Annotated in this window: 40 protein-coding genes and 1 CRISPR repeat array (2 of these 41 running past the window's edge); of the genes, 37 read left to right on the forward strand and 3 right to left on the reverse strand. The window is 45.0% G+C overall.

All coding sequences use genetic code 11. From position 1 onward, the window contains the following. Nucleotides 1-995, forward strand: partial view of a CAP domain-containing protein gene (locus L7H18_01750; protein UMX48248.1) — the 3' portion only. The gene continues 85 nt to the left of window position 1, outside the view; 995 of the gene's 1,080 nt are visible here — the last part of the coding sequence; its start codon lies off the left edge, out of view; it ends in the stop codon at nucleotides 993-995. A gap of 91 nt (nucleotides 996-1,086) precedes the next feature. Here L7H18_01750 and L7H18_01755 read toward each other — a convergent pair whose 3' ends face one another. From L7H18_01755 to L7H18_01765, 3 genes are all read right to left on the reverse strand, one after another. Continuing rightward, nucleotides 1,087-4,464, reverse strand: coding sequence for an efflux RND transporter permease subunit (locus L7H18_01755; protein ID UMX48249.1), 3,378 nt, complete (start codon nucleotides 4,462-4,464; stop codon nucleotides 1,087-1,089). A gap of 101 nt (nucleotides 4,465-4,565) precedes the next feature. Beyond that, nucleotides 4,566-6,167 (reverse strand): efflux RND transporter periplasmic adaptor subunit, encoded by a 1,602-nt coding sequence (locus L7H18_01760; GenBank protein UMX48250.1) that lies wholly within the window; start codon nucleotides 6,165-6,167, stop codon nucleotides 4,566-4,568. Nucleotides 6,168-6,176: 9 nt separating this feature from the next. After that, nucleotides 6,177-6,722, reverse strand: a complete 546-nt coding sequence (locus tag L7H18_01765; GenBank protein ID UMX48251.1) for a TetR/AcrR family transcriptional regulator — start codon at nucleotides 6,720-6,722, stop codon at nucleotides 6,177-6,179. A gap of 222 nt (nucleotides 6,723-6,944) precedes the next feature. Here L7H18_01765 and L7H18_01770 point away from each other — a divergent pair, with 222 nt between their 5' ends. The 36 genes from L7H18_01770 to L7H18_01945 form a co-directional block, all read left to right on the forward strand. After that, nucleotides 6,945-7,643, forward strand: coding sequence for an RluA family pseudouridine synthase (locus L7H18_01770; protein UMX48252.1), 699 nt, complete (start codon nucleotides 6,945-6,947; stop codon nucleotides 7,641-7,643). Nucleotides 7,644-7,685: 42 nt separating this feature from the next. Continuing rightward, complete coding sequence (locus L7H18_01775) at nucleotides 7,686-8,186, forward strand: hypothetical protein (GenBank protein ID UMX48253.1); 501 nt, start codon at nucleotides 7,686-7,688, stop codon at nucleotides 8,184-8,186. A gap of 14 nt (nucleotides 8,187-8,200) precedes the next feature. After that, entirely contained in the window at nucleotides 8,201-10,564 is a 2,364-nt protein-coding gene (locus tag L7H18_01780; protein UMX48254.1) for a cation-translocating P-type ATPase, read from the forward strand. Nucleotides 10,565-11,218: 654 nt separating this feature from the next. Further along, entirely contained in the window at nucleotides 11,219-12,745 is a 1,527-nt protein-coding gene (locus tag L7H18_01785; GenBank protein ID UMX48255.1) for a VWA domain-containing protein, read from the forward strand. A 56-nt stretch (nucleotides 12,746-12,801) separates the two neighbouring features. Then, the gene (locus L7H18_01790; protein ID UMX48256.1) at nucleotides 12,802-13,581 is read left to right on the forward strand and encodes a hypothetical protein; all 780 of its coding nucleotides are present in this window, start codon (nucleotides 12,802-12,804) and stop codon (nucleotides 13,579-13,581) included. Nucleotides 13,582-13,604: 23 nt separating this feature from the next. Then, the gene (locus tag L7H18_01795) at nucleotides 13,605-14,843 is read left to right on the forward strand and encodes a serine hydroxymethyltransferase (GenBank protein ID UMX48257.1); all 1,239 of its coding nucleotides are present in this window, start codon (nucleotides 13,605-13,607) and stop codon (nucleotides 14,841-14,843) included. A gap of 140 nt (nucleotides 14,844-14,983) precedes the next feature. After that, entirely contained in the window at nucleotides 14,984-15,292 is a 309-nt protein-coding gene (locus L7H18_01800) for an RNA-binding protein (GenBank protein ID UMX48258.1), read from the forward strand. 165 nt (nucleotides 15,293-15,457) lie between these two features. Further along, the gene (locus tag L7H18_01805) at nucleotides 15,458-16,171 is read left to right on the forward strand and encodes a peptidylprolyl isomerase (protein ID UMX48259.1); all 714 of its coding nucleotides are present in this window, start codon (nucleotides 15,458-15,460) and stop codon (nucleotides 16,169-16,171) included. A 169-nt stretch (nucleotides 16,172-16,340) separates the two neighbouring features. Further along, nucleotides 16,341-17,207: a site-specific DNA-methyltransferase gene (locus L7H18_01810; GenBank protein ID UMX48260.1), complete on the forward strand. Its 867-nt coding sequence runs from the start codon at nucleotides 16,341-16,343 to the stop codon at nucleotides 17,205-17,207. Then, entirely contained in the window at nucleotides 17,204-17,971 is a 768-nt protein-coding gene (locus tag L7H18_01815; protein UMX48261.1) for a cytosolic protein, read from the forward strand. The genes L7H18_01810 and L7H18_01815 overlap by 4 nt, the downstream gene beginning before the upstream one ends. A 266-nt stretch (nucleotides 17,972-18,237) precedes the next feature. After that, nucleotides 18,238-19,311, forward strand: coding sequence for a tRNA 2-thiouridine(34) synthase MnmA (mnmA, locus tag L7H18_01820; protein ID UMX48262.1), 1,074 nt, complete (start codon nucleotides 18,238-18,240; stop codon nucleotides 19,309-19,311). An 83-nt stretch (nucleotides 19,312-19,394) separates the two neighbouring features. Further along, nucleotides 19,395-21,047, forward strand: coding sequence for a cell division FtsZ family protein (locus L7H18_01825; GenBank protein ID UMX48263.1), 1,653 nt, complete (start codon nucleotides 19,395-19,397; stop codon nucleotides 21,045-21,047). A 121-nt stretch (nucleotides 21,048-21,168) separates the two neighbouring features. Next, nucleotides 21,169-22,080 carry an FAD-dependent oxidoreductase gene (locus tag L7H18_01830; GenBank protein ID UMX48264.1) on the forward strand — a complete coding sequence of 304 codons (912 nt, stop codon included), beginning with the start codon at nucleotides 21,169-21,171 and terminating at the stop codon, nucleotides 22,078-22,080. Between the two features lie 146 nt (nucleotides 22,081-22,226). Then, on the forward strand, nucleotides 22,227-23,471 hold the full coding sequence (gene eno, locus L7H18_01835; GenBank protein UMX48265.1) for a phosphopyruvate hydratase: 1,245 nt from the start codon (nucleotides 22,227-22,229) through the stop codon (nucleotides 23,469-23,471). After that, nucleotides 23,461-24,453, forward strand: coding sequence for a virulence protein RhuM/Fic/DOC family protein (locus L7H18_01840; GenBank protein UMX48266.1), 993 nt, complete (start codon nucleotides 23,461-23,463; stop codon nucleotides 24,451-24,453). The genes eno and L7H18_01840 overlap by 11 nt, the downstream gene beginning before the upstream one ends. Before the next feature lie 600 nt (nucleotides 24,454-25,053). After that, nucleotides 25,054-25,833, forward strand: a complete 780-nt coding sequence (gene gpmA, locus L7H18_01845) for a 2,3-diphosphoglycerate-dependent phosphoglycerate mutase (GenBank protein UMX48464.1) — start codon at nucleotides 25,054-25,056, stop codon at nucleotides 25,831-25,833. Nucleotides 25,834-26,158: 325 nt separating this feature from the next. Beyond that, on the forward strand, nucleotides 26,159-27,244 hold the full coding sequence (locus tag L7H18_01850) for a radical SAM protein (GenBank protein UMX48267.1): 1,086 nt from the start codon (nucleotides 26,159-26,161) through the stop codon (nucleotides 27,242-27,244). Beyond that, nucleotides 27,178-27,567, forward strand: coding sequence for a TrbC/VirB2 family protein (locus tag L7H18_01855; protein ID UMX48268.1), 390 nt, complete (start codon nucleotides 27,178-27,180; stop codon nucleotides 27,565-27,567). Before L7H18_01850 ends, L7H18_01855 begins: the two co-directional genes overlap by 67 nt. 148 nt (nucleotides 27,568-27,715) lie before the next feature. Further along, nucleotides 27,716-27,898 carry a ferredoxin gene (locus L7H18_01860; protein UMX48269.1) on the forward strand — a complete coding sequence of 61 codons (183 nt, stop codon included), beginning with the start codon at nucleotides 27,716-27,718 and terminating at the stop codon, nucleotides 27,896-27,898. A 297-nt stretch (nucleotides 27,899-28,195) separates the two neighbouring features. Beyond that, nucleotides 28,196-32,668: a hypothetical protein gene (locus L7H18_01865; GenBank protein ID UMX48270.1), complete on the forward strand. Its 4,473-nt coding sequence runs from the start codon at nucleotides 28,196-28,198 to the stop codon at nucleotides 32,666-32,668. Between the two features lie 7 nt (nucleotides 32,669-32,675). Beyond that, entirely contained in the window at nucleotides 32,676-33,215 is a 540-nt protein-coding gene (gene cas4, locus L7H18_01870) for a type V CRISPR-associated protein Cas4 (protein UMX48271.1), read from the forward strand. Between the two features lie 60 nt (nucleotides 33,216-33,275). Continuing rightward, the gene (gene cas1 / locus L7H18_01875) at nucleotides 33,276-34,226 is read left to right on the forward strand and encodes a type V CRISPR-associated endonuclease Cas1 (GenBank protein ID UMX48272.1); all 951 of its coding nucleotides are present in this window, start codon (nucleotides 33,276-33,278) and stop codon (nucleotides 34,224-34,226) included. A 1-nt stretch (nucleotide 34,227) separates the two neighbouring features. Then, nucleotides 34,228-34,506 carry a CRISPR-associated endonuclease Cas2 gene (gene cas2, locus L7H18_01880; GenBank protein ID UMX48273.1) on the forward strand — a complete coding sequence of 93 codons (279 nt, stop codon included), beginning with the start codon at nucleotides 34,228-34,230 and terminating at the stop codon, nucleotides 34,504-34,506. A 187-nt stretch (nucleotides 34,507-34,693) separates the two neighbouring features. Further along, a CRISPR array of direct repeats spans nucleotides 34,694-37,787; the repeat unit is 36 nt; unit sequence CTCTAATAGGCATATTCAATTTCTACTTTTGTAGAT. Between the two features lie 558 nt (nucleotides 37,788-38,345). Continuing rightward, entirely contained in the window at nucleotides 38,346-46,034 is a 7,689-nt protein-coding gene (locus L7H18_01885) for an FG-GAP-like repeat-containing protein (protein ID UMX48274.1), read from the forward strand. A gap of 8 nt (nucleotides 46,035-46,042) precedes the next feature. Beyond that, nucleotides 46,043-46,639: a hypothetical protein gene (locus L7H18_01890; GenBank protein ID UMX48275.1), complete on the forward strand. Its 597-nt coding sequence runs from the start codon at nucleotides 46,043-46,045 to the stop codon at nucleotides 46,637-46,639. Between the two features lie 149 nt (nucleotides 46,640-46,788). Continuing rightward, nucleotides 46,789-47,109: a hypothetical protein gene (locus tag L7H18_01895; GenBank protein ID UMX48276.1), complete on the forward strand. Its 321-nt coding sequence runs from the start codon at nucleotides 46,789-46,791 to the stop codon at nucleotides 47,107-47,109. 7 nt (nucleotides 47,110-47,116) lie between these two features. Continuing rightward, nucleotides 47,117-47,545, forward strand: a complete 429-nt coding sequence (locus L7H18_01900; protein UMX48277.1) for a hypothetical protein — start codon at nucleotides 47,117-47,119, stop codon at nucleotides 47,543-47,545. A gap of 77 nt (nucleotides 47,546-47,622) precedes the next feature. Beyond that, entirely contained in the window at nucleotides 47,623-48,534 is a 912-nt protein-coding gene (locus L7H18_01905) for an RHS repeat-associated core domain-containing protein (protein UMX48278.1), read from the forward strand. A 4-nt stretch (nucleotides 48,535-48,538) separates the two neighbouring features. Then, entirely contained in the window at nucleotides 48,539-48,985 is a 447-nt protein-coding gene (locus L7H18_01910) for a hypothetical protein (protein UMX48279.1), read from the forward strand. A 522-nt stretch (nucleotides 48,986-49,507) separates the two neighbouring features. Continuing rightward, nucleotides 49,508-50,698 (forward strand): FMN-binding glutamate synthase family protein, encoded by a 1,191-nt coding sequence (locus L7H18_01915; protein ID UMX48280.1) that lies wholly within the window; start codon nucleotides 49,508-49,510, stop codon nucleotides 50,696-50,698. A 107-nt stretch (nucleotides 50,699-50,805) separates the two neighbouring features. After that, nucleotides 50,806-51,180 carry a hypothetical protein gene (locus L7H18_01920; protein UMX48281.1) on the forward strand — a complete coding sequence of 125 codons (375 nt, stop codon included), beginning with the start codon at nucleotides 50,806-50,808 and terminating at the stop codon, nucleotides 51,178-51,180. Between the two features lie 18 nt (nucleotides 51,181-51,198). Further along, nucleotides 51,199-53,796, forward strand: a complete 2,598-nt coding sequence (locus tag L7H18_01925) for an AAA family ATPase (GenBank protein UMX48282.1) — start codon at nucleotides 51,199-51,201, stop codon at nucleotides 53,794-53,796. A 215-nt stretch (nucleotides 53,797-54,011) separates the two neighbouring features. Beyond that, nucleotides 54,012-54,995 carry a hypothetical protein gene (locus L7H18_01930; GenBank protein ID UMX48283.1) on the forward strand — a complete coding sequence of 328 codons (984 nt, stop codon included), beginning with the start codon at nucleotides 54,012-54,014 and terminating at the stop codon, nucleotides 54,993-54,995. 2 nt (nucleotides 54,996-54,997) lie between these two features. Next, nucleotides 54,998-55,585, forward strand: coding sequence for a hypothetical protein (locus L7H18_01935; protein UMX48284.1), 588 nt, complete (start codon nucleotides 54,998-55,000; stop codon nucleotides 55,583-55,585). Nucleotides 55,586-55,591: 6 nt separating this feature from the next. After that, nucleotides 55,592-56,404, forward strand: coding sequence for a transposase (locus tag L7H18_01940; protein UMX48285.1), 813 nt, complete (start codon nucleotides 55,592-55,594; stop codon nucleotides 56,402-56,404). A 263-nt stretch (nucleotides 56,405-56,667) separates the two neighbouring features. Beyond that, nucleotides 56,668-57,671, forward strand: partial view of a [FeFe] hydrogenase, group A gene (locus L7H18_01945; GenBank protein ID UMX48286.1) — the 5' portion only. It continues 745 nt past the right edge of the window; the window shows 1,004 of its 1,749 coding nt (coding positions 1-1,004); the start codon lies at nucleotides 56,668-56,670; its stop codon lies beyond the right edge, outside the window.

Genomic DNA, 57,671 nt, shown 5'->3' on the forward strand with positions numbered 1-57,671 from the left:
GCCAAACGCCGCAAGATATTATTTTTGAGGGCGGCACCGTAAAAATAATTCAAGCGCCGGAGCCGGACAACGGCGCGGATACGGCCGATGTCGTTGATTCGAGCCTGATGTCACCGGAACAATCCGTGGATGTCGCCGGCCTGCCGGCCAAATTGTCTCCCGCGCCGAAAACGGTATCCGCGCCTTTGGTGGGCGAAATGCCGTTAACGCAAGACCGTATAACCGGCGATGGCGCGCTGACCCGGGCCGGCGTGATAAGTTTGACCAACAAGGAACGGCGGAATTATCTGGGCGCGGGTTTCGCGCTGGCCGAGAACGACCGGCTTAATCTTGCCGCGGCCGCCAAAGTCAAAGATATGTTTGACGGCCAATATTTTGAACATATGTCTCCCGCGGGCAATGGCGCGGATTATTTTATCGAATCCTCCGGTTATGAGTTCATATTGATCGGCGAAAATCTTGCCTTGGGAGATTATGCGAGCGACGCCGATTTGGTCAAGGCGTGGATGGACAGCCAAGGCCATCGCGAAAATATTTTGAAACCCGGTTTTAGGGAAATCGGCGTGGCGGTTGGTTTTGGCATCTACAAGGGACGGCAAAGCTGGCTGGCGGTGCAGGAATTCGCCGTACCCAAATCCGCTTGTCCGCAGATAGATTCGGATCTGTCGGCCGGAATTGATGCCGACAAAAAAACGCTTGACCAATTTTCAAGCCGGGAAAATTCTTTACTGGCGGAAATTAGCCGCCAAAAGGCGGTTGCGCGAACTTTGGAGAAAGAATTGAACGATTTGATCGCGGTTAACGGTTCATACGCCGCGATCAAAGCAAAGCGCGCGGAATTAAACGCCGTCGTTGCCGCGGTAAACAAAGATATTGGCGAATACAACTCCGTGATCCGGGAAATGGAAAGCGTTTATAATGCCTACAAATCCCAAATCATCCGCTACAATCAACAAGTGAACGCTTACAATGCTTGCGCCGCCGCGCTGGAATAAAAAAATACATTGATGCCGGGGTATTAACCCCGCCATCAACCAAAGGATGTTTTCTTCAAGATTATCGGAGCGCGATTTTTGCCGGCGTTTTTTAGTTTTCCGGCTTTACGAAATTGGCGAAGAGGGCCGGGATCATAAACAGAGTGAATAACGAGGAAACCGACAGGCCGCAGATGATCGCGGTTCCCAAGGCTTGCCAAGTGGCGGAAGACAAAGTGATCGGAACGATGCCGATGATGGTGCAAAACGAGGTGATGAAGATCGCTTCAAACCGGGATTTGCCCGCGTCGATGATGGCATCGCGGAATTCAATGCCGTTGTTTAAATTCAGATTGATTTTGTCGATCAGAATGATCGCGTTTTTTACCACGATTCCGAAGAGCGCCAGGATTCCGATCAAGCCCGGAAAACTTAACGGAATTCCCAGTATCGCCAGACCGATAAACACGCCGATCAGCGCCAGCGGCACGGTCATCAGAACGATCGCGGCTTTGATGAACGAATTGAACTGGATCACCATGGTTACGATGATTAAAATGAATGCCAAGCTCATCGCCGCGACAATCGATTGCACCGATTCGGCGTTGGTTTCGTTGGCGCCGCCGTAAGTTATTTGGTAGCCTTCGGGCAACCCGTATGAAGCCGCTTTTTTCTCGAATTCGGCCAGAACCGCGTTGGAAGTGGTGTTGGCGGTGATGTCGCTGGACAATGTCACGGTGCGTTTCTGGTCGATGCGGGTGATTTTCTCGACCGACGGATCAAGCGAGATCGAGGCGACATCTTTTAAGTAAACCGTTTGTTTGGCCGCGTTGATTATTTGCAAATTTTGCACCGCTTCCAGATCGGGGATTTGCGCGGAATCGAATCGGGCGACAACCGAAATGTCATCGCCGTCCCGCAGGATTGTGGTGATTTCCGTGCCGGAGATCGCGGTGCGCAACACCGAACCCACATAGGCCGCGGTCAGATTGTTTTGCGCCAATTTCACTTGGTCGAGCTTGAATGTGTATTGCGGGACCGATTCTTTGAGCGAAATGCCGCTGTTTACGGTTCCCGGCACCGAATCCAGAACCGGCTTTAGGTCATTGGCGATGCGTTGCAATTCGGAGATATCCTTGCCGCTGATTTGGGCTTCAAACGCCGATCCGCTGGGCGGGCCGCCGCGCAACGAAACTACGGTTACTTTGGCGTCCGGAATATTCGCCAGATCATCGCGCAGGATTTCCTCCATTTGGTAGGATTTTAATTTGCGCTTGTTTTTTTCGACAAGGTTGATGGTGATCGACGCTTTGTTGGCGGATCCGCCCGAACCGTCCGATACCGAGGTTGACACGCTTGCGCCGATGGTGGTGGCAAAATTGTCGATCTCCCCGTAGTTTAAAAGTTTTTCTTCCACTTTTCGGGTAATTCCGTCGGTTTCGGAAAGCTTGTAACCGGTGGGCGTTTCGATATTGATATACATATAGCCCAAATCGTCGGCCGGGAAAAATTCCGATTTAACGATGCCGGTTATCGGCAGGGCCGCCGCGGCGACAAAAAGCAGGATAATCGCGGCAAAGAATCGTTGCCGGATTTTCTTGTCGTCGATGAGTTTGGCCAGATATTTTTCATAAAGCGGCAGGGCGGCATTCAAGTTTACTATGCCGTGCGCCAGCCGGGAAAGAAAACTTTTGCTTTCGGTCGGTTCGCCGCCGGCCATTTTTTGTTTTATCAGATCATCGTTTTTCGCTTCCATACGCGCCAGCCGGCTGTTTTCTTCCAGGGCCGATTTCCCGCCTTTTTCATACCAATAAAGCATCAATCCCAAACCGGCCAGAACGATTATGCCCGCGGCGATCGCGGACGGGTTGCTTTGGAAAAGCAGGATTGCCGCCAGCGACAATGTTCCCGCGCAATAAATATAAAAGAAATTTTTCGTGAAACGAACCCGTTCCAAGATCGCGGCCATCGGATGGTTTATCATCAGGGCGATCGCCAGCGACGCGGTGAGCGTGACCGAGATCGTGATTGGCACCGATTTCAGGAATTCACCCATTATGCCGCTGGAAAACAGCAGGGGCAGGAACGCCCAGACCGTGGTGAGCGTGGTGGTGGTTAAAACCACTTTAAAATCATTCAACACCAGCAAAACCGCTTCTTCCGGCGTGAATTTTCCCGTGCGCATATATTGCTTCGTGGCTGAAACCACCACGATTGCGTCGTCAACGATCAACCCCAGTGATAAAAGCAGGGAAAACATTGAAAGAAAATTTAATGTGATGCCGGTAAGATCCATTACTCCGAAAGTGATGAAGAACACCAGCGGTATCGCCAGACCCGCGACGAAGGCTTCTTTCAACCCGATAAGCAAAAACAGCACGCCCATCACCAAACAAAGGGTGATGATGAAATCGTGAGTGAGCTGGTCAAAATCATCCCGGATGTATTTAGCTTCGTCGAAAGTAATTCCGTAACTTAATCCGGGAATGGTTTTAACGAAACCGGCCACCGTTTCTTTGGCTTGATCGACGGTTTCAATGATATTGCCGCCGGTGCGCTTGACGATGCTGATCGTGACCGCGTCGGTCGGCGTTTTTCCTTCCGACGAGATGCGGGAGATTTTGGTTTTTTCGATCGCGGTTTCGCGGACATTCGCGATATCTTTGAGCAATATCTGATTTCCCGAAGCCGCGCCCACGGGCAGGTTTTGCAATTGCGCGGCATCATAAATCCGGCCGTCGGCGCGTACCGGATAAACATAGGTCGACCCGTCGAAATTTCCGGATGGCACATTGATATTGGCCGCCTGCACGGCGCCGTTCGCCTGGGCGATCGTGATTCCGTAATAATTTAATTTTTCCGGCGAATAATCGATTTCAATTTCGCGCTGGTCGCCGCCGGTAATGCCGATTTCCCGGATGCCGGGAATTTTTTCCAATTCGTCTTTTATATCCTTGGCGTAATCGTAAAGAGTCGATCCGTCGTAAGGGCCGCTTAGCGCGAGCGTCAGTACCGGGCTGTCGTCCATCGACACTTCGTATACCATCGGGTCGTTGGCGTCGCCGGGGAGATCGCCTTGGATATTGGCCACCGCATCGCGCACTTTGCGGATTGAGCCGTCCAGATCCTGATCGGCGTCAAACTGGACGACCACGCTGGAAACCGAATTCGCCGATGACGATGTTATCGTATCGATGCCGGTGATGCCTGAAATTTTGCTTTCGATTTTTTTCGTAACCAGTTCTTCGATGTCGGCCGGCGCGGCGCCGGGGAAGGTTGTGGTTACCACCGCGATCGGGATTTTCACTTCCGGGTTTGATTCGCGCGGCAGTTGGAAAAACGAATATAATCCCCAGGCCGTGATAAGCATTACCAGCAGGGCGATTATTCGGAACCGGTAAACAAAAAAGCTAAGCCACATTTTCTTTAGCTTTTGATCAAAGGCGAGGCGATCCAAGTAGAGCTGATCGAATGTTGGTTTTGATCCCATATTTTAATGCAAAGTTTAAAAATCAAAATGAAAAATGACAATGTTAAAATTGCAAAATGTTTTAATTGTCATTTTAATTTTTGATTTTAACATTTTTAATTTTATTGAATATTGACTTTGTCTCCCGCCTTAAGTCCGCGCGCCGAGGAAACGATTTTCATATCGGGCGTTATGCCTTCTATCACATAGACATTCTCGCCCACGATTTCGCCGGTTGTCACCGGGACTTGTTCTATCAGGCCGTTGCCAACGATAAACACATAGTTCCCGTTTCCGGAAAACCGAACCATTTCTATCGGCAGCAAATAGGCGTTGCCGGTTTGTTTAAGTTTTGCGCTGGCGATCTTCAAGCTTACGCTCTGGCCGACAACGATTTGATTTCGCGCGTTTTTAGTCACAAGAACATTGATTTCGGCTTTTTTGGTTTGAGAATCGACCGCGGGGGAGATTGTTTGCACGATGCCTGTCGCGTTATCTCCGATTGTCGCCGCGTCGTTTTCGGAAACAAACGGCAAATCATTCTCGGAAACATAGGCTTTGACTTGCAGCGCGTCGGGATTGATCACGCTGGCGACCAGCGCCCCGGCCGAAACGAATTCTCCAATGTGTCCGTTGATGTATGAAATTTCGCCGGCGATAGGTGAAACGATCGCGGTTTTCGCCAAAGTCGCCCGTAAGGCGTTGACCGAAGCCTGCGCCTGGTCAACCGCGGCCTGGCCTTGGCTTATTTGTTCTTCCGATGATCCGGCGAGTTTTAAATCCAATGATTTGTTCGCGGTTCTCCACGAAGTTTCCGCCCCCTGCAAAGACGCGAGCGCGCCGCTCACGGTACTGCGGCTGGCGGAAAATTCGGTTTTGTATCCGTCGAGAACTTGTTTGTATGTCGTGTTGTCGATCGTCAGATCGTTTACTATCGGCGCCATCAGATTCATAAAATCAATTTCCGATTGCAAATTGCTTTTGGCCGCCGCGAGAGCGATTTCGATCTCGTTTTTATCCGCGGATGCATGCAATTTTGAAGTGGCGTCTTGCCATATTTTGAAAGTTGACTCAAGAGCATATTTTTCGTTCGATACATCTCTGGCCAGATCGGAGTTCGACGGTTGCACGGTTGCCTGGTTGCCGCCGATGTTGAGAATTATCAGGAAATCGGCGTTTATTCCCCGCGGATTCTGGAAAAATTTATCAATATGATTATGAATCGCGTCGTCGGATTTGGCATAGGCGTCTTTTATCGAATTGATCAGCGCGGTTTGGGTTTCGCCGGCCGATGTTTGCGAAATGGCGATGTCTTCGGCGCGATTGCCGCGTTTCAGTTCGTCCAAGCGCGATTGTGCGGATGCCAGCGCGGCTTGAGCCTGATCCATTTGGGCGATTATGTCGTCGTTTTTCAATTGTATCAGAACTTGCCCGGCGCCAACTTTATCGCCGAGTTTTGCGTTTATCCGGGTGATCGGCGCTGAAAATTGCGACCGCAGGTCGGCCTGGCCCAGCGATTGCACGGTTCCGTTGCCGATATCCACGGTTTTTTGTTTTTGGTAATCGCTTGCCGATACCAGCGAAACCATCGGCGCGCTTTCCGCGGTTTGGCCCGAGGTTTGCGTTTTAAGCGCGTTTATGGTCGCCAGAGAGGCCGCGGCGACCGCGAGAATTGAAAAGATTACGGTTATTTTGTGTTTGGCTAAAATTGTGAAAATGTTCATATTGAATGTTTATTGTTTGATAAAAAGCGATGCCAGATACTCGCTGTAAGCTTTTTGCGGCGCGATTTTTATGCCGTGCTTGCTTTGCAACACATAGGCGTGCACCGAATTCACCAGAACTTCGGCGGCCAGATCATGATGCTTCACGCCGTAGCAGGCCAGCACTTTGCCCAGATTTTTTTTCATTTCGGCGAGCATCGGCAATATCTTTGTAAAAACGATCGGATGCAATCCGGCGACTTTCATATCCACGGGCCGGATGACGATGCCGTTTTTCAGGCAAATGGCGATTGTGCGGTTAATCATTTGTGCCAAACAGCGCGAGTCGGGCTTGCAAACTTTCAATTCCGCGCCCAGCGAAAATTTGATTTCCGCGATCACTTCCTCGATAATGGCCGCGAATATTTCCTCTTTCCCTTTGAAAAAATAATAAAGCGACGCTTTGGTGATGCCGACATCCCGGGCGATATCGTCCATCGAGGTGGGCGAGTATCCCTTTAAAGCGAACAACTTCTTGGCCGCCGAAATTATCTCGTTTTTGCGTTCATTTTCCATATGAATTTTAATTTAATTCTTTTGAATTTAATGTTGCGTGATTCAAGATAATTACCTACCATTCGGTAGGCAACAGTATCTATATATGATTTTTCCAAAAAATTGTCAATTTCGGGCCGATTGTTGTTTCCGATTGTTGTTTCTTTCGTTAAAAGATATAAAATGAGAGCGTGGAAAAATAGTTTTTCCACACTTTGAAAATAAGCTTAAAAAACGCGGGCTATGGAAATACTGTACGAAGATAATCATATTATCGCGGTCAATAAGCGGGTTTCGGATATTGTCCAAGGGGACAAAACCGGAGATATCACTTTGGGCGATAAAGTTAAGGCTTATATCAAAGAAAAATATAATAAGCCGGGCGCGGTTTTTTTGGGCGTGGCGCATCGGATCGACCGGCCGGTGAGCGGAGTGGTGCTGTTCGCCCGCACCGGCAAAGCTTTGTCGCGATTGAATGAAATGATCAAGGAAAGGCAGATTCGCAAAACTTACTGGGCGATCGTGAAAAACCGGCCGGCCGCGGATTCGGGAACGCTGGAACATTATTTAGTGCGCGATACGGCGCGGAATAAATCGCGGGCGTATGATCGGGAAGTTTTGAACTCGCAAAAGGCGGTTCTTTTCTATAAGATAGCGGCGGAAAGCGATGGTTATCGCTGTTTGGAAATTGATTTGCAAACCGGCCGGCACCATCAGATACGCGCCCAGCTGGCCAAGATCGGTTGTCCGATAAGAGGCGATGTGAAATACGGATATGGAGGCGCCAACATCGACGGCGGCATCAATCTTCACGCCCGCGGCATAGAGTTCGTCCATCCGGTCGCCAAAACCCGAGTCGCCATTATCGCCCCGCCGCCCAAAGACCGGTTATGGGACGATTTTGTTTTGAAATTGGAAGCGCGGCCGCGGCCGCTTACTTAATCGGTTTATTTTTGTTAAAATAAACGCGGAGCGGATTGGAATATGAAAAAAATTATTTTGATATTTTTTTTAGCCGGCGCGACCGCCGTTACGGCCGCGATTTTTTGGCACACAAGAGCCATCGCGCCGGTTGACGAAATTAAAATCCGGAATATCGAACTTTATTATTACGCGCCCGAAATCGACAAGGATTCCGCGGGCAATGTAATGTGTTCGCGCCGGGGATTGGTTTCGGTATCGCGCCAGATTCCGGTTACAAACACGCCGGTTTGGGACGCGATAAATTTATTGATCAAGGGGCAGTTGACCGAAAACGAAAAGAAAACCGGTTTGGCGACCGAATTTCCTTTGCCCGGATTGGCGCTTAAAGGGGCGAATCTTGAGGATGGAATTTTAACTTTGGAATTCGATGATCCGCAAAATAAAACCGGCGGCGGTTCCTGCCGTGCCGCGACGCTGTGGTTTCAGATCGAGGCCACGGCAAAACAATTCGCCGGAATCGGCGAAGCGAGATTCATTCCCGAAACCTTATTTCAACCTTAATACCGCGAAGAAAAATGAATTCCAATGAAAATCAAAAGCGGGCCGGCGGCTTTTTTCTGACCTGCCGGATAATCGCCAAGAATCTTAGGCCGGTAGTTATCGGCAACGCGGTGACTTTGGTGAACGCGATTTTTCTTGTTGCTTCGGGGTTGCTTCTGGTCTTCAAGGAAGCGCGGGAAGGTTTGTTTCTGGGCAGCGTTTTGGTTTTGAATGTGGTTATCGGCATCGTGCAGGATTTGCGCGCCAAGGTGGCGCTGGAAAAATTGCAGATATTGGCCGCGCCGCGGATTATCCGCGCGGAACCCAATGGCGAGAAGCGGCGGATAACATTGGAACAGATCAAAAAAGACGATATTTTGCAAATCGATATCGGCGACCATGTGCCGGCCGACGGGTTGATTGTGGAGAGCGGCGGTATTGAGGCCAACGAAGCGTTGATAACCGGCGAATCGAATTATATCAAGAAAAAAACGGGGGATCAGATTTTGGCGGGAAGCATTGTTATGTCGGGTTTCGGATCTATGCGGGTTGAGGCTTTGCCGCAAGACAGTTATCTGATGCGGATGACCGAAAAGATAAAAAAATACAAACCCGATCCCAGCCCGATCCAGAAAAATTTAAACGCGTTCATCAAATACATGTCGTATTTGCTGTTGTTCGTTATCGCTTATGTGGTGGCGCACGGCATTCAGACTAACGACGCGGTTGTTTCGATGGTGCGCGACATCGGCGCGCTGACCGGCACTTTGGTGCCGCAGGGCTTGGTTCTTTCGATCACGGTTTTTTTCACTTACGGAGCCATCAGGATGCTGAAAGACGATGTGCTGATGCAGGAGATCAACGCCACGGAAAAGCTGGGCCGGATAAGAAATCTATGCATTGATAAAACCGGCACGCTTACCGAGCGCAAGCCGGTATTGGAAGAAGTGGTGGTTTACAACGGTTGCGATTCGGTTGCGATCGGGCAGATGCTGGCCGGTTATATTTTTGCCAACCGCGACACTTCCGAGATGGCCACGGCACTGCGCGTCCGCGCGGCAATTTCTTTTTCCGGCGCGGTCGAGGCTTCGCTGCCTTTTTCTTCGGAAAGGAAATACGGTATCGCTTGGCTGCGTTTCGGGGGCGCGCCGGTTGCCGTGGTACTGGGCGCGCCGGATATTTTAATGAGACACTTTTCTTCCGGGGACGGGAACGATATTTTGAAAGAGCATGTCGAAACCTACGCCGCCGCGGCCAAACGGTTGATTCTTTTGGCCACGACCGCCGGTTTGCCCGCCGGTTCGCTTTTGGACGGAAACAGCTTGCGGCCGGAGGCGCTGTTTGTTTTGCGCGATCCGCTGCGGCCCGGAACGGAAAAGATCATCGATTTTTTCCAAAAGCGGGATGTGCGGATTCGGGTGATTTCGGGGGACGGGCCGCGCACGGTGCAGGCGGTGGCGTTGCAGGCGGGAATGAAATACGCCGATATGGTGGCCACCGGACCGGAGATGGAATCGTGGGATGATATCGAATACGAAGAAAGGGTGCCGGCGTTCCATTTATTCGCGCGCGTCAAGCCCGCGCAAAAAGAAAAAATAATCAAATTGTTGAAAAAGTCGGGTTACACCGCGATGGTGGGCGACGGCGCCAATGACGCGCTGGCGATAAAAAAGGCCGATCTGGGCGTGGCCATGTTCGATGGCGCGGAAGCGACCCGCCAGATCGCTCAAGTGGTATTGATGAACAACAGTTTTTCCGCGCTGCCCAAAGGCGTGGCTTTGGCCGAGGCGGTGATTTTGAACATCGAGTTGGTCGCCAGCGTTTTTTTGAACAAAGTGGTGATCGGGCTGGTTTTGTTTTTGGCTTTGGCGATAATGGGGTACACTTATCCGCTTTCGCCCAGCAATATGACGGTGATAAATTATTTCACGATTTGGCTGCCGATGTTTTATTGGACATTTTTTCCGATTCCGAGCGAAGGATTCAATCCCAAATCGCGATTTATGGGAAAAATCCTGTTGTTTTCCGTTGTTAACGGGATTATTATGGCGCTCGCGGCCACATCGGTTTTTGTTTTGGAGCCGGTTGGCGCCCGGTATGCTTACTCCAATTTTCCGGTGATGATTTCGCTGATCGCGCTGGGATATTGGTATTTTATTTTGGCGCCGCTAAATTACGGTTTCGTCCCCGGAAAGATTCGGCGGCGCGCGCTGGGAATCGTGGCGGCGGTTTCCGCCATTTTGATCGCGGCCGCGGTTTATTGGCCTCCGCTGTCCGCGATTTTCGGATTGCAAAAACTTGAATTGATGTCGCTGGTTTTCACTTTTGGAATTATTTTGATATTCGGCTATTTGCAATACGCGATCGCGAAACGCTGGTTTTACCGCAAGCCGGTTTGACGGTTTTTTAAACGGATTGCCTGCCGCGCCGCCGCGTTTCGCCCGCGTTTTTTATCCTGTGGATAAGTTTGCGATTTTGGCACTTGAATTTTTTTTCATTATCGTTACACTGAAGTAATGATTTTGCTTTCGCATTTTCATCAATCCGGTTCTGCGCCCGATTTTTCAAGTCCTCGCTGTCGCAATTTGTTCTTGACGCGTTTTTAAATTTTCTTTTCCGGCGGACGGAATATATTTAGTGGCGTTTAAGATATTCGCCGCTCGATTTTAGGGTTTGGTTCCGCGCATTGGTTATGTTTATATTTTTGACGGCAAGGATTATTTTTGATTCGCGCGATAAACGCGTTTTTTCATATATTCGCGCGGCAAATCAATCGATTCCGGCCAAGTCGGGCCGATATCGCGGTAACCGCTTACCGGGAAGTAAAAATAGCGAATTTGGAGGTCAATCCTCGGCTTGTGAGATGTTTGACCTTCAAATTCGCGCCAGCCCTTACCGCAAATTCGTTGAGGATTGACCTCAAAATACAAATTCTTGAGGTCAAACCTCAACAAATTTGCTCCCCGGTGAGGGGTTACATATCGCGGGATTGGCAATGGGAAACGGTTGTTTTATAATAAAAACAAGCGATTGGCTTAAAATTTATCGGTGAAATGAATAAAAAAATAATTTTTGCGGCAATTGTCGTTTGCGCGTCGCTTTTTTCCGCCGCCGCGGCGCAGGCGGCATTGGTAACTTGCACCGGCCACAATAACGAATGCACGATATGCGATTTTTTCGCGATGATCGCCAATACCATAGGTTATGTTTTGAAAGCGGTGGTTCCCGCGGCTATTTTGATATCGCTGGTTATCGCCGGGTTGATTTTGATGGTAAAAAAAGACGATCCTGAAATTCTGGAAAAAATAAAAAATACTTTCAAGGCGGTGGCGATCGGCGCGTTTGTGGCTTATAGCGGTTGGCTGATTGTCACGCTGGCTTTAACCGTGACAGGATCTTTTAACAAGGACAGCTGGTGGAAATTTCAGCTTAGTTGCCAGTCCTGCGGCGATGGGATCGTTCAATCGTCCGAAGAATGCGAGCCGGCTGAAAATATCGACGAATGCGTGGCGCGGGGCGGAGGCGATGAAACGGAATGTGAAAATTTGATCGCGTCTTGCGACGATAATTGCAAAATAGGGATAACTCCGCCGGTGGTGGAGACGCCTCTCTCCGTTAATTGCACCAACAGTATTGATTCTTGCGGGCTAAACACGGTTTTGGTAATGGACAGCTCTCTTAGCATCAGCAATAGTTCCCTTGTTTTAATGAAGAACGCTTTTAAAAATTTTACCAACACGCTGTCGGGTACGCCCAGCCAATTTTCGGTGATTGATTTTGACACGAACGCAACCTTGCTGAACGGTTTTACATCCGATATCAACGCCATCAATGCGGCGATTGGTACGCCGCGCAGCGACGGGGTCACAAACTGGGAAGCGGCTTTGGTGGCCGCGAAAGACGCATTTGCATCTTCAAATTCGAATCGCAAAAATCTTATAATTTTTGCGTCGGACGGCAATCCCACCCGTTGTATCGGAACGCTTGCGGCCAACAACAGAAGAATGGCTCGAGATTGTAATAAAAATGAGGCATTGGCGGCGGCTCTGACGCAGGCGGCGACGATTAAAAGTTCCGGTATTCGGATTATAGGGATTGGGTTGGGCAACAGCCTGAAAGCCAACAATATGATTGCGGTTTCAAGTCCCGAATCTTATTACAGCGTAAGCGATTACGGCCAGCTCGCGGCGACATTGGAAGAGATCGCCACGGAACTTTGCGGCGGTACGATCAGCGTTAACAAAGTTATCGACAGGGATGGAAATCTTGCGACGACCGATGATCAAATAAACAGCAACAGCCAGGAGCTGGCGGCTTGGGCTTATACGATTGCCGGTGAAGCCAATAAGATAACCGATAGCAACGGCCGGGCCGATTCCGTATGCGTGGATACGGCGGAAGGCCCTTTCTCGATCGCCGAACAGCAATCCGCGTCCAAGGCGGGATATCATCTGGTTAGCGGCTCTTGCACGGGCTCTTCGCAGTCAAACGGCGCGTTTTCCGCCGACAGGCAAGAAATATCCGGGATTTATGTCGGCAATAACGATATCGTATCCTGTATTTTTTATAGCGCGCCGTAAGGTTATGATAAATTTGCCTCACGAATATTTTTTTGTTGCAATAATATAATATATGTATGGAACAAAATTGGGAAATTGACGGCGAACAAAACGAAGAATATGAAATTGGCGATGAAAGTTCGGCCAAGTCCGGGCCGCTGAAGGCGATAATTATTGCCGCGGCGGTTCTGCTTGTCGCCGCGCCAATGGTTTGGTTTTTGGCGTTTCACCAAGAAAAGGGCGTTAGCGACCGCGTCCAAAAAGATGTTGATGTGGACAAACAGTCGGATCAAGCGGCGGCCGGTGAAATAAGCGGCAATATTTATGATTACGCCGCGCCCTCGGCCGATGATTGCGGTTGGTTTAAAACAAGCCAGGGAGTGCGGAAATGTTTGGATGAGGCCGCCGCCGCCGCGGCCGTTAAAAATAATAATCCGGCGGGTTGTTCCGAAGTGGAAAACGATCTTTTGAGAGACAACTGTGTGTTGATGGTCGCGAAAGCCGTCGGAAATCCGGATTTTTGCGGCCAGATAAGCAATACGGCGTTGGAAAATCTTTGCGTATCCGCCATTGCTCTTGCCAAGAAGGACGCCGGGATTTGCGCGCTTATCGGCGATAGCGATATGTCGGTTTGCCAAGCTGGCGTGGAGGCGTTTTTAATCGCCAACGATGGCGATAAAAAAAGTTTATACAAGTGTCGTGAATTAAAGTTTGACGGACCCGTCGCCGACTGTTTGTTGGATTCCTATATCAATAAATTCAACGGCGATTGTTCTCTCTTGCCCGGAGATTATCGCCAAGATTGCATCGATAAATTTTCCGGGGAAGACCAAACGGAGGATGAGAATTTAGAATAAAAAATCGAATAACAGCGAAAATTATGGAAAAAATAAATATATTGGTCGGAGAGCACAACAAGTGGAGAGGCGAATGTTTGAATTTGATCGCGTCGGAAAACGCGATGTCGCCGGTTTGCGAAAAACTTTATACCAGCGATTTGATGCATCGATACGCCGAGGGTGTGCCCTACAAACGCTATTACCGCGGATTGCAATATGTGGATCAGATCGAGGATTTGACCCAGCAAGAAATGAAAAAGCATTTTGGCGCGAATTTTTGCGATATCCGGCCGCTTTCGGGAACCATTGCCAACTACGCGGCGTTCGCGGCCATTTCCCAAAGGGGAGATAAAATTTTATCTTTGGGGATCGAACACGGATCGCATGTTTCCCACGAAAAAGCGGGCGCGGCGGGCACTCTTGGTTTGGAAGTTGACTCGCTGATATATAATGACGATTGCACGATGAACGCGGAAAAATCATGCGCCAAGATATTGGAAACCAAACCGAAATTCATCGTCATCGGCGGGTCGGTAATCCTGTTCCCCCAGCCGATTAAAGAATTGCGCAAAGCGTGCGATGAGGCGGGGGCGAAAATTATTTACGACGCGGCGCATGTTTTGGGCTTGATCGCGGCCGGGATTTTCCAGGACCCTTTGCGCGAAGGCGCGGATATCGTCACCACCTCGACCCACAAAACTTTTCCCGGCCCGCAAGGAGGAATGATTCTGGGGAATATCGACGAGGCAACGCAGAAAAAGATTCAGGCGGCGGTGTTTCCGCAATTCTCTTCCAACCATCACTTGCATAGAATGCCGGCGCTGTACGGCGCGTTGCGCGAAATGCAAACATTCGGCAAGGATTACGCGGCGCAGATTGTCGGCAACGCGCAGGCGCTGGCGCGAGAGTTGTATAACCTCGGGTTTAATGTATTGGCCAAAGAGCTGGGATTTACCAAATCGCATCAGGTGCTTGTCGATTGCGGCGAGATCGGTTTTGGCGGGTTGGTGGCCGACACTCTTGAAAAGGCGAATATCATTTTGAATAAAAACATTATTCCGGGCGACGGCATCAGTCCCAAGAATCCGCGCGGCATTCGCATTGGCACGCAGGAAATGACGCGCTTCGGGATGAAAGAAGATGAAATGAAGCAGATCGCCAAATTCATCAAGCGCGCGGTTTTGGACAAAGAATCGCCCGAAACCGTGGCCAAAGAAGTCGCCGCGTTTCGCAGAAATTACCAAACCGCGCGATATTGTTTCGGAAAACAGGCTTCGTAGCCCAAGCTTGGCCTGTGGATATCCGATTTGATTAAAATCAAGATAAGTGCTATTATGTTTTTGAAAGCGTAGGTGTTCTCTATGGTTAGAATTCAACTTCAGCCGGCGAGTGGTCGCCCTACCAAAAAAATTTTATATCAATGAACAAGAAATTATACATTGGTGGGTTGCCTTACAGCACCACCCAGGATAGCTTGAGAGAAGGTTTCTCGGTTGCCGGCAATGTTGAATCGGCGATTGTTATCACCGATAAAATGTCCGGTCGCTCGAAAGGTTTTGGATTCGTGGAATTTTCCACCGAAGAAGAAGCCGAGAAGGCCATCGAGATGTTCAACGGCAAGGATTTCGAAGGCCGCAGAATTACGGTCAGCGAAGCTCGGCCGATGGAGCCTCGCGCGCCTCGCCGCAGTTTTGACCGCGACAATGGCGGTGATTACGGCGATCGCTAGTCTTTAAAAGCGATTTTAGAAAACAGCCCTTTCCTTGACCGGAAGGCTGTTTTCGTTTAACGGCGTTTTTGTTTCGTGGAAAATGTCTTGCGGCGCGCGATGATTTGTCTTTTTTTTGATCGTGGATTACAATGAATCCGGAAATGCGATTTTTACATTTTTAATATGAATAAAAATAATCTGATCGTTTTCGGGGCCGCGATCGTTGTGATCGCGGCGGGCGCTTGGTTTATGGGTTTTGGCAAGAGCCAGCCCAAAACACTGCTGGAAGAAGCCGCTCTTCGGAAAGGAGATGGCAACGCCGGGATCGCGCAATCGCAAAAACCGGCGGAAAATAACAATGCGCCGGCCGATCACGCCATGAGCAGCGCCGTGCCGCAAGTTGATCTTGAATATAATAAAATTATGAACGCAACCATTAAAACAAATTTGGGAGAGATCAAAGTTGAATTGAGCGGCGACAAAACGCCGGTTACCGCGGGAAATTTTGCCAAACTGGCCGAGGCCGGATTTTACAACGGCGTTAAATTTCATCGGGTGATCAAAGGGTTTATGATTCAGGGCGGCGATCCGCTGACCAAAGATGATTCAATGAAAGCGCGCTGGGGCACGGGCGGCCCGGGCTATCAGTTTGCCGATGAACCTTTTTCCGGCGAGTATGATCGGGGAGTTTTGGCTATGGCCAACAGCGGCCCGAACACCAATGGCAGCCAGTTTTTCATTATGCACCAAGATTATCCCTTGCCGCCCAGCTATGTGATTTTCGGCAAAGTGACTTCAGGCATCGAAGTGGTGGACAAAATCGCCGAATTGCCGACCGGCGCCAACGACCAGCCGTTGACCCCGCCAGTGATTGAAAGCGTAACCGTGGAAAAGTAATAACAGATTTGTAGGGGCGGGCCTTGTGTCCGCCCTTTGCGTTACAATTAAATTTAATTCGGGCGAACACAAGGCCCGCCCCTACAACACGAATCGGATGGCAAAAAAACATGAATCGAATTTCTGGATTTTTTGTTAAAATTTAGCGGTATGGTAATATTGAATCAATATGGTGGTATTTACGAGAGAGAAAATTGATTTATTCAGTAAAAACAAGGTTAAAACCGATGTTATTTTGGGTGATTGCCTTGAGATTTTGAAGCGGATTGATTCCGATAGTGTTGATTTGATTGTAACTTCGCCGCCATATGCCGATCAACGAAAAAAAACTTATGGCGGAATTGCTCCCGATGATTATGTGCAATGGTTTTTGCCGATAACTAACGAATTATTGCGGGTTGTTAAACCAAGCGGTACATTTATCCTTAATATTAAAGAAAAAGCGATTGAAGGAGAAAGGCATACCTATGTGATGGAATTGGTGATAGAAATGAAGAAACAAGGATGGTTTTGGACGGAAGAGTTTATCTGGCATAAAAAAAATTGTTTTCCCGGAAAATGGCCAAACCGATTTCGGGACGCTTGGGAAAGGCTTTTGCAATTCAATAAAAGTAAGAATTTTGCGATGTACCAAGATGAGGTAATGGTGCCAATGGGCGATTGGGCGAAAACTCGTTTAAAAAATTTAAGTGAAACTGATAAAATCCGGGACAATTCGCGTGTTGGCAGCGGGTTTGGCAAGAATGTGTCTAAATGGGTGGGGCGGGAAATGGCTTATCCAACCAATGTTTTAGTGATGGCGACTGAGACTTCAAATAAAAGCCATAGTGCGGTTTTTCCCAAAGAATTACCGGCGTGGTTTATTAAGCTTTTTACGCAACAGGGAGATTTGGTGCTCGATCCTTTTCTTGGTTCGGGAACGACATCTCTTGCCGCCCTTGAACTGGATAGAAATTCGATTGGCATTGAAATTAAGGAAGAGTACTATAAATTGGCGATTGAAAATATCAACAACGGTATTAATCGGATTGTATGAAAAAACTTGATTACGAAAAATTAAATGATTTTATTGTTTCGGATGTGATTCAGCCGTTTTACGAGATCAGGCTTAAACGCTTGGGAATGGCAAATTTGGTCGATATTGCAAAGCGGAAAAATCCTTATCTGTTTAAAGCGAAAAATATTGAAACTGCCGGCGATTTTGCGAAAGGCATTCTTGACGCTTTTTTGTCTTCTCAAGAAGAAACGATTTTTGGAGACTTGATGGAAAATTTGGCGATAAATATTTGCCGCCAAGTTTTTGACGGTAAAAAGGCCGAAGAGGGCATATATCGTAGCGTTGATTTGATGTTTGAGCGGGAAGATAAAATTTATATTGTTGGGATAAAGTCCGGTCCGAATTGGGGCAATAGTGATCAAGTAAACGCATTAAGAAAAAATTTAAAAGCGGCAAAAAAAATCATCCGAGCTCAATTTCCAAGAAAAGAGATTATAAATGTTAACGGTTGTATCTATGGGCGCGACAACCAGCCGCACAAGATAAGCAAAAAGGATTCGAATTTGAGTTATTATAAGATTTGCGGTCAATCTTTTTGGGAATTGATTTCAGGCGACAATGAATTATATAAAAAAATAATTCGGCCTTTGGACAAGGAAGCAAAAAAGCGCGATGACAAATTTAAGGAGTTATATGTGAAGAAAATTAATGAAATGACTAAAGATGTTGTCGATATTTTTTACGAAAACGATAATTTGGACTGGGATAAAATAATAGACTATGTTTTTAAAGCAAAGTCATAATTTCTAAAGAAAATCTTTTAAAAACACAAAATACAAGAATTATAACCTTGCATTTTTTGTTAAATAATCTATAAAATGTTTTAGTATCAGCAACCGCCTTATAAGGGGGTGATTGTGATTAAAAATTATAAGAAACAGTTCTGCGCCGATTGTTCGGCACCCCGTAGCGGAAGTGAGGAAAAATGCCATCGGTGCGGCTGTAGGAAATGGAAGAAGAAACAAAGGTGACTTTTTTTATTTTTTTAATTAGGGGGTAATATATAAAAATGAAATATGGTAAAAAAATTCGGGTGGTCTGCGCCATGTCGGGCGGGGTGGATAGCGCGGTGAGCGCGGCGATTTTGGTTAGAGAGGGGTTTGAGGTGATCGGGGCGTTTATGAAGTTTTGGGCGGACAAGCCGGAAAACAACGCTTGTTTGCCGCAGAACAGATGTTGCTCTGAGGAATCCGAACAGCGGGCGCGCAAAACCGCGCTTCAATTGGATATTCCGTTTTATGTTTTGGATGTGCGTGATGAATTCAAGAAGCTGGTGGTGGACCGGTTTATCCGCGGCGTCAAAAAAGGATTGACGCCCAATCCTTGCGTGGTTTGCAATCAGGAAATCAAATTCGGATTGCTCGTTAAAAAAGCGTTGGCTATGGACGCGGAATTTGTGGCCACGGGCCATTACTGCCAAATCAAAAAAGACAAAGGCGGCGTTTTCCGTTTATTGAGGGGCGCGGATAAAAATAAAGACCAATCCTATTTTCTATGGCGGCTTGAGCAAAAACAATTAAGCCGGATTATTTTTCCGGTTGGTTGTTTTGAAAAAAACGAGGTTCGGCAGTTGGCGAAGAAATGGAAATTGCCAAGCGCGCTCACGGCCGAGTCGCAGGAGGTTTGTTTTGTGAACGGCGATATTGATAAGTTTTTGGAAAAATATTGCGGGAAAAAACCGGGGAATATTATCGACGGCGCCGGAAACATCATTGGACGGCATAACGGCCTGTGGTTTTACACTATCGGCCAGCGCAAAGGCATCGGGCTTTCGGGCGGGCCGTTCTATGTGGCAAAAAAAGATTCGAGAAAGAATGAATTGTTGGTTGGGCCGTCCAAAGAGTTCGCGGTAAAAAATGTTCCGTTGGAAAGCGTGCGCTGGATTGGCGCGCAGCCCGAACTCCCGCTTGAAATCAAAACCAAAATCCGCTATCGGAGCAAAGAAGCCAAGGCGAAAGTTGTGGAAACGGCCGGCAAATACAAACTGAAATTTTTAAAGCCGCAATACGCGGTTACTCCGGGCCAATCAGCCGTGTTCTATCGCGGCCGGGAACTTTTGGGCGGCGGGATTATAAAGGCGTAAAACCAATGTTTGCCGTTTTGCGTTTTGCGCTCGCATTGTGGTATTATTGATAAACGGAGGAACAGAATTTTAGCGAAAATACAATGAAAACGAAAAAAAACAAGATAATCCGGAAGAAAAATGTCGGGACGAAAAAAACGCCGGTAATTATTGAGAAGCCGAAAATCACGGCGCAAAAACCGCTCGTAAAAATCGCGTCAAAACTGCGGTCGAAGGTGTTGAATATCAAGGCGGTGGAACAGGGGCATGCCGGAACAAAGGGAGGCGCTTCGATATCGGGCGACAGACGCCTTCGCAAAACTTTGGCAAGCCAAACCGCCGGCAAGACGATTGAGCCGGAGTTTGAAGTTAAAAAAACCAAGATCAGGATCATCGGCATCGGCGGCGGCGGCGGAAACATTGTTTCCGAAATTGCTGGCAAGGTGAAAAAATCGTCGTTTTATATCGCCAACACCGATTTCGCGGCGCTGCGCAACGCGCCCAAGAATGTGTCGGTTTTTCAGTTCGGCGAAAATTTTACCCATGGTCTGGGTACGGGAATGGACGCGCGGATCGCCGAAGAAGCGGCCAACACCGACCGCGAAAGCATCAAGAAGATGCTTGAAGGGCAGGACTTGGTGGTTATTGTTTCTTCGTTGGGCGGCGGCGCGGGTTCGGGCGCGGCGCCGGTGTTCGCGCAAATATCGAAAAGTATGGGAAATCTCACATATGGCATATTCACCCTGCCGTTTGTTTTTGAGGGCGTCAAAAAAGACGAGATTGCCAAAACCGCGCTGGAAAAATTGAAGCCTTATATGAACGCGATGACCATTCTGCCCAACGAACGGGTTTTCGAGGTGGTTCCAAAAAATACTCCTTTCAACAAAACGCTTTCCTACATTAACACGATGCTTTCCGACAGCCTTGAGGGGCTGATTGAAACAATCTACGATACCGGAGTGATCAATATCGATTTTGCCGATTTGCGGGCGATTCTTTCCGGCAACGGGAAGATGTCGTTTTTGAATACCGTAACATTTAAAAAAGGCGAAGAGGCGAATCTGGATGCGTTTGAAAAGGCTTTCGACTCGCCGCTTTATCCCTATATGATCGACAAGGCGCGCGGGCTTTTATTGAATATCGTCGCCCAGAATGATTTAAAATTGCTTGAAGTCAACCGGATATTGACCAGCGTGGCGAGCCGTATCCATAAAGATGCCAAGATAATTTTCGGGGTTGGCCACGAAGGCGCCAAGGCGGATTGGGTCAGGGTAACGGTGCTTGCGACCGGATGCGTCTACGGCGGCGCCGAAGATAACGCCAAAGAACCCGCTTTGGCCGCGGAAAAAATCAAAGAAGCGCCGGCCGCCGCGGCAAAGCCGGATCGAAAACCGGCGGAAAAGAAAAATCCGGCCGCGGCAAACAACGCGAAAATAATTTCACCCAAAAAGAACGGCGCGGTCAAACCGTTAAAACCGCGGAAAAAAATTGAAATTAAAAAATCCGCGCCGGTGAAGATAAACGCCGCGGCGGCGGAAAAGAAAAATCCCCAAATCGCTCCCCGGGAGCGGCCCGCGGCGGCCGCGGAGGAAAACCATGAGGTTGGCCGGGGGCAAAGCGTTCCCGTCCAATTCGAGGCTCCGGTAAGGAAGAACGCGCTGCAGGTGAAGAAAGAGATCGAGATGGAAGAAAATGAGATGCTGGAAAAGGAAAAGGCGTGGGAGGTACCCGCTTTTTTGAGGAAACAGAAAAAATAAAACTAAAAATTTCTAATTTTAAATTATTAATTTCTATTAAATTTATAATTTTCAGTGATTGTTTTTTTGAAAATTGTTTCATTGAAAATTCAATGAAAATTGGAAATTATGAATTTGGATTATGCACGATTTAATTATCATCGGGGCCGGACCGGCGGGAATGACCGCCGCGATTTATGCGGCGCGGCAAAAAACAAAATCGGTTTTGATTACGCGCGAATTCGGCGGCCAGATGGCAAAAAAAGAAGTGGCCATCGAGAATTATCCGGGTTTGGGGATCGTCACGGCGCCGGAATTGATTGCGAAATTTAGAGACCATCTGAAATTGCTGGGCGCCGAAATTATGATCGCCGACGCGATTAAACTGGAAAAAACCGGAGCAGGGTTTTCTTTGGCCACCGAGCGCGAAAAACTTGAAGCGCGCGCGGTGATAATCGCCACCGGTTCGTCGCCGCGGATGCTGGATATTCCGGGCGAAAAAGAGTTTTTGGGCCGGGGCGTGGGTTATTGCGTCACCTGCGACGGGCCGCTGTTTTCCAAACGCGATGTGGCGGTGGTTGGCGGCGGCAATTCGGCGTTTGAGGCGGCGCTGTTTTTGGCCAAATTCGCCAAGAAGATATTCATATTGGAGCGCGGCCCGGCGGTTTTCGCCGATGCGTCCAATCAAGAATCGGCCAAAAACACCGGCAAGGTTGAAATTGTCGCCAATGCGAAAATTTTGCGTATCGAAGGCGCGAATTTCGTGAAAAATATCGTTTATCGGGACGCCGCCGGCGCGGAAACAAGCTTGCCCGTGGAGGGGGTTTTTATAAAAGCGGGCAACCGGCCGGCATCTTCGTTTGCCGAGGGGCTGGTGGAGTTAAACGATCGCAACGAGATTAAATTCGATTCCAAAAGTTGCCAGACCAAAACTCCGGGATTGTTCGTTGCCGGCGATGTGAGCGATGTGAAATACAAGCAAATCGTGGTGGCGGCGGGCGAAGGCGCCAAAGCGGCGATGGCGGCCGGGGAATTTTTGCGCACGCAAAAATAATTTTCAATTTTCAAACCTCCAATTTTCAATAAATGTTTCAAATTCCAATGTTACAAACAAAACGCAAATCAGCATTCCGTTTGGTTCATTGAAACATTGAAAATTCATTGAAAATTGAAAATTGGTAATTAAAAATTTAAGTTTCTATGTTTTCAAATCAAACCAAAATTAAATCGGTGAAGGCGCGCGAGATTCTTGATTCGCGCGGGAATCCGACTCTCGAAGTCTGCGTTGCGAACGGCGCGGGCGTGTTTTGCGCGGGCGTCCCGTCGGGCGCGTCCACGGGCGTTTATGAAGCGGCGGAATTGCGCGACGGGGATTTGGCCCGCTACGGCGGAAAAGGCGTTTTAAAAGCGGTTGCCAATGTTAATTCAATCATCAATCCGGAATTGATCGGCATGGATTGCCGCCGGCAACAGGAAATCGATCAAAAAATGCGGGAGATTGACGCCACGCCGAACAAGGTTCGTTTGGGCGCCAACGCGATGTGCGGAGTGTCGCTGGCGATCGCGCGCGCCGCGGCGGGAAGCCAAAAAACGCCGCTCTATCGCTATGTCGCCAAGCTGGCAAAAAACAAAAATGTCGCTTTGCCCAAGCCGTGTTTCAATGTGATCAACGGCGGGGCGCACGCGGGCGGCGATCTGGATTTTCAGGAATTTATGATCGTGCCGCAAGCCGGAAAATTTATCGATAACCTGCGGATTGCCAGCGAGGTTTATCATCAATTGAAAAAAGACCTTGTCGCCAAATACGGCAAATCAAGCGCGAATCTGGGTGATGAGGGCGGGTTCGCGCCGCCGCTGAACGCGCCCAAAGAGGCGCTGGATTGTTTGTGCGCGGCGATTGCGATCGTTCAGCCGCCGGTGCCGGTGAAATTCATTATCGATGTCGCGTCGAGCCAATTTTTCAATTCCGGAAAATACAATACGCGGATGGGGAGTTTTGACGGCGCCAATTTGGCCGGTTTCTACGCGCGATTAATATCGCAGTATCCGCAAATCATCGGACTGGAGGACCCGTTCGCGGAGGATGATTGGGCGGGATGGCAGAGATTTTCATTCACGGGAATGGTGATTGGCGATGATTTGTTGGTGACCAATCCGCAAAGAATGAAAGAGGCCAAAGAGAAAAAGGCGTGCAACGCGATGATCTTGAAAATAAACCAGATCGGCACGGTGAGCGAAGCGCTGGAAGCCGCGGCGCTGGCGAAAAACTACGGCTGGAAGATGATCGTTTCCCATCGGAGCGGCGAAACCAACGATGATTTTATCGCGGATTTCGCGGTCGGCATTGGCGCGGATTTTATCAAAACCGGCGCGCCGGCCCGCGGCGAGCGGCTGGCCAAATATAACCGCCTGGCCAAGATCGAAGAAGAAATAAATGAAAAATAATTTTGAGCGGGGCGAGATCGCGATCTATAAATCGCCGGACAATCAAATAGAACTGAAAATAAAATTACGGCAGGAAACCGTTTGGTTATCTCAAGCGCAAATTGCGTCGCTTTTTGGAATACAGCGACCGGCGATTACAAAACATCTTAATAATATCTTTAGAACGGGCGAATTAAAGGAAAAATCAGTATGTTCCATTTTGGAACATACTGCCGCGGACGGGAAAAAGTACAAAACCGCTTTTTATAATCTTGATGCGGTAATTTCGGTTGGGTATCGCGTTAATTCAAAGCGGGCGACTCAATTCCGCGTTTGGGCCACAAAAACACTGAAGAGTTATTTAATACAAGGATACATGATTAATGAAAAGCGGCTGTCGGAAGTCAAAGAAAAATTTGAACAATTGTCAAACACGGTTGCTTTTCTCCGCGAAAAATCAAAAAAAGAATTATTAATCGGCGAGGCGGACAAAATTTTGAATTTGCTGGCTGATTACGCGAAGACTCTGACTATTCTTGACGAATATGACCGCGGGAAAATCAAACAAATCAAGGGAAAACGAGGCGAATTTACGCTAACTTACGAATTAAGCTTGAATATTATCGTCCAGATTAAACAAGAATTAACGGCAAAAAAAGAGATTGGCGGCTTGTTTGGCGCCCAAAGAGAACATTACTTCGAAGGGATTATAAAAGGAATTTACCAAAGCTTCGGCGGCAATGAATTATATCCGGAATTGGAAATAAAAGCCGCGAATTTGCTTTATATGGTCATAAAAGACCATCCGTTTTCCGACGGCAATAAGCGTATCGCTTCGTTCCTGTTTGTTTATTTTCTGGATAAAAATAACGCGCTTTACCGCCAAACCGGCGAGAAAAAAATTAATGACAACGCGCTGGCCGCCTTGGCATTATTGATTGCCGAAAGCAATACCAAAGAAAAAGACCAAATGATCGCCTTAATCACGCAGTTGATCAAATAATGTTAAAATAACTTCAGCGCGCCGGCGCGGGGCGAGCGGCTGGCAAAATACAACCGTTTGGCAAAAATAGACGCGGAATTGGCAATATAACTATTTTCATGCAATCAATCAACAAATCAATTATCTCACTATCAATACTTGGGCTTATAATTACCGGGCCGGTTTTTGCTTGCGTGACCGTTGGCGCGGATCAGGAAAAATCTTTATTGAGTACTTTATTGGGGATAGTGGCTTTTATTTTGTACGCGGCCCTTCTGTTTTCCGGGCCGATTTTCTATTCTTTGTATGTTAAGCGCGGCGGGACGAAAAGGTGGTTGATAACATTGTGGGGATGGTCGTTTATAATGATAATTTTGGCAATGTTGATTAAGGGAATATTCAGTTTAATGCTTTGCGCCTCGATTTAGTCAAATTAGATTTATGAAAATGTTCCAATTAAAATTATTATTTTTGGGTTTGCTGTTCATGGGAACGGTAAACGCGCAAGAGAATATTTCGATATCCATGGCCGAGCGTAGCTTGGCTACCCCAATAATTTCGATTGCCAATATAATAGTTACTATTTTGATTTTGGCGGCGTTGCCCGGGCTTGTTTTGCCGATGATTGAATATTTCAAGCTCGCTCTGAAAAAATCCGTATACAAAATTGTTTTTTTGCGGCACGGAGAATCAATATGGAACAAGGAAAACCGGTTTACCGGCTGGGTTGATGTTGGATTGTCGGAGAGGGGCGTTTGGGAGGCAAGCGAAGCGGGAAAAATTCTCAAAAACGAGGGATATGTTTTTGATTTGGCCCATACTTCGGTTTTGAAGCGCGCCGCCGACACCACCGCGATTGTTTTGGAACAAATGGGGTTGCGAAACATTGAAACAAAGTTCGCGTGGGAGTTAAACGAGCGCCATTATGGCGGCTTGCAAGGATTGAACAAGGCCGAAATGGCGCGAAAGTACGGCGAGGAGCAAGTGCGTATCTGGCGCCGGAGTTTTTCCGTGCGGCCTCCGGAAATGGACGAAACGGATTATCGAAAGCAAAACGATTTGGAGATTTTTAAAGCCGTGCCGATCTATCAAATGCCCCGGACCGAGTCGCTGGCCGACACTTGCGCGCGCGCGGTTGGTTATTGGCAAAAAGAAATCGCGCCGGCGATAAAGGGCGGGAAAAATGTTTTAATTTCGGCGCATGGCAACAGCTTGCGCGCGATCATCAAACATTTGGACAACATTGGCGACAAGGAAATTTCGGAGTTAAACATTCCCACGGGCGCGCCGCTGGTCTATGAGCTGGACGATGATTTAAAACCGATAAAACATTATTATTTGGGCGATCAAAAAGAAATCGCGCGAAAAATCGCCGCGGTCAAAAACCAATACAAAACATAAATATCTTTGAATCGCGAAACGCTTTGCATTTGGGGTCTATCCCTTGCGTTTGTCCCGAGGCTTTCGCGAGGGATAATCGCAAGGGTTAGACCCCTTCAAATCATTTGCATTTAACGGTTTTAGAGTAGGTATCGTCTGGCCTGGGAGTAAAGTTTCGCAATTCAAAGTATAAAGACAGAAATAAAAATCGGCGTTTAGTTTACATTCTCACATTCTCAAGAATGTGAGAATGTCCGTAATCGCGTCAGGGATAAAAATCGCGAAGGTATGGCTTTTGCAAAATGCTAGCGCCGGATATCGCGCCCATTGTCAGTATATCAATAAAATGGCTAATATTTTTAAGATCGGAAAATTGAGGTTGTGGCAGGAGTATTGCAAGCGGGAGACCGTCGAGCATAAACTGACCTATTTGTTTTGGGAGTGCACTTTGCGGTGCAATTTGAGATGCCGGCATTGCGGCAGTTCTTGCGGCGATGTGGTGCCGCCGGGTGAATTAACGACCGAGGAGATCAAGAAAGCTTTTGGCGATATCGCCAAGAATTTTGACGCGAAAAAGATTATGGTGGCCGTGACCGGCGGCGAAGCGCTTTTGCGGCCCGATCTTTTTGAGGTGATGAAATACGCCAACGGACTGGGTTTTCCATGGGGTATGGTGACCAACGGCACATTGATTACTCCGGAAATCGTTGAAAAAATGAAAGACGCGGGAATGTCATCGGTATCGGTGAGTTTGGACGGTTTGGAGGCCAACCATACATGGCAAAGGGTTGGCATTGACACTTTCAAGCGCGCCACCGCGGGAATCAGGATGCTGGCGGCGGCAAAATTTCCGATCGTGGAGGCGATTACTTGCGTAAACAAGCGCAATATCAAAGAGCTTGATCAGATTTGCGCGCTTTGCAAGGAATTGGGCGTTACCAATTGGCGAATGTTTTCTATCAGTCCGGTCGGCCGCGCCAAAGAATGCGCCGAAATGTTTCTGGACGCCAAGGAATGGGAATATCTGCTTGATTATATCGCCCGAAAACGAAAAGTCGAGAAAAAATTGAAGGTCAGTTTTTGCGAAGAGGGATTTTTCGGCCCGGAATTGGAAGGTACAATGCGCGACCAGTTTTTCTTTTGCTGGGCGGGTATTAAAGTTGGCAGTATTTTGTATAATGGAGATATTGGCGCGTGTCCGATATTGCCGCGCGGACAAACCAAGCAGGGAAATATCCGCACTGACGATTTTGCCAAGGTTTGGAACCAGAAATTCCAGCTTTTCCGCGATCGCGACTGGCGCAAAACCGGCAAATGCGAAAATTGCGTCTGGTGGGATTTTTGCCAAGGAAACAGCCTGCACTTATGGGATTTCAACCAAAAAAAGCTGAACCTGTGCCATATGGAGATGTTTGGCAAGAAAAAATTATGAAACCATTTTACAAAATAAAATATTTATTTTTTCGCCTGACGAGTTTTTTGCTTCTATCATTGTTTTTTGGCAAAGCAAAGGCGCAAGACTCTTCGTTGTATGGTGTATGGGTACCCCCTCCATCGCCGGCAGAAAGGATTCATGAAATTACTAATTATTTGGCTGGTATCGCGATAATTGCGATGTTAATTGTTATTCCAATTCTTGGTTTTAGATGGTTGGTTTTGAAAAAACAGGTAAATAAAAAGTTGCTTTGCGCTTTGGCGATAATAATTTTTATTATTCTTGAGAAAATTTTGTTTTTTTTCGTGACAAACCCGTAAAACTAGTTTGATTTGTTCCAATTTCGCTTTCTTAAAAGTTGGTGAATGTCAAAACAATGAAGTTGATTATAGATGTGGCCATAACTAATGGGGGGTTGCGTAAATAAATTAATTTGGTAAACTTAATGGTATTAAATAACAAAATAATATGGCAAAATATCAAGTGAACAAAGATAAATGTTTGGGATGCTTTATTTGCACCGTGAACTGTCCGGCCGGGATGGCGCAAGACGATGACGCCAAAGCCAAGGTGGTGGATTCCGACGCGGTGGAAACTTGCGGCGGCGAGAGCGTTTGCCCGCACGGCGTGATCGAAAAAACGGAAGAGTAAAAAATCTTTAACGGCGCCCGAAAGGGCGCTTTTGCGTTATACATATTGCATTTTTTTGCAGATATGCGACAATTAACGAGTCGCATCAATGATAGCGTTTATCGGTAACGGCTAAGCCTTTTTTGTTAAAACCCGAGTTTTCGGAGGTTTTAGGTAAAAAGGGGCGATGGTTCCAATTTGCTTAACCGTTTGGTAAGCGTTATCATTGGGCGACAACCATCGTCCCTTTTTGGCAAAATAAAATCATAATCATTATATAATTTTTGCTATCGCAAAAAATACATAATCAAAAAACTTATGGCAAAAGAAAAAGCAAATAAAAATTTTAATGACTTTAAAAATATTTTTCCACTATCAAAAACTCGAAAGTTTTCGTTAATTCCTGTTTTAAACATAGAGCAAGAAAGGCGAATATGCATAGAAAAAGGATATTCAAATAAAGATGAAATTACAAGACAAAACAGAGTTGAAAAATTTTTTAAAGATAATAATCAAGATATTTTTAATGTTGATATTGAAAGAAAAAAACGATATCAAGCGCTTAAGTATTATTTAACTGAATTGCATAAGCTCTTTATTAAGGATTCTTTGGAAATGATTAAAAGAAACAACGATATTAATTTTTCTAATCTTTTTGAATTATATATAGGATATGAAGCTTCTAATAATGAAAAAAAAAGAAAGGTTATAGGAAAAATTAACAATGAAAAGGTTAGATTGGCTAAATATTTTGGAGATAAAGAAGGCAAGGGCGGGGTATTCCAAAAAATAGCGAAAAGATATTACGAATATCTGGAAAAAAATTTAAGGAATAATGAAAAAATTAAGGGTGGCGATGATAAGCAGAAATTTGCCGATGGGACAAAAAATATTTTGATCTCCCAAAATGTTTTGATGATTTTAAGTAAAAAGATAAATGATGGCAGTATTCGGGAAAAAAAAGAGAAAAATCAAGGTAAAGAAAATGAATATGCAATTAAATTCAAAACAAAAGAAAATAAAGATCAGGAAACAAATTTAGTTGAATATTTTGGTGGATGGTCTACATATTTTAAGAACTTTAATGAGATCAGGGGCAATCTTTATAAAGATGAAGGAAGAAGACAAGGTGATGAGGGGGATGATGAAACGGGAGAGAAGCTTGTAAAGGCAAATTCAGGACAATTAACAACGCGGATTTTAGACGAAAATTTCGAGATTTTTGTAAAAAACGCATTTTTGGCAGAAAAAAATAAAATTGACTTAGGTTTAACGGATTATCAAAAGAAGAATGTGATTGCTAATCATAATATTTTTGAGCCCGATTATTATGCAAATTGCTTATTGCAAGCTGACATAAACACCTATAACGCGGCCATTGCTGAACTTAATAAACTGTTTAACGAGAAAAAAGGAAAAAAGAAGATTGATTATCTTGAACCATTGTATAAGCAGTTATTATTATCCGATGGCCTTGAGGAGTTTGAAAATGGATATATCAATGAATTTAACAACGATTCTGATCTAATTGAGGGATTGGAAAAATTTTATAGGCACGCTCGCGAAAAATTATCCATAGTTGGTAATTTCTTAAAGGATGGTCTAATTAACGGTGATTTAGATTCCATACTGCTTAAGGAAAATCAAACGCATTATTATTGTAATATTTTTTTTGGATCGTGGTCGTATATAAGAGATTTGTATTATGAACAAAACGGTATTGGTATAAAAAATAGACCCGATAAGAAAAGTGAATTAAAAGATAAGGATGGAAGAACAAAAATAGAGATTTCTTTGGCAGAGATAAAATCAATTTTAGATGGAATTAGCAAGGAGAGATTTCAAGAAGACATTAAAAATGCAATAGAGAACGCGAAACAGAGGTCAAGATCCGTATTTGATCTTCTAGGTGTTCACGGCAGCGAAAAAATTTATAAAGAAGATAAAAGCAATTTTGAAAACTTCGTTTTGTTTTTTAAATTTTATTTTGATTCATTGTTGAATGGTAGAAATTTGTTGACTGAAAAAGAAAAGAAAGATAAGGAAAAAATTACCCAAATAAAATCATTCTTGCAAAAGTCAAAAACCGAAGGAGAGCGAGTAGATGAATTATTGATGTCAAAATTTTCAGAAGCAAATTATTTGGCAAGCATTAACGCAAGTATTAATAAAAAACAAGAGGAATTCGAAAACGAATTTAAAGATTTAAGGCAATCAATCAATCTAAAAAAGGGATTATCTCGAAGGAAAGATTTTGAATGCAAACAGGCGATAAACGATTATTGCGTTAGAATTTCCGATATTAACGGTTTTTTTGCTTTGTTTTCAATTCCAGAGGGTATTGTGGCTGACGGCGATAACGGAATAATCCAAAAGTTTAAAGATAAAAACGAAATAAATGCGCTTTTTGGTGCAATCAGAAATTATATTACAAAGAAAGATGCCGGAAATGAAAAAATCAAGGTAACATTCGACAATCCAACATTTTTGGGTGGTTGGGCATATAAAACCACTGATTATTGTTGCCGAATTTTGAAGAAACAAGATAATTATTATTTATTAATCATTGGCAAAGAAAAAAGTAAAAATAAAAACGATGTTAGCAAGCAAATAAATGTTAATAGTCTCACCGGTTATCAAATGATGGATTATTATCAGCAAAAAGGCCAGACTATTTTTGGATCTGTTTATACGGGAAAATTTGATTCAAAATATGGAGATGACAGGACGAAATTGAAGAATTCTGAATTTATAAAAAGAATAGAGCAAATTATTGATGGTCTTAATAGAGAATTTTGTAATGTGCAAAAAGTTAAAATGCATTTGGAAAGTTTAAAAGAAATGATTAGGGTTGGAAAGTTTAATTTTGGTATAACCGCATCTGATTTTGGCAAAGCTTTTCTTGGGAAAACTGAAAAATATTACCATCAATATAAAAATAAGAAAGGTATTCTTAATAAAGAAGATGTAATTATCAGTATTTTAAAAGAATTGTTTGGTAGTGAGATGTTTGATTATGGACATGAAAAAGATTATTTAGTCAATCGGGTAAAAGAAATAATGAAAGAAGATGCCCCCAAAACGAGTTTTTTAGGGTCTGATTTATTGGCATATGAAGTTACTAAACTTGAGCCTTATTATTATAAAAATAACTTTAGGGAGATGGATTTCAAAAAAGACGGGATAGATGAAAAATTATTAGATAAAGAATTATTTATTTTCCAAATTTATTGCAAAGATTTTTCTTTGAAGAGGGGAAGTATAATTCCGAATCCAAAGAAAGATTTAAACACGCTTGAATTTGAGGAACTTTTCTCGATAGAGAATAGAGAAAAACCATTGTTTAGATTAGCTGGACAAGCCGAAGTTTTTTTCTATCCTCAAAAAGAAAGCTATAAGGTTGAGCGGTGGTCAAAAGATGACTTAAAAAATCCGAAAACCGATAAAATTCCGTATAAAAAAAGGCGATACGCGGAAAATCAAATTATTTTTCATATCCCAATAGTTGTGAATAATATCAGCAATGGCGGCAATGTTGATAGGAAAATACACGAGTATATTCAACAAAGAAACGATGTAAAGATGTTGGGCATTGATCGTGGAGAAAGGGAGCTTGCTTATTGTTGCTTGCTTGATGGGAAAGGAGCGATTTGCGGCGATGTGAAATCAATGAATATTGTTGGCTCTAATATCAAAAATGGGATAAAACAGCCGATAAACTACCAAAAGAAATTAGATATTAGAGAAAAGGAAAGATTAATGGCCAGACGATCTTGGACCAAGATTGAAAGCATCAAAGATATTAAGCGCGGCTATGACGCGAATTTAATGCACGAAATTACGACGCTTATGGCTCAAGAGAACGCGCTGATTTGTTTGGAAGAATTAAATCGTGGATTTAAAAAAGATAGAACAAGGATCGAAAAGAGTATATACCAGCAATTTGAAAACGATTTAGTTAACAAATTAAATTATTTGGTGATTGAAAAATCACCTCAAGGAGTTAGAAACGCTTTGCAACTAACACCTCCAAATAGAGCTCAAAAGACTTGGGGTAATCAAATGGGCGCAATTTTTTATACAGATGCAAGATATACATCAAAAACTTGCCCTAATTGTGGTTTTAGGCATAGAAGCGTTGGAGGACTGAAAACATCCCAAGAAATAAAGAATAAAATTGCCGCAAAAGAGCTTAGAATATCCTACGATAAAAAATACGATAGATTTAGGATTGAGTATCATTGGAATTATGAATTTAAACAGAACAGTAAGCAATGCGAATTTGCAAGCAAAGATTTATACAATGGAGAAATGGAATATATTTTTTCAGATGTGAACCGAAGTCATTGGAATAATAATGATTTAAAGGATATTTTTAAAGATTACCTCATTGAGAATGAAGATTTGTTTTTGCTTGTAAAGAATGAGCCGAAATTCCGTTATGTTGATTTTGGTAAAGTATTTGTTAGTCTTACATGGATAAGGCATTCAGTTAAAGAGGGCGATCAAGAATATGATGAAATTTCTTGTCCGAAATGCCATTTTTGGACAAGATCTCCAAAAGTTCAAAAAATTAAAGATGGAGATGCAAACGGGGCTTACAATATCGCCAGAAAAGGATTGATCATTTTGGATAAAATCAGGAGCGAAAAATTAAGAAATAAAATGAATACAAAAAACGGGATTAAGAGCAAGGGCTTAAAAATAAATCTTAAAGAATGGGATGAAGCAACTTATTCTCAATGGGATAGGAAAGATTGGGGCGAGAGCGATAATAAAAGAGGTTTATAAAAATTCAATGGAGGATTATATTCAGATTTCCAAGATAAATGATTTTGTGTTTTGTCCGTATTCGATTTATTTGCATTCGGTATACGAGAATTTCAACGCCAAAACCTATCATCGGACGGCGCAGACCGTGGGCAAGATCGCGCACAGGCCGGTTGATGGCGGAACATACACGACCAGCGCGCGAGTGTTGCAGGGAATGGAAGTTTGTTGCGAGCGGCTGGGGATTATGGGTAAAATCGACACATTTGATGCCGAAAGCGGATTGCTGGTGGAGCGCAAATACAAGATCAAAAAGATTTTTGACGGTTATCGCTACCAGCTCTACGCGCAAATGTTTTGTTTGCGGGAAATGGGTTATGAAGTGAAATCGCTGGCGATCCAATCGCTGGCGGATAACAAGCGGTATAAAATTTCTTTGCCGGACGCACAAGAAACCGCGAAGTTTGAAGAATTGATTGAAGCAATGAAGAATTACCGGCCGAGTCCGCCGGAGAATAAAAATCCGGCAAAATGCGCGCAATGCGTTTATAAGCCGCTGTGCCATTAAAGAAATTTTCGCGAGGGACTAACCCTCGTGATTACTCGAGGGATAGACCCCCGCGAAAATATGTTGAGTTTGCCTGATTTCAAAGAAAAACAATTGTTGTTTGTGAGCGCCAAGAATGCCGAGATTGAAAAGATCAAGTTTTTGAATGACAATATCTGCTTGTCAAAGGACGGAAAAATCGTCAACCGGATTTCGTGCCACAAGGTTTTCGCGCTGTTTTTGATCGGCGATTGTTCGCTTACCAGCGTGTTGGTCCGCAATTGCGCCGATTACGGCGTGTCGATTTTTCTTTTAAAAAATAATTTCTTGAATTATGCGCGGTTGTTGGCGCAAGCGGACGGGAATTATTTGTTGCGCGAAAGGCAATACGCGGCGACCGAAGAGCAAGAGCTGGCGGCGGCAAAAATTTTGGTGGCGAATAAAATTTCAAACCAGATTTGCTTGCTGGAAAGTTCGGACGGTAAAGACGCGGCGTTATCTTTGGAAAAAATAAAGGCAAAAATCAAAAACGCGCGAAACGGCAAGGATTTGCTTGGATTGGAAGGCGCGGCGGGCAAATTTTTCTTTCAAAGTTATTTCAAAAATTTGGAATGGAAACGGCGTTTGCCGCGGGCAAAGATTGATATTCCGAATTATTTGATGGATATGGGCTATACGATGCTGTTTAATTTTGTTGAGGCAATGCTGGGGATATACGGGTTTGATGTCTATCGCGGGTTTTACCACAAGCTGTTTTTTCAGCGCAAATCGCTGGCGTGCGATTTGATGGAGCCGTTTCGGTGCGTGATTGATAAGCAGATCATGAAATCCCATAATTTGGGGCAGATAAAGGCCAATGATTTCAAATTGAGCAAAGGCGTCTATGGCTTGGGATTTGAAGAGCAGAAGAAATACGCGGAGATTTTCGCGCAGGCGATTATGGATCGCAGAGAAGACATTTTTTGCTACGCGCGCGATTATTACTATTTTACGATTAACGGCGCGGAATTTCCGGCATTTAAGATGAAATGATATGTTTATAGTTTCTTATGATTTCGAAGATACGCGCCGCCGGACGAAATTCTCGAATCTTTTGAAAAAATACGGCCGGCGATTGCAATACTCGGTTTTTGAGATAAAAAACAGCCAGCGGATATTGGATAACATCCAAAAAGAGATTGATATGAAATATAAGCCGTACTTTACGAAAAACGACAGTATTGTTATAATTTATGTGTGCGAGGCGTGCAAAGCCAAAGTCAAGCGATATGGTTATGCCGCCAACGAAGAAAAGGAAGTGGTGTTCTTCTAAAATTGAATAGATACAAAACAAAAAGTAGCAAATTGGTGGAAATTGCAGTGTATCTATTAGAAATCTAGCTTTTTGAGGTTATTAAACCTCGGTCTTTATGGATTTTCCAACTTTAACCGGCTTTAAGTCGTTAATCAAATTTTATCGGTTAATCGCATCTTTCAAGCCGGTTAAAGCTAATCCAGCTCTCTAATAGGCATATTCAATTTCTACTTTTGTAGATAACAATGTGAAATTGATTTATTTGAACTCTAATAGGCATATTCAATTTCTACTTTTGTAGATTGACGGGTAAGTTCGCCATTCCTTTAATACTCTAATAGGCATATTCAATTTCTACTTTTGTAGATCTCCAACGCTTCACCTCCGAAATAAGCTCTAATAGGCATATTCAATTTCTACTTTTGTAGATTCCGCGCAATAATTTAGCTTCCAAATCTCTAATAGGCATATTCAATTTCTACTTTTGTAGATGTGGGAAATAGGGTTCTGCTGCCGCGGGACTCTAATAGGCATATTCAATTTCTACTTTTGTAGATATTACACAGCACGAAGATAAACACGCCTCTAATAGGCATATTCAATTTCTACTTTTGTAGATAAAAGTCAAGTATCTGTTTTTTATTTTCTCTAATAGGCATATTCAATTTCTACTTTTGTAGATGAAAGGGTTGAGCGATGATGGATCAACTCTAATAGGCATATTCAATTTCTACTTTTGTAGATCTATGAATTGAAATACTTGTGGGGACTCTAATAGGCATATTCAATTTCTACTTTTGTAGATGGAAAGCGCGATGATGTGGAACATACTCTAATAGGCATATTCAATTTCTACTTTTGTAGATTCCTCCGGTGTCAACTCTTTGTCCCATCTCTAATAGGCATATTCAATTTCTACTTTTGTAGATATGAAAAATTTGCGTGGAGTGCGAGGACTCTAATAGGCATATTCAATTTCTACTTTTGTAGATGGTTAACGCTTTTTTGCCGCGGAACCTCTAATAGGCATATTCAATTTCTACTTTTGTAGATCTTCTCAACGGTAACGGCAGTTTCTACTCTAATAGGCATATTCAATTTCTACTTTTGTAGATACGACGCCATCGGATTTATTCATAACTCTAATAGGCATATTCAATTTCTACTTTTGTAGATATGAACAGGTTGAAGCCTGTCCCTCGCTCTAATAGGCATATTCAATTTCTACTTTTGTAGATATGCCGACAATCAGATTCCGTTTGAGCTCTAATAGGCATATTCAATTTCTACTTTTGTAGATGAAATCGGGTAACTCAACAAAAGCGTCTCTAATAGGCATATTCAATTTCTACTTTTGTAGATTTATTGATTTTGTTTTAGCGTGGATTCTCTAATAGGCATATTCAATTTCTACTTTTGTAGATTCAAGAGCCATCTTGTAATTATTTTTTACTCTAATAGGCATATTCAATTTCTACTTTTGTAGATGTAAAAAATTGTGCCAATGGTGGCGTCTCTAATAGGCATATTCAATTTCTACTTTTGTAGATGTTGTCGGAGCTTTCCTGCCTTCTGACTCTAATAGGCATATTCAATTTCTACTTTTGTAGATCCAAGCGGCGAGCGCACAAGACCTTGAGTCTCTAATAGGCATATTCAATTTCTACTTTTGTAGATAAAGAGCGCACAGCGATAAGATGTTGTCTCTAATAGGCATATTCAATTTCTACTTTTGTAGATCTCAAAAAGCGGGGGATGTCGTTCAACTCTAATAGGCATATTCAATTTCTACTTTTGTAGATAACACTAATCCCGTGCTTACCGGAGCGACTCTAATAGGCATATTCAATTTCTACTTTTGTAGATATCTGATAATTTGTTCATTTTGTTTTGACTCTAATAGGCATATTCAATTTCTACTTTTGTAGATAATACGAAGCCGCGATTGCCCCGATACTCTAATAGGCATATTCAATTTCTACTTTTGTAGATTCTATTATTGGAGGGGTGGTTGATAACTCTAATAGGCATATTCAATTTCTACTTTTGTAGATTCGCTGGTTTAGTTAGCCAGAGATTGACTCTAATAGGCATATTCAATTTCTACTTTTGTAGATTGCAATAATCGTTATTAACAATTATTCTCTAATAGGCATATTCAATTTCTACTTTTGTAGATTCTATGTGTGCGAACGGGGTATTGTCTCTAATAGGCATATTCAATTTCTACTTTTGTAGATTAAAAATCTTCTTCTTGTTCCGCTTTCTCTCTAATAGGCATATTCAATTTCTACTTTTGTAGATGAATCCCGCTGTTCTTGATTTCTGTGTCTCTAATAGGCATATTCAATTTCTACTTTTGTAGATTTGGCCAATACAACTGATGAATGGTTTCTCTAATAGGCATATTCAATTTCTACTTTTGTAGATTTTGCCCCGCCGGATACCACCCATTTCCTCTAATAGGCATATTCAATTTCTACTTTTGTAGATTGTACAAACCAAATAAAGAGGAAATAACTCTAATAGGCATATTCAATTTCTACTTTTGTAGATTTCGTGTGTCGCGAATTTCGAATGTTCTCTAATAGGCATATTCAATTTCTACTTTTGTAGATATTGACCCGCACTTTTCTTACGGCGAGCTCTAATAGGCATATTCAATTTCTACTTTTGTAGATTCTCCCAAGAGCAAATAATAATGATAACTCTAATAGGCATATTCAATTTCTACTTTTGTAGATCGAAGCCTTCCGAAAATTCTATTGGACTCTAATAGGCATATTCAATTTCTACTTTTGTAGATTCGCCGATACAATACCACCATATTTTCTCTAATAGGCATATTCAATTTCTACTTTTGTAGATCTTAATTCGCTTACTCTTGCCATTACTCTAATAGGCATATTCAATTTCTACTTTTGTAGATTCAAAACAGAATAAAAAAATAATCAACTCTAATAGGCATATTCAATTTCTACTTTTGTAGATGGCGACAGCATAATGGCCTTCACGCTCTCTAATAGGCATATTCAATTTCTACTTTTGTAGATACTCCGGCAACCCTATGCCCCGAATTCTCTAATAGGCATATTCAATTTCTACTTTTGTAGATGGCGGGGATGGCGGTTATGTGTGCGCTCTAATAGGCATATTCAATTTCTACTTTTGTAGATTTATTCTTTCCGGCGATTGCCACCAACTCTAATAGGCATATTCAATTTCTACTTTTGTAGATAAAAAAGTATTCACTTTGTCCTGGGCTCTAATAGGCATATTCAATTTCTACTTTTGTAGATTTTTTTCGTTTTGAATGGGGACTTCAAATTATTTAAATACTTTGAATTACGAAATTAGCGTTTGGGGAAATTTGACTTCAGCTTTTGGGAAGTCAATTTTCACCAAACGCGGCGGTAACCGCGCGAATTTTGAAATCAAATTTCCGCGATTACGCCGAAAATTGATTTCAAAATTCGCTGTTTCGTAATTCAAAATAAATAAGTATTTAAATAAGTATTTAAATAATAACTTGGTATGAATCGAAAAATTGAAAACAAGAGCATCGGAAAACTTGCCAATAGGGACTAACCGCTCGCGAGTATCTCTCGCAAGAACCTCGGGACAGGCAACGAGGGTTAGACTCTTAAAATACCGTCCCAGTGCGCGCGTTTTAACGATAATATCGCCCGTGAGCGGGTTTTTTGCGGACTATTGACAATGGTTTGGCATCGGGATATAACACAGATTAAGAAAAACTAAAATCCGGGGGCTGTGAATAAAATCAACGCCGATAGATTATTATTTGCAATTTTTTTAGCCATCGCTTAGCGTTGGTTTTTTGAATTATGAAAAAATTTATGAACAATATTTCAAAAACGATATTTGGAAAAGCGGGGAGATCGATTCGCAAAGCGACGGTTGTGTTTTTAACATTTGCAACCATTGCGCAGCCCTTGTCGCCGCTGATTGTTTTGGCCGAGGAAACGGCTATCAGCCCGGAATCAATTCCGGCCGCGGCTAATGCCGTGGAAGTAATTGAAAACGCGCTCGTTTTGGCAACTCCCGAAATCCCCGGCAACGCAGACTCGAGCGAAAAATCGGAAACAAAACCCGCAATCAAAACCGCGCCGGATTCAGACAATCAAACACCCCGGATAATCATCAATTCAATCTCGGATACTTCGTCGTTTTCCGAAACTTTGGAATCAAATTCAAGCGAACAATCCCCCAAAACTAAAGTCGCGGCGGGCGCCGGAACAGAAATGAGCGCGATGAACGCCAGCGCCGCGGGAATAAATTCGGTAAACGGGTTATCGGTTTCGGTATCAAATCCCGCGACAACAAAAAACCAACCCGACATCGACCAGAATACCGGCGCTTTAACATATAGCTTTCCCATTACAGTGCCGCCGGGCCGGAGCGGAATGCAACCCAACCTTGCCTTAACCTATAATAGTTCCAATAACGAACAAGGGAGCATTTTCGGCTACGGCTGGTCAATCAATATTCCCTACATTCAGCGGCTCAACAAATTTGGCCTTAATGAAATGTATCATAACACCGGCAGCTCGGAATTTTTTTACTCGTCGATAGACGGCGAGATTACCAGCGCGCTTGATAATTCCAATTTATACTTTGCAAGAACCGAAAATGGAGACTTCAATAAATATCTGTTAATGGACAACTATTGGATAATGCACGGGAAGGACGGTACGCAGTATAAATTCGGCGATTACGACGCCTCCCGGCAATACGATCCCGGCAATACCGATCATATCTACAAGTGGATGCTGAAAGAAATCCGCGACACAAACAATAACTTCATAACCTTTTCATATTATAAAGACGCCAACCAAATTTACCCGGAATCAATCAAATACACGGGCAACGGATCCACTGATGGAATTTTTGAAGTTTCTTTCATGAAATCTTGGCGTCCAGATAACGGGATTGTTTCATATGATGCCGGATTTCCCGTTACTTCGAATTACTACATTACTGAAATTGACACTAAGGTAAACGGCAATTGGGCGATGAAATACTTTCTCAATTACAATCTTAATCCCACCAACACCGGAGCGCTTTTGAATTCCATTGGAACGCAGGCGCAAGCGGCCGACGGCGTAATAACCGTGCTGCCGCTCGAACAATTCAGCTACCAAAACAACGCCCCCGGCTGGGCGCAAACCGCAACAACAACTCTGCCGTCTATCAGCTACAAACCGGGACCCGGATTTTCCTTTGCCACCGGCGACCATCAGCAGTTCATCGATCTGAACGGCGACGGTTTGCCCGAATTCATTGATTTCGCTTTTTTATATCACGGGGATGGAATCATGACTTCCGATTCCTGTGACTCGCAATACGGTTCCGGCCAAGGATATTCACTTTTAAACGCCGTGGCCGCCGTGAACCGAAGAAATTACTGGGACAGCGGCGACACCACATGGAAACTTCCACAGGATCAAAACAGATTTTTTGAACGCGCCTGCCTTGACAGCGATATGAATGTGCAATTTGCCGATTTAAACGGCGACAATTTGCCCGACCTTATAAAAAGTTATATTGATTACAAATATTCATCGCCGGAAACTTTGCGAAGCGAGGTTTATTTGAACAATGGCAATGGCTGGACATTAAGCCCGAATTGGAAACTACCGTCATATACGCTGGGAAGCCAAGGTTATGCGACCACGCAAATTATTTTTGGCGATGTCAACGGCGACAATTTGCCCGATTTGATTGAGACCGCCGCATGCTCGGGCTACCATTCCGGATCAAAATGCAGCGTAAACAATTCTCTCGTTTATCTTAATAATAATGGCTTGGGCTGGGGCCGGAACTACCAATGGGCATTCGGCTCCGCGCCCGGATTCGCATCTTTCCAATTTGTTGATCTGAACGGCGATGGCGCGCTCGAATTGGTCAGCAGCGCCTATGGAGACGCCGGCGCGCAAATCAAAGCCTATCGACCCGGATCAGATTGGTACCAAGGATGGGCGGAATTTAATTCATACTCTATAAATTACGGTAAAGTTAACACCCCATATAGCGGCAGCATCCTTCCGCGCACGACCTTCGCGGATTGGAATAATGACAATCGTTTTGACGCAGTGGCGTATTTCATTAATAATAATCCTGCCAACAATGTAATCAACGGATACAAAAACGGCATATCGAATTTATCGCCGGCTTCCTTAACTTTACCGATCAATAATAGCGTGTGCGGCGCCAACAATTCATTCTGCGTCCCGCAATTTTCCGATACCAATGGCGACGGCTTGCAAGATCTTGTTCAAATAAACAGCAATGTGACCACCCAAGGAATTGATTTCCGCGGCGCGGTTTTCGCCAACATTGCCCAAAAACAAGATTTGTTAAGCAAGGTATCTTATCCGCAGGGAGGGGAGACTGCAATCGCTTACAAAACTGCGACGCAATACGCGAACAACAAATCGCCTTACCAGCTGTTTACGGTTTCGCAAATCACAAACAATGATAACGCCGGCAATTTCGATAGCCACACTTATGATTATTCGGGGGCGTCGTATTATTTTGATTCGCCGATGAACCGCAAGTTTGCCGGATTTAAGATAATTACTCAAACCGATGCGGCCGGAAATGTTGCGAAAACCTATTTTAACACCGGAAACGGCACCGATTCAGCCAACGGCCAATACGCCGACAGCTATTACAAAATTGGTAAAGTTTATCGTACCGAGCAATACGACGGCGCGGGAAATCTTTACGCGGCAACAATCAATAAATGGGACTCGTCGCAACGAAATATTAATTCAAATTTTGTGTATCCGGCACAAACCATAGAGCAAAGTTACGATGGCCAGGCAACCCACCGCGACAAAGCGCAAAGCTTTTTATACGACAACCAAAGCGGCAATTTGATCCAAAAAACCAATCATGGCGAGGTTATTGCAAACCAAGACGGATCTTTTGCCGGAATTGACAGCGCGCAATATACCGCCAGCTATTCTTATGGCCTGTTAAGAGGCTATTCCACCACTTCATATGTAACGAGCATCCAAATTCGGGACCAAAATTCAAACAAAATAAGCGAATCAAAATTCTATTATGATTGGTCGTCCTATAACTATATTATTGCCGGCAACTTGACAAAGGAAGAAAATTGGATTTCAGGTTCAACCTACGCCACATCGTATAAATACTATAATAATTACGGCTTGGTTGGCCAGTCGGTCGATCCCAACGGCAACTCCACAAATTTTAACTACGACAGTTATAATTTATATCCGGCGGAAGCGATCAACGCGTTCGGCCAAATCACTAGATATGCCTATGATTATCCATCGGGCCAGGTAACGCAAACTACGGACGCGAACAACTTGCTTTCAAATACGACTTACGACGGTTTTGGCCGGGTCCTGCGATACTTGGAGTATCCATCGATACAAAGCGCCAAATCAACATTTGTCTACACCGATGTGATTGGAAATTTCAGCGTACAGGAAACCGCCTATCTTAATTCGCAAACCGCGGTAACCGGTTACAGTTATTACGATGGCTTGGGGCGTTTGATCCAAACCAAAAAATCCGCTCGAAAAGGTAATTTTGAAACGAAAGATTTTGCTTATGACAATCGCGGCAACTTGCAAAAAGAATCATTGCCGTATTTCACCGCCAACAGCGCGAAAACTAGCCCCACAACAAATTCACTGCTTTACACAACCTATTCCTACGACGCGCTGGGCCGGAAAACCAGTGTTGCGAACGCGCTGGGAACCACAACTTACAGTTACAAAAATTGGCAGACGACAATCACCGACGCCAATTCAAATTCCAAAGATTATTCTTATGACGCATATGGCAATTTAGCAAAAGTTGTGGAACACGACGATTCAAAAGACTACGCTACCGCCTATTCTTATGACGGACTGGGTAATTTAACCAATATCACCGACGCATCGGGCAATGTGCGGAATTTCCATTACAATGGTTTGGGCCGCGCTGTAAACATCGAGGATTTGCATGCCCCCACAGCCACTGTTTTTGGCTATCGCGGATACCTTTACGATAACGCCGGTAATTTGCTTAAGTTGGTCGATGCAAAAAATCGAACGACCGCTTTCGAATATGATTCGATCAACCGCCAAAAATCGGAAAGCATTGACGGCTCAACGACAAAAACATTCACCTATGACAATTGCGCCAATGGCGTTGGGCGTTTGTGTCAAGTTGTTATGTCCGGTGAAACCGAGAATTTTGAGTATTCCATCTTGGGCAATCTCGCCAAAGATACGAAAGTTCGCGATAACCAAACTTTTACCACCCAATATACCTACGATTACCAAGGAAATCCGCTCACAATCACCAATCCCGACGGTTCAATCGCAAAATTCAGTTACAACGCCGCAGGCCTGACCGAAAGCGTTTCACGCCAGGAACCAGCGGTGGCGGCGGTTGGCGTAGTGAGCAGTTTTGATTATTCGCCGGCGCGCCAAGTAAGCGCGCTAAATTACGGCTCCGGCATCGCGACCGTTAATACCTTTGATCCAAACCAGCTATATCGCTTAACGCGCAAAATTTCCGGCGTCGGCGCAACCAACTTGCAGGATCTTGCCTATAACTATGATGCGGTTGGCAACATCATTAAGATAACGGATAGCTCCGCAACCGCGACAAAGAAAACCGTTGCCTATGGATATGATAAACTTTACCGATTAACATCGGTTGCGGCCGCAAACACCGCCAACAACCAGAACTACACGCAGAATTTCACCTATGATCCGCTGGGAAATATGTTAAGTCAAAAACTCAATGACCAAACAATGAGTTATAGCTACCAGCCAAGCTCGACTCTGGCCAACCCGGACGCGGTTACCTCAATTACAACCAATAATCCTTTGGCGGAGCCAATCATTTCCACTTTCACCGCCACTCCGGCAACGATCAACGCCGGCGCCACCACGACCTTGGCTTGGACATTATCCGGCGGCGCGCCGACCACGCTGACGATCACTCCAAGCGTGGGCAGTGTGCTGAACACTCTTTCCAAAGTCGTTACCGTTTCGGCAACCACAACCTACACGCTCACCGCGACCAACGCGGTGGGCACCACTGCCAAAACCGTGACCGTGAACGCCAAACCGACCGCGCCGGTGATCAAAACTTTCACCGCCGCTCCGGCAACGATCAACGCCGGCGCCACCACGACCTTGGCCTGGACCTTGGACGGCGGGACTCCCACATCTTTAACAATTAATAATGGCGTGGGTTCGGTGCTGGGTGCGACATCCAAAACGGTATCGCCGGTAACCACCGCTACCTACACCTTGACCGCGGCCAATGCCGCCGGGACAGTGACCAAAACGGTTAGCGTCACGGTTATTCCAACTCCGGTGATTTCCAGTTTTACGGCCGCGCCCGCGGCCATTACCAAGGGGAAATCAGCAACTTTGTCGTGGACGCTTACAGGCGGAACCGCCACCTCGCTTTCAATCAATAATGGCGTCGGGTCAGTTCTTGGAAAAACATCAGTCACGGTTAAGCCGTCATTGACCACAACCTACACGCTCACGGCGGTTGGTTCGGCGGGAACCGCAACCGCAACTGCAACCGTAACCGTGGTTGCGGCTCCAACTATTTCCAGCTTTACCGCAAGTTCGGTGAACATTAACCAGGGCGGCTCGGTAACGCTTTCCTGGAAATTAGGCGGCGGCGCTCCCGATACTTTGGCAATTGACAATAATGTGGGTTCGGTTGTCGGTAAAACATCGATTGTCGTGGCGCCAACGCAAACTACAACCTACAAACTGACATCCAAAAACATTGCCGGAACCGCGACTAAAACCGTGAAAGTTACTGTAAAGATTCCCGCTCCGACAATTACCGGTTTCACGGCAACATCGGTCGTTATTAACAAAGGACAATCGACAACTTTGTCGTGGACGCTGGGAGGTTCGACTCCAACCACATTAAGCATAGATCAAGGCGTTGGTTCGGTGCTTGGCGCAACCTCAAAAATCGTGGCGCCCACGAAAACCACCACCTATACGCTGACATCTAAAAATAGCGCCGGGACCGCGACCAAAAAAATTACGATTACGGTTAGGCGAGTTTTTCTGCTTAATGATTTGACAAGTAAAATTGTTCGCGCCGCAATCGGTTCGGCGGCAAAGATTTTCGCGGTCATCGCCGATACATTCTCAATTCCCACCGCCTATGCCGCCGGCGCCACCACCACGGCCAATTATCAATATGACGCCAATGGCAATCTGTTAACCGACGGCAAAACCACTTACACCTACGATTACCAAAACCGCATAGTTTCAACCGCAACCGGTATAACCGGCGCGAGCACGGTTTCCGCTTACTCGTATGATTTCCAAGGCCAAAGGGATAAATCAGTTGTTACCATCACCACTACCGACGCGGCCACGGGGAATGTTACAATAAAGGTAATCACAACCTACACGCCGACAAGCTATTACAGTTCGTCGGTTACAACCACGACCGTAAAAAGTAAAACCGGAACGGTTTTGTCCGCCACGACCGCGCCCGCGGAAATCACCAAACACATCTTTGCCAACGGCCGGATGTTGGCCACGGTGAGGGGGACGGGTGCCAGCGCCAAGGCATATGTAACTCTCACCGACAGCCTAAACGGTTCCACGGTGGTATTGGATTCCAACAATGCCATTGTTGAAACCACGGATTACTATCCCTTTGGCGCGATCCGGTTTGACAATCAAGTAAATTCGTACAATGAAAAGCGCAAATACATCGGTCAGGAGTACGATGCCGAAACCAGCTTGTCATACCTCAACGCCCGGTATTACAATGGAACCATCGGCAGATTCATAACCCAAGACCCGGTCTTCTGGGGAAATCAGAATTTGAGCGATCCGCAGAGCTTGAATGCGTATTCGTACGCTAACAACAATCCGATTACCTTGAGCGACCCGAGCGGGTTGATGACACTCGCAGAGATACAAACTCAGATAGACTCAATCAAATCGCAAATTGGGACGCTCACGAAAGCGGTTGGCGATTATACGGCACAAGCGGGCAAAGCGGCGGTAAATGGCGTTAAATCGGCGGCGACTACTGCTTACAACGCTACCACAGGTACTGTCGCAAAAGCTAAAAATTATGTTTCCAATTCTGACCCGGACAAGAATATTTTTGCATCCCGTAAAAATCCCAACGGTACGGATGGTTTATCGAATTTTGACGCTTTTTTGACATTCGGGATGCCCGGTGTTGGCGGTATGATGGTTGGCGCTGGGAAAGGAATTGGCAAAACCGCAATCGTAGTTAAAAAAGCGTTAGCTGATGAAAATAAATTTACGCACCTATTTAACAATACCAAGCATGGTTTGGCACCATTGGTGGAACAATTTGGTAGTCAAAAAAATGTAATTCAAGAGGTGGCAAAAAACATTGTAGGTAAATATCAAGGTAGTGGCGTAAACGAAATAGTTGTAAAAATTGGTGATACCATGGTAACGGTGAGAGGCCAAATTGTTGATGGGATTGAACGTATCGGCACTTTCTTTGTTAAAAATTAATAAAATATATGAATTGGAAACAACAGCTTTATGAGTATGAGACAAAAAAAGATTGGAAATCCGCTATTGCTTATGCGGAACAGATAACTAAAGACTATCCCGAGGATGTTGATGTTTGGTTGAGTGTGATTTATTTACTATTCAATTGTATTTTGGAAGAAAGTTATGACATTATTAACCCCAACGAATTAACTTCATCATTGTTGAGATATTTTCAGTTTTCATATAAAAAATTTAAAAATAATCCGGAATATTTATTTTTCGTCGGAACACTCGGCCATGTAGCCGAATGGTTATTCGGATATAGCGAAACTGATTTTGCTACTAAAATGATAAAGCACGGTCTTGAATTAGAACCAAATAATAGATTATTGATGTGGGAATACGAAATGACAAAAATAAACAATAATTTAAGTGAAGAAAAAAATAGCCTCGCCCTACAACGGGCACGTGAGATAGAAAAAGAAATCTTACATAAAGATTCCCCGGAAGTAAAATGGCTTTTATCCAAGGGCGCTTTGGGCAGGTATATATTGGATATCCAATTAGGATTGAGTGCATATGATAAAAATTTGAGAGATGAGGTGCTCGGTTTGGATAAATAAAATAACAAAATTTTGACGCAAATTGTTCCGGTACATCTGCTGTTACGAAAGTCAATAATTATGTTTCCAATCCTGGTCCGGACAAGAATATTTTTGCATCCCGTAAAAATCCCAACGGTACGGATGGTTTATCGAATTTTGACGCTTTTTTGACATTCGGTGTTCCAGTTGCGGGTGGTTTAGTTGTTGGTGGAGAAAAATTAGTAGGAAAAACTGCAACTGTAATAAAAAAAGTTGGTCCAGAAATTAAAAAAATTGCGGGTTATACTTCGCATGGTGCCAGACAAGCGATTGGCAGAGATGGCGGCAGGGGCGTTGACTTAGAAGCTATCTTTGATGTGGTTAAAAATCCGCAACAAATTATTAATCAAGCAGATGGAGCCGTGAAGTATATCGGAAAAGAAGCAACTGTCGTGCTTAATAAAATTGGCGAGATTATAACCACATGGGGGAAACCACGTAATCCATAAAAATTATATGGCAAATTTATATTCATCAAATGATAAGAGCTTTTTAACAATTAATATTATTAAATATGAAGATGTTTCCAACGATTGGCTGTTTATTAAATTGATTTTTGTTTTGGGCACGAAGACTCTTTTAGAAATAGCAGGTTCTTTTATCAGAATGTCTGAGTTTGTAGCTTTTTATGAAAATGTACGGCAACTCGTTAATTACAATGTCAAAGAAATAGAATCTGCGTTTCTTGAGCCAAATTTGAAAATTAGAATTGAAAAAAAAGAAGATGGGCAATTTCAAGTTGATGCGAATTTTTTAGAAATTGTTGATTATGCGAATGGTAAGATTAATAGAAAAAATGCAAAACATTTGCTTTTTGAGACAAAAAAAGAGAAACTATATGCCTTTGCTGAAGAATTAGCGGCGGAGATTAAAAAATTTGGGTAAAAACCGAATATATTCAGAATTCAAATTGTGAATAACGGAACTTTGGAATTCGCCAAACGCATTTTCGCCCTGGCACGGTGAAAGGCACGGGCACCAGTGCCAAGGCTTATGCCAATTTCACCGACAGCCTAAACGGCACGACCGTAGTGGTGGATTCCAACAACGCGGTTGTTGAAACCACGGATTATTATCCCTTTGGCGCGATCCGGTTTGATAACCAAACCAACAATTACAATGAAAAGCGCAAATACATCGGCCAGGAGTACGATGCCGAAACCAGCTTGTCATACCTCAACGCTCGGTATTACAATGGAACCATCGGCAGATTCGTCACCCAAGACCCGGTTTTCTGGGGCAATCAGAATTTGAGTGATCCGCAGAGCTTGAACGCGTATAGCTATGCCAACAACAATCCGATTACCTTGAGCGACCCGAGCGGCAAATGGGCGGAGACAGCATTTGATGTATCGATGCTGGGCTATTCGCTTTATGAATTTTATGAACATCCAAGTTGGAAGAACGCCGGCGCGGTTGTTTTGGATGCCGGTTCGGTTGCCTTGCCAATCATACCTGCGGTCGGCGGCTTGGCAATTAGGGGCGGCAAGGGTACAGGAAAAGCTGTGTCAGTGATTGCGAAGAATCAAAATACGAATGCTGCACTTAATAATATTGGACAACAATCTTTAAGCTATGCAAAAAATCTTGCACAAACCGCATCTAGCCCTGTACTTAAAAATATTGTCAAAAATACATACAGATCAACAGATACAATCCCCGGAGGTACTTTTGGGGCATTAAGGAATGAAATAGTAACCGGCTTACCAACAAAAGGGAAATATCATCTCGAAAAAACACAGAACACATTGAATGCTCTTTCAAATTTATTAAAGAATCCAGACAAATTGACTGCAGGCGATTTAAAGGTAATGCAATCGTTGATTAACGATGCTGCGAAAGAAATTGCCGCAGCTAAAAATGCATTAAAATAAAAAAATGGTCAATAAACAAAAACTTGGTAGTAAAATAAATAATTTGTTGTTGGATTTAAAAAAAATTTCAAATAGTAAAGGTATTCCGGCTGTTGATAGCAACAAGCAGCCTTGCTTGATAAAATTGTGCGATACTGTGGTTGAGTTTGTACCCGAGTTCAAAAATTGCGAAGATTTTTTATTATTTGGAAAGGAAAATCCGTATTTGCATTTTGGAGTGTTTGGAAGTTTTTTGTGTGAACAAATAGATAAAGATATTGCTTCCGATGCTATTGAGCGCGGATTTAATTTTGTTAATGAATCATATAATAATATGCGTGATGAGCATATCCAAACCATGCTGTCTACTGAAATATTGGAGAAATTAACGGCTTCTGAAAAGATGATAGTTATCGCAAAGAAATTTTTGATAGGAGATGCGCTTAATCAATTTCAAAAGATGCTTGAATAAAATTTTGCGTTAAGCGCATCTTCGCCAACGGCCGGATGTTGGCCACGGTGAGGGGGACGGGTGCCAGCGCCAAGGCCTACAATAACCTCACCGACAGCTGGTATCCCTCGCAAAAGCCTCGGGACAGGCAACAAGGGTTAGACCCTTGTAATACCGTCCTGGTAAGCAGTCGCGTCGTGTTGTTTGGTTTGACTTTGAGGATAATTTTGGGTATGATTGCGATGTCGGAAGCACGATGTTGTGCCGCGACGCGTTTTAACGATGATGTTACCCGTGAGCGGGTTTTTTGTTTGCGTTTGACAATGGTCGCGAGTCGGCTATAATTCTATTGTTTTGAATGTGAATTATGAATATATAATCATATCAATAATTATCTTGAATTAAGAAATCATTAAATTCAGATACTTTTAAAGGGGTCTAACCCCTGCGTTATCCCTCGGATTATCTCGGGACAGGCAACAGGGATAGACCCCAAAATACAAAGCATTTCGTAATTCAATAGAATATAATCATAAAAATTTCATGATAAATTGGACAAAAAAAGTGCAGGATCGGATCGCGAAAGTGCCGGTGCGGGGCGGGCGGTCGCAAAAAGAGGTTAACGGCGGGTTTAACGATCTGGTGTTCGCGCCGGCACAGCTGGCAAAACGGCCGGTGGATTATTTCAAGGAAGAAATCAGTTCAAAAACCATTATCGGCAAAAACAGTTTGAAGCCGGTGGAAATTGCCGCGCCGATCGTGATCGCGGCGATGTCGTTTGGCGCGCTGTCGAAAAACGCCAAGATCGCGCTGGCAAAAGGTTCAACTTTGGCGGGCACGATTGCCAATACCGGCGAGGGCGGAATGCTGGCCGAGGAGCGCGAGTTTGCCAAAAAATTGGTGATTCAATACAGCACCGGCCGGTTTGGCATTGACGAAGAAATTCTGAAGCTTGCCGACATTATTGAAATAAAAATCGGGCAGGGGGCGAAAGGCGGGCAAGGGGGATTGTTGCAAAAAGAAAAGTTGACTCCCGAAGTGGCATCGGCGCGCCGGGTCAAATTGGGCAAAGATGTTCATTCGCCGGCTTGCCATCCGGATATAATTTGCGCCAAGGATTTGAAAGATAAAATCGATTGGTTGAGAAAGTTGTCGGGCGGCGTTCCGATTGTCGTCAAACTGGCCGCCGGCGATGTGAAAGATGATGTCGCCCTTGCCATTGAAGCGAATCCCGATGTTATCGCCATTGACGGCGGCTGGGGCGGCACGGGCGCGGCGCCGGAAGTGATGCTTGATGAAATGGGGATACCGGCTTTTCACGCGCTGGTTTCCGCGCGCGAAATTTTGGATAAAAACAAAGCAGAGCAAGAACTTTGGATTGCCGGAGGGTTCTATACCGGCGGCGATATTGCCAAGGCGCTGGCGCTGGGCGCGGACGCGGTGTTTATGGGTTCGGGAATGCTGGCGGCGATGGGGTGCGCGGGATGTAATTTGTGCTACACCGGCCAATGCCCAAAGGGCGTGGCCACGCAAGATCCCAATTTGGCGAAAAATTTGGACATTGATGCCGCGGCCGGCAATATCGCCAACTTCATTAAGCACTGCAACGAAGAAGTGAAAATGATCGCCGGCGCGACCGGGCATAACGACATCCATCGGCTTGTCAAAGGCGATTTGCGCGCGCTAACTTTGGAAACCTCCCGAATCGCCGGCGTGAAGCTTGCCGGAGAATAAGCGCGGCCTTTGCCGATTTATCGTTTGGGCATGGAAATTGAAAAACGGGCGCCTGATCCGCACCCCGTTTTTGTTTTTTGCGGCAATGTTTGATAAAATGAACGAATATGGCGAGTTTATTCTTCGAATGGTATTTTTTGGAAATTCCCGCGAAAATCAAAAAAATTTGGGGGAATTATTTGTGGTTTTCCGCCAAGTATTTCGCGCTGTCCGATATGTTGCGGGATTTTTTAAAACCTTGGAAGGGACTGACATTTTCGCGCCAAAAGCGGGCGTTTGAGATCGGCGACGCGTTTTCGGCGGCGTTCGGCAATTTGATTTCGCGGATGATCGGCGCGCTGGCGCGGCTGTTTTTTATTGCCGTTGGGTTGGCGGCCGAGGCCGCGGTTTTTATCGGAGGAATTGCCGCGTATATCGGGTGGCTGGTTTTGATTCCGGCGATTTTTTATTTTCTGTTCAAAGGTCTTGGACTGTTGGTTTAATGTTGAACAATATATTTTATGGCGGATGATTTTTCAAAGTCGGCGACATTCGAATCGGCGGATCGGGCGAAAGCCGCGCCGCTGGGTTTGTTTTTATTTTTGAAACGCGCCAGTTTCATTGTTCTGGCCGCGGGGCTGTTGATTGAACTGGCGCGCGCTTTGTTTGCCGGGTTTGCGGCCGCGCCGTTATTTTTGGCGGCGATCAATAAAGATTTATTGGCCGGAGCGATTTATCTTTCGCTTTCTTTCTGGATGGCTTTTACCTTGGCCGTTGCTTTCGCGCGCCAGAAGATAATGCGGCCGGGCCGGCAACTTGATCAATCCGCGGCGGACGGCAATTTGTACGACTATCTTGATTTTGAAGCCGCGCGCATATTAAAAAAGACGCTATCGCGCCAAAATTTGCCGTTTGATAAATTGCTTTTGTATTATATTCTTGATTCGGACAATTTGTCGTTCGCGCTTGACCGGCTTTGCGTTGATCGCGCCACCTTGAAGCGCGATTTGCTGTCCGGGATGAAAAAAAACTCGAAATCAATTGAGTTGGCGGATTCAAAACCGGCGGAACCTGCCAATCGGGAATCGCGCGACGCCGTGATGGCGGCCGCGCTTGATATCGCCATGGAAAACGGCAATTCCAAAATAACGGTTTTCGCGCTGTTTTTAGCTTTGGCCAACCGCGACCCGGATTTCCAGAAAATGATGGACGAACTGGCGCTTTTGAAAGAGGATGTCGAGTCGGCGGTTTTGTGGCAGATGAACCGGCGGGAATACCGGGTTTTCCGGGGAAAATTTTGGGAGCGCGACAATTTGCGTTTGCTATTGCCAACGAGTCTGGTGCGCGACCTTGTCGGCGGTTATACCGTTGAATTGGATTCTTATTCAAGGGATTTGTCGCAAAACAGCCCTTTGCGCCGCGGCGGCGTTGTTTTGCATTTATCGGAAATCCAGCGGCTTGAAGAAGCGTTAACGAAGAAAAGCGGGAATGGCGTGCTGTTGGTGGGCCAAACCGGCTGCGGCCGCAAGAGCGTTGTTTACAATTTCGCCAACCGCGTGGCCGGTGAAACCGGACCGCGGGCGCTGAAGATGCTGCGGATCATGGAACTGGATATGCAGAGCGTTATCGGCCGGAACTCCGACAGATCAAAACTGGTCGCGGTAATAGAGAAAATTTTTTATGAAGCGGTCGCGGCGCGCAATGTGGCGATCGTTATTCCGGAAATTCAAAATTATATCGGTTCGCGCGCCGATGGGCGGAAATTGGCGCAAATCGATATTAGCCCGATACTTAACAAATATTTAGCGGTTCCGGGTTTTCGCGTTATCGGAATCACATCTCCCGAAGGCTTGCGCCGTTCAATCGAAACGGCTGGCGACATTGCCGCAAGGTTCACCAAGATTGAATTGCCGCCGGTGACGGCGCGGGACGCGATGCGCGTGTTAAAAGAGGAAAGTTTGCGCCGCGAAGCCGCGACCGGGTTGTTTTTTCCGATTGCGACGCTGAAGGAAATCGTGAAGCTTTGCGAAATGATCGGCGGCGAGCGCGTTTTCCCCGAAGTCGCCGTCGATCTTCTGGATGATATTGTTTCCAATAAAATGAATTCTTCAGGCAAGATAAACAGAATGGTTTCGCCCGGGGAAGTCGCCGCGTTTTTCACCCGCAAATACAATATGCCGGCCGGCGCGGCGCAAAACGAGGAAAAAGAGATTTTGCTCAACCTTGAGGATTTGATCCACGAAGGCTTGGTGAACCAAAAAGAAGCGGTGGCGGAAATCGCCAACGCGATGCGGCGTTCGCGCGCGGAAATCAAACAACAAAAACGCACCATCGGCAATTTCCTGTTTTTGGGGCCCACCGGCGTGGGCAAAACCGAAACCGCCAAGCAGTTGGCCAAAGTCTATTTCGGTTCGGAAAAGAATATGATCCGTCTCAATATGGCCGAATATCAGACCGTGGACGCGATTGAAAAATTGATTGGTAATGACCGGAATTCGGGGTATTTAACCGGCGCGGTGCGCGAAAATCCGTTTTCCTTGCTTTTGATCGATGAAATCGAAAAAGCCGATATCCGCTTGCTGGATATATTTTTGAGTATTTTTGACGAAGGCCGGATTACCGATGGGCTTGGCCGCGAGATTGATTTCCGGCACGCGATAATCATCGCCACTTCAAACGCGGGCGCGGAATTGATTCGGGAAGCGGTTGGCAACGGGATGCCGGCGGCGGATATGAGGAATTTAATTATTGACGAATTGCTTAAAAAAGGCGTTTTCAAACCCGAGTTTGTCAATCGCTTCGACGCGGTGGTAATGTATCGGTCGCTTGACGAAAAGGAAATCGAGCAAGTGGCGCGGTTGATGCTGGAAAGCGTGCGGGTCGGTTTGGCTCAAAAGCGCATTGAATTTGAAGTAACCGATAAACTGGCGCGAGAATTGGCCCGAATCGGTTTTGATCCGGTTTTCGGCGGCCGGGCGATGCGCCGCGTGATTCAGGACAAAGTTGAAAATCCGATTGCCACCGCTTTGCTCGGCGGAGAGTTGAAATCCGGCGGGAAATTCGAAATCAATCCGGTTGAATGGCGGGTGGAGCTGGCGTCGGATCGTGAAAATGGATAGCCTTGCGTTGAAAATTCAATCGCTATACAATAGATCTGCTGCGTAAATATTTCCTACCGCAATTTCCATATTTCGGCTACGCCGAATTCGTCAATCGTCGGCAGATTTAGGCTCAATATGCCTCCTCATTCCTTATTCGGCTCGCTCGAAATCTGAAAATTTCATCGCGTAAATATTTACGCAGTAGGTTTAATAAAAATACTTTTTTAAAAAATATGAATATATTCGAGAAATTAAAGGAAGCGAATTTGAAGGGGCGCGGCGGGGCCGGATTCCCGGCGTGGCAAAAATGGCAGATGGTGAAAGATGCGCAGGGCGAAAAAAAATATGTCGTTTGCAATGTGTCCGAGGGCGAACCCGCGGTTTCCAAAGATATTTTCATTCTTGAAAACTGGCCCGAAATCGCGGTTGAAGGGATCGATCTGGCAATGGCCGCCATCGGCGCGGATAAAGGTTATCTTTATCTGCGCAAAGATTATTTTGATAAATACAAAGATAAGCTGGCGGGTATTATCGGCGAAAAACAAATCGAAATTGTGCGCGAGCCGGGCGGTTATCTGGGCGGCGAGGAAACCGCGCTTCTGGAATCGATCGAAGGCAAGCGTTGCGAGCCGCGAATCAAACCGCCGTTTCCTCCGCAAGCGGGATTGTTCGGATGTCCTACCTTGATCAACAACTTGGAAACGCTTTATTTCGCGGCCAAAATCAACCGCGGCGAATACGACAACACCCGGTTTTATTCAATTTCGGGAGATATCGTCGGCGAAGGCGTTTATGAATTGCCCGAGTCGTGGCCGATCCGCCGGATTTTGGAAACCACCGGGAATTCGCCTCAAAATGGATTTTTTATTCAAGCGGGCGGCGGCGCCAGCGGCACGATACTGCTCGAAAACGAATTGGACGCGCCGTTAACCGGAGCCGGTTCGATTGTGGTTTATGATTTCGCGAAAACCGATCCGCGCGAGCTTGGTTTGCGATGGGCGGAATTTTTTATCAAAGAAAACTGCGGCAAATGCGTTCCCTGCCGCGAAGGCGTTTATCGCCTGCGCGAAATCTTTTCAAAAGAGCATTTAGATTCGGTTGACATCGGCCGCGCGCGCGATATTGTGAAATTGCTGGCCGCGGCCAGCTTCTGCCCCTTCGGCAAAGGCGTGGCCAACTCTTTCGGCAGTTTGCTGGAGAAATTGATTAAGCTATAGTTATGAATAATTTAGACATGGATTTAAAAACGGCAAGCGGGTTATTTGAGCGATACATCACCGATTCGATGACTAAATTGCATTCAAGGGAATCCGAAGTTTTTATGCGGGCGTTGGCGCGCAGGTTTGGTGAAAATGAGGATGATTGGGGAATAATTGGCTTATTGCACGATATTGACTGGGATTTGACAAAAAATGACCCGACACAACACTGCGTAAAGGCGGAAAAAATCCTAAAAGACGCCGGGGCTGGCGATTTTTTAGTGGAAACGATATTGTCGCACGGATACGGCCTTGAAGCAATTCCCGCCTTGAAAGAAAAAACGCGAATTACGAAAATTCAGCATTGCTTGGCCGCGGCCGAGACTTTGACCGGCGTCATCGTGGCCGCGGCATTGGTTCAGCCGGATAAAAAGATTCAAAGCGTGAGCCTGAAATCACTGAAAAAGAAATTCAAAGACAAATCATTCGCGGCAAAATGCAATCGTGGCGTTATCTTGGAATGTGAAAAAGCCGGAATCCCGCTTGATGAATTTTTGCAAATCGGATTGGTTTCTTTACAAAATATTGCCGATGAAATCGGTCTATAATTTGCAATGCTCAAAGCATTGCGGAAATTCTGCAATGCTTTGAGCATTGCCATAATTGATATGGGTTCTAGGATTGAGCCCTACGGGGTTGGGAGTTACCTTCATGTTTATAATCGTGGCGTTAAAAAAGAGCCAATTTTTTTCAGCAAATCGGATTATTGGCGTTTTTTGTGGTGTTTAAGATTTTTTAACGAAGAACGCCCTATCACCAAATTGGCAAGATGTTTGAGCGATCTTATTTTTCTCCAAAAACAAACATTGCGAAATTTAAGTTCGCGCGATTATCGCGACGGGCGCAACACTTTTGAGTGGCGGCAAGAGTGGGGTGAACAAAAGCCAATAGTTGAAATAATATCGTTTAATTTGTCTCCCAATCATTTTCATTTATTGTTGAAAGAAATTATTGTTGGTGGAATCGCCAAATTTATGCGCAAATTGGGCGCCGGATATACGGAATACCAGAATACTAAAAATAACGGTTCCGGACATATTTTCCAAGGTTCATATAAGGCAAAAATCGTTGAAGAGGAAAGATATTTGCAATATTTGGATGCATACATCCATGTATTGAATCCTTTTGAATTGTTTGAAGGTGGAATTGATGAGGCGATAAAAAATTTCGACAAGGCGTTTGATTTCGCTCTGAATTATCCTTTTTGCAGTTTGGGCGAATCGTTTGGCCTGCGCAATCTAAATATAACAAATAGAGAGTGTTTCAAGAGTATTTTCAACGATTTGCAAAATTATAAAGAATTTTGCCGCGACGCGCTAATTGTAAGAAATGGAAGAAGTTTTTTGGGCAAATTGACTATTGATTAATTTTGCAATGCTCAAAGCATTGCGGAATTTTTGCAATGCTTTGAGCATTGCAAGGATTGATATTGACATTATTGTGGCAAAAGATATTGTCAAATTGCCGGCGCTTTTGGAAAAATCGGAATAAATATGAAAGCGCGGGGGAATAATTACGCGCTTGCGGGACAAAACCTTTTGGCGGTTCTCTTGTTGTGGTAGTATAATTTTAATGGAATAATTTATTTGCCAAAACGAAAAAAAACGGGTTAATAACAATCAACAAAATTATGAAAATAACAATTGACGGCAGGGAAATTGACGCGAAAGAGGGGCAGACAATACTTGAAATAGCGAAGGAAAACGGAATTGAAATTCCGGCGCTGTGCTATCATCCGGATTTGTGCGTGAAGGCGAATTGCCGGATGTGCGTGGTGGAAATTGAAGGGATCGCCGCGCCGCAGGCCGCTTGCGCGACAAAAATTAAGGAGGGTATGAAAGTTGTCACGCAAAGCGAAAATCTTTCGGCTTTACGCAAGACCAATTTGGAATTGCTTTTGGGCCAGCACCGGCGTGATTGCGCCAAATGCGTGTGGCAGGGCAAGTGCGCGCTGTTGAAATACGCGCTGGAGTTAAAGGCCGATTTGAATGCCTATCCTTTGCGCAATCCCGAACCGGAAATCGTTAAATTCGGACCGATAATTTTGGACAAATCAAAATGCATCAATTGCCGCAATTGCGTTGATATGTGCTCCCGCCAAACCGGTTCCCGGCGCGGCGGCGAAACCGAATGCAAGTCGGACGGGTTTTTGGAAATCGACGGCCGGGGATATGAAAACGGCGTGAAACCGTCCGATGACGGCAAAAAGGATTGCATTTATTGCGGGCAGTGCATCGTGCATTGTCCGGTGGGCGCGCTGGATGTTGAAAGCGCGGTGGATGAAGTGGACGCGCTGCTGAAAGACAAAAAGGGGAAAACTTTGGCGGTGCAATTCGCGCCTTCAATCCGTGCGTCAATCGGGGAAATGTTTGGTATTCCTCACGGGAAAGTGGTTACCGGCCAACTAACTGCGGCGTTGAAAAAATTGGGTTTTGACAAAGTTTTCGATACGAATATGTCCGCGGATTTGACCACGGTGGAGGAAGCCAAGGAGCTGGTGCAAAGAATTAAAGAAAACAAGCCTTTGCCGATGTTCACTTCCTGCTGTCCGGCGTGGATCCGCTATGTTGAATTTTATCGTCCCGACTTGATTCCTCACATTACCACGGTCAAATCGCCGCAAAATATGCTGGG

The organism is Candidatus Nealsonbacteria bacterium DGGOD1a (genome assembly GCA_022530585.1).
Lineage (GTDB): Bacteria > Patescibacteriota > Minisyncoccia > Minisyncoccales > UBA5738 > UBA5738.

Bases quoted from the DNA above. Each gene is read 5' to 3' on its own strand.
- L7H18_01755 (UMX48249.1), bottom strand. From the start codon at position 4,464: ATGGGATCAAAACCAACATTCGATCAGCTCTACTTGGATCGCCTCGCC.
- L7H18_01760 (UMX48250.1), bottom strand. From the start codon at position 6,167: ATGAACATTTTCACAATTTTAGCCAAACACAAAATAACCGTAATCTTT.
- L7H18_01765 (UMX48251.1), bottom strand. From the start codon at position 6,722: ATGGAAAATGAACGCAAAAACGAGATAATTTCGGCGGCCAAGAAGTTG.
- L7H18_01770 (UMX48252.1), top strand. From the start codon at position 6,945: ATGGAAATACTGTACGAAGATAATCATATTATCGCGGTCAATAAGCGG.
- L7H18_01775 (UMX48253.1), top strand. From the start codon at position 7,686: ATGAAAAAAATTATTTTGATATTTTTTTTAGCCGGCGCGACCGCCGTT.
- L7H18_01780 (UMX48254.1), top strand. From the start codon at position 8,201: ATGAATTCCAATGAAAATCAAAAGCGGGCCGGCGGCTTTTTTCTGACC.
- L7H18_01785 (UMX48255.1), top strand. From the start codon at position 11,219: ATGAATAAAAAAATAATTTTTGCGGCAATTGTCGTTTGCGCGTCGCTT.
- L7H18_01790 (UMX48256.1), top strand. From the start codon at position 12,802: ATGGAACAAAATTGGGAAATTGACGGCGAACAAAACGAAGAATATGAA.
- L7H18_01795 (UMX48257.1), top strand. From the start codon at position 13,605: ATGGAAAAAATAAATATATTGGTCGGAGAGCACAACAAGTGGAGAGGC.
- L7H18_01800 (UMX48258.1), top strand. From the start codon at position 14,984: ATGAACAAGAAATTATACATTGGTGGGTTGCCTTACAGCACCACCCAG.
- L7H18_01805 (UMX48259.1), top strand. From the start codon at position 15,458: ATGAATAAAAATAATCTGATCGTTTTCGGGGCCGCGATCGTTGTGATC.
- L7H18_01810 (UMX48260.1), top strand. From the start codon at position 16,341: ATGGTGGTATTTACGAGAGAGAAAATTGATTTATTCAGTAAAAACAAG.
- L7H18_01815 (UMX48261.1), top strand. From the start codon at position 17,204: ATGAAAAAACTTGATTACGAAAAATTAAATGATTTTATTGTTTCGGAT.
- mnmA (UMX48262.1), top strand. From the start codon at position 18,238: ATGAAATATGGTAAAAAAATTCGGGTGGTCTGCGCCATGTCGGGCGGG.
- L7H18_01825 (UMX48263.1), top strand. From the start codon at position 19,395: ATGAAAACGAAAAAAAACAAGATAATCCGGAAGAAAAATGTCGGGACG.
- L7H18_01830 (UMX48264.1), top strand. From the start codon at position 21,169: ATGCACGATTTAATTATCATCGGGGCCGGACCGGCGGGAATGACCGCC.
- eno (UMX48265.1), top strand. From the start codon at position 22,227: ATGTTTTCAAATCAAACCAAAATTAAATCGGTGAAGGCGCGCGAGATT.
- L7H18_01840 (UMX48266.1), top strand. From the start codon at position 23,461: ATGAAAAATAATTTTGAGCGGGGCGAGATCGCGATCTATAAATCGCCG.
- gpmA (UMX48464.1), top strand. From the start codon at position 25,054: ATGATTGAATATTTCAAGCTCGCTCTGAAAAAATCCGTATACAAAATT.
- L7H18_01850 (UMX48267.1), top strand. From the start codon at position 26,159: ATGGCTAATATTTTTAAGATCGGAAAATTGAGGTTGTGGCAGGAGTAT.
- L7H18_01855 (UMX48268.1), top strand. From the start codon at position 27,178: ATGGGATTTCAACCAAAAAAAGCTGAACCTGTGCCATATGGAGATGTT.
- L7H18_01860 (UMX48269.1), top strand. From the start codon at position 27,716: ATGGCAAAATATCAAGTGAACAAAGATAAATGTTTGGGATGCTTTATT.
- L7H18_01865 (UMX48270.1), top strand. From the start codon at position 28,196: ATGGCAAAAGAAAAAGCAAATAAAAATTTTAATGACTTTAAAAATATT.
- cas4 (UMX48271.1), top strand. From the start codon at position 32,676: ATGGAGGATTATATTCAGATTTCCAAGATAAATGATTTTGTGTTTTGT.
- cas1 (UMX48272.1), top strand. From the start codon at position 33,276: ATGTTGAGTTTGCCTGATTTCAAAGAAAAACAATTGTTGTTTGTGAGC.
- cas2 (UMX48273.1), top strand. From the start codon at position 34,228: ATGTTTATAGTTTCTTATGATTTCGAAGATACGCGCCGCCGGACGAAA.
- L7H18_01885 (UMX48274.1), top strand. From the start codon at position 38,346: ATGAACAATATTTCAAAAACGATATTTGGAAAAGCGGGGAGATCGATT.
- L7H18_01890 (UMX48275.1), top strand. From the start codon at position 46,043: ATGAATTGGAAACAACAGCTTTATGAGTATGAGACAAAAAAAGATTGG.
- L7H18_01900 (UMX48277.1), top strand. From the start codon at position 47,117: ATGGCAAATTTATATTCATCAAATGATAAGAGCTTTTTAACAATTAAT.
- L7H18_01910 (UMX48279.1), top strand. From the start codon at position 48,539: ATGGTCAATAAACAAAAACTTGGTAGTAAAATAAATAATTTGTTGTTG.
- L7H18_01915 (UMX48280.1), top strand. From the start codon at position 49,508: ATGATAAATTGGACAAAAAAAGTGCAGGATCGGATCGCGAAAGTGCCG.
- L7H18_01920 (UMX48281.1), top strand. From the start codon at position 50,806: ATGGCGAGTTTATTCTTCGAATGGTATTTTTTGGAAATTCCCGCGAAA.
- L7H18_01925 (UMX48282.1), top strand. From the start codon at position 51,199: ATGGCGGATGATTTTTCAAAGTCGGCGACATTCGAATCGGCGGATCGG.
- L7H18_01930 (UMX48283.1), top strand. From the start codon at position 54,012: ATGAATATATTCGAGAAATTAAAGGAAGCGAATTTGAAGGGGCGCGGC.
- L7H18_01935 (UMX48284.1), top strand. From the start codon at position 54,998: ATGAATAATTTAGACATGGATTTAAAAACGGCAAGCGGGTTATTTGAG.
- L7H18_01940 (UMX48285.1), top strand. From the start codon at position 55,592: ATGCTCAAAGCATTGCGGAAATTCTGCAATGCTTTGAGCATTGCCATA.